This window comes from Fluviispira vulneris, from assembly GCF_014281055.1.
In the GTDB taxonomy this organism is placed as follows: domain Bacteria; phylum Bdellovibrionota_B; class Oligoflexia; order Silvanigrellales; family Silvanigrellaceae; genus Silvanigrella; species Silvanigrella vulneris.
The window spans coordinates 1-57671 of record NZ_JACRSE010000004.1; the positions used below are offsets into that span (position 1 = coordinate 1).

Sequence of the window (57671 nt, forward strand, 5' to 3'; positions counted from 1 at the left end):
ACACTCTGTTTCTGCTCTCTTCTCTTGTCAAATAACTTCTCTTTGCTTCACTCGGTCTTTCCTTTTTCAGAGAGACTTCGCTAGCAGCGAGAATCTTTAGCTACACAACCCACATTCGGTTGTCAAATGATTCGCAAGAAAAAACTTAAAAAAAATTAAGTTACTAAAATCACAGACATTTGATAATGCCTTTTATTTTTGCTTTCCCTACTGGGAGTTCAAAAATAAAAAAATTCCGTGTGCTGTTAGGTTCAAATCAAAATACAGAGGAAATTTAAATATATCTTCTGAAACTGTCAACCTATATTAGATAAAAATATTCATTTAAATATAGGAATGTAAATAAAATTAAATTATTATATATAACTAAAATATTAAAACTGACCAAATTTTTTAATTAATTATAAAATTATTTTTTAATATTTATATGTATTTTTTAAAATCAGATATACGTTTAGCGGCTTCTTCAATTCTTTTAATATCTTGAGTTAAAGATGCTCTAAAATATCCAGGGCAACCAAAACCACTGCCAGGCACACATAAAACTCCTTTCGTAACTAACGTCTCGCAAAAGGCGCGATCATCTGGAATAGGAGATTTTGGGAATACAAAGAATCCTGCAGCAGGTTGAATTGTTTTTATCCCGGCTTCAGATAAGATTTGGATAAATTTATTTACTCGTTTTTCATAAATCTGAACATCTACACGCGCGTTATAAACAAGGGGTAGAATTCTCTGCATCAGTCTTGGCGCACCAACATACCCTAAACAGCGTGCAGAGTTACGTAATGCATTGATAAAACCCAATTTTGTCTTATCTTCACTCCATGCAATAAAGCCTATTCGTTCACCAGCAAGGCCAATGTCTTTTGAAAAGGAACGGATCAACCAACTGTATCTATACCTTTCTAAAATTGACGGAATGGTTTTTTCATGAAAAACGATTCTACTATAAGGTTCATCCGAAATAAGTTGAATGCATTGCCCCGTTTTTTTTCTTCGCTCTTCAAGGATCATAACAATCCCATCAATTGTTTCTTTGCTATAGAGAACACCAGAAGGATTATTTGGGCTATTAATCAAAACTACTTTAGTTTTTTCTGTAATTTTGTCGCGAAATTCATCTAAATTTGGTTCATGAAAATCATTTGAGCACACAACAATCGGTTTTGCATTATAATTAGTAATATAGGGAATATATTCTGGGAAATAAGGAGCGAAGACAATTGCTTCATCCCCTTGGTCTAAAAATATGCGTAAAAGAATATGAATTCCACCTGCAGCACCAACCGTTAAGTATACTGTCTCCTCATTTATTTTTACATTCTCACTTTTAGACAATTCTTGGGCAAGAAACTTTCTCACGTCAAGCAGTCCAGCAAAATCCATGTATCGATGAGAACCTTTTTCGTGTTTTTCTAAAACATTTATAATTGAGCTCGTAACTATTTCTGGCGGTTCTAAATCTGGATTGCCTAACGATAAATCAATTAAATCCGTTTGTGGATTTTCTTGCAGCAGTTTTTGCCCCAACATGAACATTCTTCGAATGTCTCCACCGACATTTGAAAGTTCATTAAATTTTTTTGCGTAAAGAATTTGCAAGTCAAAATTATCATTTTGCTTCATCTATGCATTCCTCTAAATTAAAAATCAATTATTCATAAAAACTCTGGTACAATATCTAATATGATTTCTTAAATATAATAAATCAAGAACATTTATCTTTGATTCATGAATTTTTTTTTAATTTTATAATAAAAATTTGATAAAAAATAAATATATATTTATAAATTAATTATATTATAAAATTATAAATTATAATATCCCATGAGAATAATGATTAGCTTTGCATTTATAAGAAAAAAATGTACTTTAAAACTGCAAAATGTGTTTATTTTGCCATTATAAGAAAATATTTATGCTAAAATATCTATTAGTTATGTAAAGTAAAATATAAAGGGATATGTATCCAATGAAAATAGCAGTTTTTGATTTTGATGGAGTGATTGCTGACAGTCGTATGGCTATTTTTGAAGCATTTAAAGAGATCTCCATAAGAAAAAAAATGCCACTCATAACTAGCGATGAAATCTTCAATTTAAGCATTAAGCAAATATTGAGCAAATATAAAATTCGCTGGTATCAAATCCCTCATTATTTAAATTTATCTCGTCAAATTATTTTTCTAAATAGAGATCTCATAACTTTAGATCAACAAATTATTAAAATGTTTGAAAATATAAATTTTGAAAATATAAAGTTCGTTATTTTATCATCAAATTCTAACAATCTAATAAATGAATTTGTCCAAAAAAACCTTCCTGATATAAAATTCACAGAGGTTATTGGAGGCGTATCTCTCTTTGGCAAATCAAGAAAAATAAAACAATTAGCTAAACGATATTCAAAAAATAAAAATGATTTCATTTATATTGGTGATGAAGTCAGAGATATTATAGCAGCAAGAAGAGCTGCTATTAAATCAGTTGCAGTATTATGGGGTAAGGAAAGCGAAAAACTTCTGACTCAAGAAAAACCTAATTATATTGCTAAATCAGGTTATGATCTTGCACAGATTCTTAATAAATTTGCTCAAGAATAATATTAATATTCAAAAATTATTTCCAAGTATTCATAATTTGAGATATGAATACTTGGAAATTTTTTCTAAAAACAATCTCGTAACTAAGTTAACTACACTTACTAACCAAGTAAACGAAGCGCAGCTGCTGGAGATTGATTTGCTTGAGTCAACACAGCCACACCAGCTTGTTTTAAAATGTTACTTTGAGCATACCGTGTCGTTTCTTCAGCAAAATCTGTATCACGGATGCGGCTATTCGCAGCAGAAAAATTCTCACTCATAATTGCCAAATTGCTCACAGTAGAACCAAGTCGACTTTGGATCGCACCGAGATCTGCGCGAAATCCTGCAAGTTGATTAATAGCATCGTCAATTTTAGAAATTGAGCGTTGTGCTCTGTGCTTTGAAGCCAATGGATCACTCGGATCATCAATAAACACACCAATGGAGTCAAGTGTTTCATCATTTCCGCGCCCTAAATTAAGACCAACTGTACTCGTATCAATTTGATCAAATTTAATACGGATAATGTTGACAGGATTTCTGCCAAATGGATCATCTAGATCAGGTTTATCAACTCCTTCATACCAGTTTTTACCAACTTGAACTTCGAATGGAGGTACGTTTGTTCTTTCGAGCATTTTTTTATCAGGAATTTTATCATCAGCATCTTTACCAATAAGTAATAAGCTACCGTTAAATTCAGTTGAGTTTGTGATTCGATCGATTTCATCTTTTAGAGCAGTATACTCCTTATTAATAAAGTTACGCTCATTATTACCTATTGTGTCTGAAGCACCTTGCACAGATAGCTCTCTAAGGCGTGTTAAAATATTTCCAATTTCATTCATTCCACCTTCAGCAACTTGCACAAGAGAAATACCGTCATTCGCATTTCTTTTTGCCATATTTAAACCGCGAATGTCAGCTTTAATTTTTTCGCTAATTGCTAAGCCAGCAGCATCATCAGATGATTTATTAATTCTAAATCCTGAGCTTAACTTTTCAATGGAAAGATCATTTGCTGCGGTAGAAATTGACAAAGCACGTTGCGAGTTAAGAGATTGTATATTGGTTTGAATTCGCAAACCCATAATATGTTTCCTCCTTGAAACTTAAATGCATCTCTTTGAAAGAGATTGACAATCATCCATGATTGCCATAATTCCAAGTTCAATTTCAACGCAAAAACTTTTCATAAATTATGCGGCGGCTAGAAAATTTTATTTTTTAATTTTCTTGTGCCATCATGAACAAGGACTGAAAAAGAGATCGGAGATAACTGCATTCTCTAAAGTAGGTACTTTTTGCATAGCTCAACAATAAGACACATCAATATGAATGAAAATTTTACAAGAATAAAAAAGAGGGTAAATATGAATCCATCAATAGATAAATTGGAAACTGAATTCGATCTTTTAAAAGATTTAAAAAAAATTGGTATTGTTTCCAATCAAACATCAGCCAGTACAAAGTTCATTCCATCCACTGATATGATCTACAATGCAGCAAAAAAAACAGAAAATTGTAAAGTAACAACAGTTTTTGGTCCTCAACATGGTTATCGCCAAACTGAACAAGATAATATGAAAGAAACACCAAACGATTACTATAAATTTTCTGATGGGCAAAAAGTTCCCCTATTCAGTTTATATTCTGATACTAGGGAGCCACTGCAAGATCAATTGGAAAGCGTAGATACCCTAGTCATAGATTTACAAGATATTGGCTGCAGGGTTTATACATATATGTTAACTTTAGCAGCATGCATGAGAGCAGCAGCAAAGAGTAACAAAAAAATCGTTATATTTGATAGAGCAAATCCGCTTGGACTCAGTTTTCAGAACAATAAAAATGAATGGCAATTAGTTGAAGGTAACAGGCTTGAAAAAAAGTGGCATAGCTTTGTCGGCTGGTATGATATTCCCATGCGTCATGGATTGAGTATGGGAGAGCTTGGACATTATTTTAAAGAGCATGACAACTTAAAAATAGATTATCAAGTAATCCCAGTAGATTCACTCAGCAGAAATACTAAATTAAGCGAATTAAAAAAATTAAAATGGGCGATGCCTTCACCCAACATTCCTTGCTGGGAATCGGCATTCTTTTTCCCTGCTTTTGTTTCTTTGGAAGGAACTAACGTAAGCGAAGGGAGAGGAAGTACAATTCCATTTCAATTGATTGGAGCGCCATGGCTTGATGTGCAAAAATGCATATCTTTTCTAAAAGAAATGAGTTCGCTTTATTTATATGATTCAAAGCAAACTAACTCTCTTTTTATGCGCGAACATCATTTTAGACCAACATTTAATAAATACATGGGTGAGATTTGTTATGGCATTCAATTTCACGTAGGTGTACCAGAAAATATTAATCTCTTTGCACTCGGTATGTGCTTTATTCATTTCTGCTGCTATGCCCATCCCAAAGAATTTAAATGGAGTGCGCCAGGATATGAATACAATTTCAAAGATTTGCCTATAAACCTTATTCTTGGAAACGAACAATGGTATGATCATTTTGAAAATGCTAAGTTGAAAAGTAACAGTGAAAATCTGAAAACCCTTTTAGAAACAATGAAACAAGATGAAAATCGTTTTATGAAGGATGTATCAAGATTTTTAATTTATCAGGAATAGGAATCCATGTCTAGACATAAATTTTCTAAATCCTCAATGTCTAATCTCTCCAAATTTTCCTTAGACAGAAGTTATCTATTTTTCTTAATTTTATTTTCAATTTTTTATGCTTCTGCAAAATCGTTATATGATATTATAAACTGGTCAAAAGACTTTCAAAGCTATTTTGATAAGAATATAATTATAAGCAATATATCATCGCCATCCAGCATTCACATGTTTCTACTATTTATCAGCTCGTTCATTGCTACATTAGTCCCTGCAATAATTCTACGATTTTGTTGTGGAATAATTTTGATTAAATCGCAAATAAAAGTACAAAGAATATTTTCGTTTTTTCTGAGCATACTTTTTCTGATTTCAACTCATTACGATGGATTTTCATTTGGTTTCAATGCTATTCAATCGCAAGACATAGTTGATTTTTCAAAAATTGTTAATTATTTCTTCCTAGTATTTTTTATTATTTCGTTAATTATTTTTTTTGTGAATATCAATGAAAATGCTATGAATAGAAAAATACGAATAACATTCATTTTTATAATTATTTTTTCTTACCTAATATATGACTGGAAAAAAACAAAAGACTTCAGAGCTGAATCTAAAAACAATATTGAAAATTCAGATATTATTTTTATTATTGAAAATACAGATGATTTAAATATCAATAAATTTAAATCATCACCTGAGTTTGAGTATATAAAGGAAAATTTTAAACTTGAAGAAGAAAAAATACCTCTCATCTCAAATTCCATGCTTGCAAATTATGCTACATTACTTTCAGGACTTTATCCATATGAGACAGGTATTCGAGATGAAAATCCGTCAAACTCCCGCATTGAAGTGCTAAATAATTATATAAAGTCTAACAAAAATAGTGATAAAACGATATATATCAGCAACATTGGGAACCCATCTGGTGTCGGTGCTTTAATTCAAACTTTTGATGGTGGAATCCACTGTGATAATCGTGTTAACGAAATATATACCTATTCAATATTAAAAAATTTCAACCCTTTTTTAATTTTTATTCCCAATAAGTTTATCATAAAAAAAATCCCTAAAGCACTTTGTTTAAATTCAATGTCTGATGATACAAATTTAACCGCTGAAAATATTTACATGAATATAAATAGTATATCCAATATAAAAAAGAAAAAAATCATAATAAATATCTTAAGAAATGATATTGGAGAAAATAATCTAATTAAAGTAATTGAAAGAGTAAACGAGACAATTGAAACAGACAATATAAGAATTAAAATTTTCTTTATTCAACCCGAAAAAATGTTTTGCAAAATAATTAAACTTATAAAACAAGGCAAGTCAGAATCAAATGATATAAGTTTAGTTGCTTTTTCTAAAGAGAATATAATTGATAACTCTAAAACAGAATCCAATATTCTTTTTGAGTATGAAGAGGAAATAAAATCATTAAAGAAAAATAGTTACACAATTATTGACAGCCGAGTGACAAGCAAAAACAGCAATGATTATGTATTAAACAATACAATAAAAAGAAAATTCTCCTGTAATAATAACGAACTAGAACATGAATTCTCTGCTTTCTATGAAAATAACACTCGTGATTTTCCGAAAAAAATTGTTTTAAAAGGTAAGATTAACACAGATCCTAAAAAGTGTGAAAACCAAATTAGAAAAACATTCGAGCAAGATTTAAATCTACTAATCGATGAAAATAATTTTGACAGATACTTCTCATTATCAGTGGAAAAAACATGAAGAAAAAAAAATTTAAGATTCGAAATTTAATTTTATTATTGCTTATTTTAGTTCCAGTATTTATATTTTTCTTTAAAGAAGATACTTATTTATTTTTAAATCGGTTTGAATATACACAAAACATTATCAATGAGTTTAATTTAGATGAATTTATTAATAGATCAATAGTAAAAAACGATAAAGATTTGCTTGAAACATCAAATCGAATTGATGAAAAAAACTTATTTGAATTATTTCACTTTACAAAAAAAGGAAAGACACGCTCACAAGAAATTGATAATTTTGGAAAGATTGACCCAAAAATTTCTGCAATTCATAACACTGATAAATTGGTCAATAAAATTAAATTTCAATATGGAAACGATGGAAAGAGCAACATAATAATCGATGCTATTATTTTCACAAGTGGAGAAAGTATAAGTTGTGATTGCCTAGATATGCTAAAAGAAAAAAGTCTCATTTTTGAAAATAAAGGAGCACCACCCAATAAAACAGAAACAGCCAATTATATTACAATTACATATGAAAATAAAAAATTTGACAATTTTGAAATCAAAAATAATGAAAGATTAAAAATCAGTATTCCAAGTGATAGGGAGGGAAAATCGATAACAATATCTTGGAAAAAAAATTCTTCAGGAATTCTTATTTTTTATGGTCTTGAGAAAAAGCAAATAGCTAACTCTCAAAAAATATTATTTCTTACTGCAAATCTTAACAAAGGTGAAAAGCTCATAAATATTTTAAAAGAAAAATTGAATCCTGAAACATCTTTTATAAGTCAAAATTCATATCCAATTTATTCTAATTTCGAGCAAAATATTAAATCATTAGAAACTAATTTTTCTCCCATAAATAATGGTTATACTTATGAATCTACGGATTTATTTAGAGAACGTGAAAAATTTCTATATAATGCAGTGAACCAAAAATCCAAAGATCTACTTAGAATTAACATTTTCTCGAGTAAGGGCAAAGATTCGCAAATTCAGCATACAAATACCCTCATAAACATAAGACGGGAAAGATCAATTTTTAATATAAAAAATATAATATTAGATAGTATTAGAAAATCTAATTTCGAAGTATTTCGCTTAGATATAAATAACCCGAAGATAAATAATGTTTCTATAATTGCTGATATCATTGAGCAGTTAAAATCTGAAATAAAATTAATAGTTTTAACAGGTGAAGACTTTGATTTAAATAATAATATCATGAATTCAAACCAGAACTTAATTATTTCCTTTCCAAACAATGAAAATTTAGAAATAATTAGTGAAATTAAAAAGAAATTTAGCAACGTAAAATTCCAGCAAAATTTAGTCATGGAAGTTCTTCTAAAATTAATCAAGGAAGACAAAAATAAAGTCACATTTAATTTACCAAATAGTATTGTTATACAATCAAAAGATATTGATGCATTTATATTTAACAACGAAGACTTTATCTCGGATAATAAGTTTAAATTTTCCCTTGATAAAGCAAAATCTTATCAGAAGGAAATTGAAGATATAAGATTGAAAAATCAAATAAAGGATATATCATTTTCATTTATCAATTTAAAAACTGCAAAAATTAAACTTTTTTCAAAAGATAAAGTCCTCAGGTGCTTTTCCAACAAAAGTATAAAAAACTCAAACTTTGGTTACGACCAAAAACAAAATTATTTTACAGTGGAATTGAAAATGTCAGAAGAACAGAATATAGAAGAATGGGAGTTAAGCTGCCTTATTAATAGTGACAACTTTATTAATGAATATAAAATTGAACTTCTAAAGGATGGTAAACCTTTAAGCCCGACACAAATCGCAATAGGACAATATGTTTTGCATCCAAATTCAAATATATTAAATAATAATTTTATCGTATTAAATAACTCCAATGATTTTTCTCTTTTAAAAGCAAAATCATCCCCAAGACTCGTGGATAAAAGCTATACGGATGATCTTATGATTTGGTCAAATGAATATCCTGCCTTATCCCCAAATCTCAAATACTCTGTGACGTATGAAGAAAAAAAATGAAAAGAACTTATCAAGTTTTGAACAATAGACTTATCCTTTTGGGCGATACATATTCTATAAAAGAAGAGATTAAGCAAGCAGGGGGACGCTGGGATCCTGCTCGTAAAAATTGGTGGCTTGTTCCAAGCAAAACAAATCTTGATCTAATTGCAAATTTTGGATTTATACAACAAGAAATCCTAGAAGATAACAATCAAAATATTACTGTTATTGCAACTAAACACGACGAAGTCAGCAATGATTTAAGTGTTTCAAACTTTGTCTATATGATAGATTCTTTTGTTCGAAAAAACCTAGCGGAAAAATATTGGATTTTTGGTGAAGTCTCCAGTTTTAAAATAGCAAATGGACACACTTTTTTTGATTTATCCGATCGCGAAGAAGCTCAGATAAATTTGGCCACAAGTTTAAAGGCTACAAGTATACCTTGTATATTATGGCAAGGTAAAAGAAAGCTTCTTGCTGATAAAATCTCGCAAATATTGCTCCAAGATGGTTCGAAAATTAAAATCCGAGTCACCTGTGATTTTCGCAAAGAAGGCGCTCGGATCAATGCGATTATTGAAGACATAGATATTCAATATACTCAAGGAGATCTCTATCTACAGAGGCTTGCTATCATTCAAGACCTAAAAAAAAGAGGTCTCTACGACAAAAATAAAAGATTAAAAATCCCTAAGATGCCATTAAAAATTGCACTCATAACTGCTGAAAACAGCCGCGCTTGTTCTGACTTTATCGACGAATTGAAATTATCAGAAATCGCTTTTCGTATCACAATTTATGATTGCAATATGCAGGGTGAAAAAACTTCAGATAACATATGCAATGCATTTACTCAAATCGAACATAATAAATCAAAATTTGATTGCATTGTTATCAGTAGAGGTGGAGGGAGCAAACTGGATCTCCGCTGGTTTGACAATATTGATATAGCTAAAAAAATAGCTTATTCCTCGCTCCCTGTTCTAACAGCTGTCGGACATTATGATGATAAAAGTATCGCTGATGAAGTTTCTTGTATCAGTGAAAAAACCCCGACTGCAGCAGCACGTTATCTCTCTACAACAGTTTTGAACACACTTAATTTATTTTTCACCCGGATGGAAAATTTAAGCAGCCATCTTCTGCGCAAATTTGCTCGGGAAAAAGAAATTCTCAATTCACTCGAAAAGAAACTTGCCCTAACAGCGCGGAGAGTTTTACAAACCGAAAAAAGAAATTTGGAACGCCTTGAACAGCTATTGCGGATTTATAAACAAAGCACGCAACAGGCTTTGGGAAGAGGTTTTGCCATTGTTTACAACAGCAATGGTGAAATTATAACAGCACAAGATTTTCTAGCAGAAAAACCTCCTAAAAATTTAAAACTAGAATTCGCGAATATTTGCACAAATGAACATATCTTTGTAGATGTGTCAGTGAATGGGATTACCCTTCAAGAAGATAGAATCTGAGGAAGAAAAACAAATCTACTTCAAAGATAAATGAGAGAAGAATGGAAAATTCAAATTACGATGAACTTTTAGAACAGGCAAACGAAATTATATTGAGCATGGAAAAAGATAACCTATCTATCAATCAACTCTCACAGAAGCTCGAAGAGGCCTATTCACTCATCGAAAAATTAAAGCTCCAGCTTTTTGAAACAGAAGCCCAAGTCGAACAAATTATCAATTCACGCAACACCTTTAACAACTCAGATGAGGATTAATATGGATCTCAGCAGTCTTCCTAGAACAAAAATTGTTTGCACACTTGGCCCTTCTTCAAGCACAAAAGAAATGATTTCCAAATTGATCGATGCTGGAATGAATGTTGCAAGACTCAATTTTTCCCATGGCGATCATGCGGTGCATGCTGCTAACATTGCTTTAATAAGAGAAATATCTAAAGAAAAAAATGTACAAGTTGCAATATTACAAGATTTACAAGGCCCTAAAATTCGAACCGGTAAGTTAAAAAATGGTGGAGTTAATATTAAAAAAGGGCAAAAAATAACTCTTCGTTATGCTCCTGAACAAATTGATGATGAAATTCTGCCAATAGACTACAGAGAACTTGCGACCGATGTGAAAGTAGGAGCACGTATACTTCTTGATGACGGTCTTCTTGCCATGAAAATTATAGATATTAGAGGTTCTGATGTTGACTGCGAAGTCACACATGGCGGATTTTTGAAATCAAGAAAAGGGGTAAACTTCCCTGAATGTCACCTCTCAATACCAGCAACCACAGAAAAAGACATTCGAGATCTTCTTTTTGGAGTTGCACAAGGCGTCGATTATATCGCACTTTCATTTGTGCAAACAGCTGCAGATGTTTCTAAACTCAGAATGATGCTCAGAGCACTTGGATCTGAAATTCCAATTATCACAAAAGTCGAAATGCTCAGCGCAGTTCAATATATCGACGATATTTGTGAAGTTTCTGATGGAATCATGGTTGCACGCGGTGACCTTGGGGTTGAGTGTGGTTTTGCCAATGTCGCAGCTTATCAAAAGAAAATTATCGAAGCAGCTCTTAACAAAGGGAAACCAGTTATTGTTGCAACGCAAATGCTTGACTCTATGATTGAGCACAGACGCCCAACTAAAGCAGAAGTCTGTGACGTTGCGAATGCCGTATATGACCATGCCGATGCAACTATGCTTTCAGGCGAAAGTGCTTCTGGTAAATATCCAGAACTCGCTGTGCAAACAATGCGCGATATTCTAAATCGAGTTGATAGAAGTAAAAGTATAAGCCCAATTGAACCAGTTTCTATAAATCGTCCAGAAAACGAAACAGCAGCTGAAGTTTTCGCACGCACAGCAACAGAACTTGCTGAAAAAATGCAAGCTACAGCAATTGTTTGTCTCACTCTTACTGGCAGTATGGCTCGTTACGTTGCAAAATATCGCCCACAAACTCCTGTAATTGCTTTTAGTCCTCGCCCAGATGTTGTGCGTAAATTAAGTTTAGTGAGAGGTGTTGTTGGCGTATTAAATAATATTTTTTATGATTCTGACACAGCTTTTTCTGAAATCACTAAATATTTAGCAAAAGAAAAGTTTGTAAAAGAGGGGGATCTCATTTTAATAACAGGAGGTATACCTGTTACTCAAATGTTACCTAGCAATACGATGAAAGTGCATCGCATGACTAAAAACGATTTTATCTAAAATAAAATCGTTTTTATAAAAATAACTATTTAAAATAAAATCTTATAAATTATTATTTAATTCTAGAATAGGATCTTAATCCCAAAGCTGTGCGGGCTCTTTCAAGCACAGCATTGGCGTAATTGTTAGCGCGTTCATAGCCTGGCTCTAAGAGATCTTTTACTACTTTTTCGTTATTTAAATAATAGTCATATTTCTCTCTAAAGACACCAAAAACTCGCTCATGCTCATCCACAAAATCTTTTTTTGCGTGACCATAGCCATATCCTGTCCCTTTTTCGAGTCTATCGCTCATATAAGAGATAGCTTCCTTTGAAGCAAAAGATTGGAAAATTTGAAAAATTGTACATGTGTTTGGATCTTTTGGATCATCGAGACCTTTTGAATCCGTTTTTATTTCTTTTACTTTTTTTTCAATGTCTTTTTTTGACGCAAATATTGGGATTTCATTGTTATAACTCTTACTCATTTTGCGATCACCATCAGTTCCTATGAGAGTTGGTATTTCCCTTTCGACTCCTTTTGCTTCAATATAGACATCAGTTTCTACTAAATTATTGAATAACTTAGCCATGTCTGACGCATATTCAAGATGCTGATTTTGATCTTTTCCAACAGGAATAAATTGGGAATCAAAAGTCACGATATCGCTTGCCATTAAAACAGGATAATATAAAAGGCCAGCAGAAGCGTCTTTCCCGTTCGCTAAGGCGTCTTTATAGGCATGTGAGCGCTCTAATAGGCCTGATGCCGTAGAGCAAGATAGATACCAAGCATTTTCATGAATTTGAGGAAAATCGCTTTGTAATAGGATTGAATTACCATTTAAATTGAAGCCTAAAGCCAAATACAACGCAATAATAGAGTGAGATAACTCTCCTGGAGCCATAATTTTCGCACGATTTGTCAGCCCATGCCAATCAACACACATTAAAATAACTTCATTTTCACTATTATGGGATAATTCCATCATAGGTTTTATTGCACCAAAATAATTTCCAAGGTGAATTTGTCCTGTCGCTTTGATACCTGTAAGAAATCTTTTTCGACCTTCTAAAGTTTTTTGCGTAGGTTTATTCCTAGTTATTTGTGTAGATTCTTTCATTGAGCAGAAACTCCTAATAGCGAAAAGAACAGTAAAAACAAGATGAAATCCTAGCATGTCTATTTTTTAAAAACAATTGAGTGCATCTTCTAAATAAAAATGGTAAGCAAGAAAGGCTTCCTTTTCCCTTATTTTTATCGTAAGGGCTATTGACCACAGGGGAAAAGTTGACACTGATGGGGATTGTGTTTGTACAGAATAATGTGAAAAAATAGAACTACAAAGGTTCTAGCAAGTTATCTTAGAGAGGGTGATTATGACTCTAACCAAAGACAAGATTGTTGAATTAATTCGTTCCAGGACTCAATTTTCTTCGCAAGAAGCGAAAAACTTGGTAGAAACCATTTTAGAGTCCATTAAATCTAAACTAGAAAATGGAGAAGAAGTTAAAATTTCCGGATTTGGCAAATGGGTTGTGCGCGAAAAAAGAAGCCGTCCTGGACGGAATCCGCACACAGGACAGCGCATTGAAATATCTGCACGTAGAGTTGTTACTTTCCACCCCTCTGAAAAGCTCAGAGAGGCCGTAAATAACGCTAATCTTGATGATAGCAAGCTCGTAATGGCTGGGGCTGACGACGATTACAACGAATAAAAAGAAATATTATTTCTTTTTAGCCGTAGTCTTCTTTGCAACTCCAACTCTTTCTTTCAAAGATTTCGCAACGCGGAAGCTGATCTTTTTAGACGCAGGGATTTTAATCTCTTCACCAGTTTGTGGATTACGACCTTTACGTGCTGCGCGATCTTTGCAAGTAAGAATTCCGACTTTATCAATACGAACTTTATGCCCACCTGCTACATTTTCTTCAATAGCTTCAAGAAAAGCTGAAATTACTTCTTTAGTCATTTTCTTTGGAAGTTGTTCAAAACGTGCTGAAACGTCTGCAATGATAGAACTTGTTGGGACAGTTGTGAGTGTGCTTTTGCTTTTAGCCATAATAAAAATAACTCCATGTGTTAATTAAAAACCCGAATACTCGGAAATTTCTACTTACATTTCATTCCTGCTTAATGCAAGATTTGCAGCAAAAAAATCTGAAACAAAATGCCGAAAAGTTTTTTTATAGACAAGTGATATGTCCGAAAGAGTAAGAATCATCTGAAAAGAATGTTCTGAAATGTCATTGTCTCACCTTTTTAGGATTGAAATAAATATGGATATTTCTTCGCTCATATCTAGATATTTCCATTCATCAATAAACGATATGGAATTCCAAAAATGGGTATCTATCGCTCTGAAAGCTATTCTTGATTTCCTTGAGAATCATAATGGATTTAAAATCCATTCCGATAAATTACCGAGTGAAATTTCTAAAAAATTTATTTCCTCAAAAATTCCGGATAAAGGCCAAACGATCCCCATAGTTTTAAATGAAACTATTGAAAATATAATTAAAAATTCAGTTCACGTCTCGCATCCCGCATTTATAGGACATATGACAGGAGCCTCTCCACATTTTCTTTTAATTTGTGACCTAATTATAAGCGCTTTAAATCAAAATGTGGTAAAAATAGAAACAGCACTTTCAGCAACCTTTGTTGAAATGCAAACTCTCTGCTGGTTACATAGACTTATTTATGAGAAAAGCGAAAATTTCTATAAAAAAATTTTACAAAGTTCCCAAGTCGCAGTCGGCAATTGTTGCAGCGGAGGCACAATCGGAAACATTACAGCATTAGTTGCTGCACGAAATAATGCATTTCCAGAGATTCATAGAAAAGGTGTTTATTTATCGTATAAAAAAGCACGTTGTGATCGTGCTGTGGTGTTAGTAAGCGAAAGAGGACATTATTCAATTAAAAAAGCTTGTGCTGTCATGGGAATTGGCGAAGAAAACGTCATATCAATTCCCTGTCATCATTTTACAAATAAAATCAATATAACTGAATTAAAAAAAAGAATTAAAAATTTAACTCTTAATAATGTTAAAATCATTGCAATAATTGGCATTGCTGCAAGCACAGAAACAGGAAATGTAGATGAACTCTCAATTTTAGCGCGAATTTGTAAAGAAAATAAGATTTGGTTTCACGTTGACGCTGCTTGGGGAGGCGCAATTCTTTTAAGCAAAACTTATAAAAATTTATTGAATGGAATAAAATATGCAGATTCAGTTGTCGTAGATGGACATAAATTTATGTATCTTACGATGTCTCAAAGCGCTGTATTATTTAAAAATAAGCACTCATTAAACTCCATTCGCCAATCTGCTCATTATATCATCCGTGAAGGCAGTGTGGACCTCGGAAAGACAAGTATAGAAGGAAGTCGTCGATTTGATTCATTTAAACTTTGGTTTTCCTTCAAAGTTTTTGGTCGTGATGGATATGAGACTCTCATTAATAATGCTATTAAAAATGCTTTTATGCTCGCTCAGTTAGCTTCTGCTCATCCTTCATTTGAGCTCACAAGTCAACCCGAAACGAGTATAGTAACATATAGATTTATTCCAAAAGAGTTAAAGATGCGTATGGAATTAGCAAAGAAAATTCATTTTTTAGAAAATAAAAATTTTGGAAATGAATTGAAAAAATTTTATTTTGGAAAAAAGTCCGATTTTTTAAGAGCTACAAAAAAAATAAATTCAGCGCTCAACATAATCAATACTAACCTTCAAAAAGAACAGAGGAAAAACGGTAAAAGTTTTGTTTCTCGCACAACTCTTCAAACTATTTGGAAAAGTCAGGAAATTGTCGTACTGCGAGCTGTGCCTTTTCACCCACTCACAAACAAAGAAACTCTAGCCGAAATTCTAAGAGAGCAAGAAGCGTTAGGTAATAAGCACTTTGCAAAAATCCGCAAAAGACTTATGAAAGAAGAGGCTGAGGCCGTTCGTTTCTTTAGTGATTTTCTGATTTAAAGACTTAAGTCTCTTAGTATTGCCAAACTGTTAGGATGGCATAGAATAGATTGAGAAGGTATACATATAATCAAGACCGCAAAGGAGAAGCTCAATATGGCTGATAAAAAAACGACAAGCCGAACCTTACCGCTCTTGCCTTTGAGGGAATTGCTTGTATTTCCACACACAGTTGTCCCGCTGTTTGTTGGACGGGAAAAAAGTATTAAAGCTCTCGATGATGCAATGGCTCGAAATAGAGAAATTTTTTTAGCGGCACAAAAAAAACCAAAATCCAATGACCCCCTCCCCGAAGAAATTTATGAATTTGGAACAATAGCTCAGATATTACAATTACTCAGACTGCCCGATGGCACAGTTAAAATTCTAGTTGAAGGTAAAAAAAGAGGTCGCATTCTTAAATACACTGAATCAACAGATATGCTCGTAGTTGATGTAACAGAAATTCAAGAGCCTTCTGGTCGTTCCGCAGAAAACGAAGCTCTGGTACGCACTGTTAAACAAGCCTTTGACACTTATGTCAAACTGAATAAAAAAGTTCCGCCTGAAATGGTTTTTTCCATTTCGAGTATCGAAGACGAAAGCCGTCTTGCTGACACTTTAGTTGTTCAACTTGCAAATCTAAAGTTAGCTGACAAACAAAGGATTTTAGAAACAGTTGATCCAGCTAAAAGACTTGAAGAAATATTCAGCATAATTCAATCTGAAATTGAAATTCTCAGAGTTGAAAAGAAAATTAGAGCGCGTGTCAAACGGCAAATGGAGAAAACTCAAAAAGAATATTATTTAAATGAGCAAATGAATGCTATTCAAAAAGAATTAGGCAATGCCGATGACATTCGCACTGAAATTGCAGAAATTGAAAGCAAAATTAAAGCCAAAAAATTAAGCGATGAAGCTCGTGAAAAACTTAAAAAAGAAGTTAAAAAATTGCGCAGCATGAGCCCAATGAGTGCAGAAGCGACCGTGGTTAGAAATTATATAGACACTGTGCTTTCGTTACCTTGGGCTGATTACGCAAATACGATTAAAGATCAAAATTTTGCTGAAGAAGTATTAAACGAAGATCATTTTGGTCTTGAAAAGGTAAAAGAAAGAATTCTCGAATATCTAGCTGTCACGAGTCTTTCTAACAAGATTAAAGGGCCCATACTTTGTTTAGTTGGCCCTCCAGGTGTTGGAAAAACAAGTCTCGCAAAAAGTGTAGCTCGTTCGACTGGTAGGACATTTTCCCGGATTGCCCTCGGTGGCGTCCGTGACGAAGCTGAAATCCGTGGACACAGACGCACATATATTGGAGCTATGCCAGGTAAAATTCTCAATGCAATTAAAAAAGCAGGCAGCGGTAACCCAGTTATATTGCTTGATGAAATCGATAAAATGAGTTCAGACTTCAGAGGTGACCCATCGAGCGCAATGTTAGAAGTTCTTGATCCTGAACAAAATCATGCTTTTAATGATCATTATCTCGACCTAGATTACGATCTCTCTCAAGCTCTCTTTATAGCAACAGCAAACAGCTTAAGCGGAGTTCCCAAACCATTGCTTGATCGTATGGAAATTATATATTTAAGTGGCTATACTGAACAAGAAAAGATCAATATTGGACAGCAACATCTTATTCAAAAATCGATCAAAGCCAATGGTCTTGATAAATCCGAACTCAAATTTGAAAACTCTGCCCTTGAAGAATTGGTACGCTATTATACGCGTGAGGCAGGCGTTAGAAATTTAGAGAGAGAGATATCAAGCGTCTGTAGGAAAATTGCGCGAGAGTTATTGAAAAATCATAAAAAAACCTCACCCAAAACAACCTCAACAGTTAAAGAAACTACTGCTCAAAATAAAGAATCAAATGTGAAAGATATATCTGCTGCTAACAAAGAGAATGCTGCTAAAGATTCTTCACAAAAAGAAGCAAATAATAAAGAAACAAATGAATTAACAAAACTCTCAACTCTTGAAGGGGTAAAAGCACCTCTAGTCGATGCAGCTCTTGTGCAAAAATATTTAGGACCAAGAAAATACAGTATTGGCGAAAAAGAATTAAGCAATGAAATTGGCATTGGCCAAGGGCTCGCTTACACTGAGGTAGGAGGAGATTTATTAGTCACAGAAGTTGCTGTTATGAGTGGAAAAGGAAATCTAAAAATCACAGGAAAATTAGGCGACGTCATGCAAGAGTCTGCCCAAGCTGCCTTTAGCTATGTGCGTTCTCGTGCTGCATTTTTGGGATTAGAGGAAGAATTCTATTCAAAAATAGATATCCACGTGCATTTTCCTGAAGGTGCAATTCCAAAAGATGGCCCAAGTGCAGGCATAACAATGGCAACCGCTCTTGTCAGTGCTTTGACTAAAAAGCCATTCAATCGTGAAGTCGCTATGACAGGCGAAATAACACTGCGTGGACGTGTTCTACCAATTGGTGGTTTGAAAGAAAAACTTCTTGCTGCACACCGTGGTGGAATAAAACGTGTGATCATACCTAAAGAAAACGAAAGAGATCTCCTAGAAATTCCAAAAAATATTATCCAAGATCTCGAAGTTGTTCCAGTTGATCATATGGACACTGTTTTATTACATGCAATTGCTTGGGAACATGATGATGCATTAGAAACTCGCTTGAAAAATTCTCAAGCTCTTGCACTAGCGGGAGTCACCAGTACAAAGAACAATCAACCTTTAATTCATCATTGAAAAGCTTGAAATCACCAAATGACTTCCAACGATAATTATAATTTCATGGAAGATCTCAAGCAGCAATGGCTCTCTATGATAGACGCCATTGCTGATCCCCTTATTCTAATTGATAGCGATTACAATATAATAAGACAAAATAAAGCTTATTTTTACATGGTTGAAAATAATAAGTTAGATAAAATTACAAAAATACCTGGCAATAAATGTTATAAAATATTTGCAAAAAGAAATTCACCATGTGATCATTGTCTCGTTAATAAAGTAAATGAAAATGAAAAAAATATTAAATGGACAACTGATTGTCTTATAGAAAATAAAGAATTTGAGATACTTGTCCATTATGTTCCAGCAAATGAAAAAAATAATAATCTAAGATTTGTTGTTCATTATCGAGACATTTCTGACCAAAAAAACTTGCAAAAAACATTGGCTCATTCAGATAAGTTAGTTGCGATAGGCAAGCTTGCGGGTGGAGTTGCGCATGAAATAAATAGTCCACTTGCAGGAATTTTAGCATTTACACAAATAGTTTTATCAGAAATGGATGAAGAAAATCCGCACAAAGAGGATTTAGAACAAATAGAAATTGCGGCGCGAAAGTGCAAGGAAATCGTTGAAAATTTATTAAATTTTGCTCGACTTGAAGCACATGTAGAAGTTAAAAACGAAATTCAATTGCTTGATGAAATACAAAAAACTGTTAAGTTAGCTAAAGGATTATTAACACAAAAGAATATAACAGTAGTCTGGGATATTTTAGACAACCAAGATGATACAATTTATGGCAATAATGGCCAGATAGGACAAATATTTTTAAATTTAATTTCAAATGCAATTCAAGCAATGAAAAATGGCGGTGTCATAGAAATTGAAAAATCCACAGAAAATGATTTTGTCTGCATTAAAATAAAAGACACTGGTTGTGGAATCCATCCTGATATTATCAATAAAATATTCGATCCGTTTTTTACAACAAAAACTGTTGGTGAGGGAACAGGACTTGGTCTCTCAATAACTTATTCGTTAGTTAAACAGCATGGCGGAAGCATATCAGTAGAATCCGTTATAAACGAAGGAAGTGAATTTATCTTAAAATTTCCACTTAAAAAATAAAAAAGCCACCTCATATTGAAATAAGGTGGCTTTTTATGAAAGCAAATTATTTGCTTTCTCTGTGAAGCGTATGTTTACCGCAATATTTACAGAATTTTTTGAGTTCTAGCTTCTTTGTAGAAGCTTTTTTATTTTTTGTAGTGGAATAAAGATTATTGCCAGAACAAGAAATTTTTCCGTCACCGCTACAAATAAGCTTAATAATATCGCGCATTTAATTGACTCCTAGATTCTTTTTTTCATGTACGCGTTAAAAAAACGCAGTGGCGCAAACCCTACAAACAAAATCAACTTTTTGCAAGCAGTTTCTGTGAGTATATGATAGAGAAAATTCTTTTAAGGGCAAGTGGCACTCACATCTAGAGGTAAAAAATGCTAAAAAATAGTGCTCATATAGAAAATCTTCTGAACGAATTCAATCACGTACTTGAAAACTACAATTTAAAATTGGAAACAAATCCGGCATCTAGCGATATTTCCAATGAAATATCAAAAGCTTACATGTATCCTCTTCAAGCAGGCGGGAAACGCATACGTCCTCTTCTCGTCCTTCTTACGGCAGGTGCATTTGGAGGCAAAGATGGGCTTAAAACAGCTTTTAAAGCTGCTCTCGCTGTGGAAAAAATCCATACCTACTCATTGGTGCATGACGATCTTCCTTGTATGGATAATGATGATTTAAGACGTGGGAAACCCACAACCCATAAGATCTATGGCGATGCAAAAGCCTTGCTCGTTGGCGATGCTTTACTCACCCAAGCTTTTGCAGTTTTAGCAGAAACTCAATACTCTAATGTGCAAAATCAACATTATACCGCTTATTTGATTCAAGCATTGGCTAAAGGGGCAGGAGCAGAAGGTATGGTTTGGGGGCAGTGGCTCGATATCTCTTTAACTGGGAACAAAAAGGTAGTCTGGGAGCAAATGGAATTAGTTCATAGAAATAAAACGGGTAAAATGCTAGGCGCTTGCCTCGAACTCGGATTTATTTGTGGACTATCTGCGCAAAAATTAGAAATTAACCCTGCTCAATTTTTAGAGTTGCGTTCTCTTATCCATGAAGCTGGCATAAGTATAGGACTCGCTTTCCAAATCATCGATGATATTCTTGATATGACCAAATCAAGTGCAGAACTTGGAAAAACAGCCGGAAAAGATGAAACTCAAGAGAAGATGACCGCTCCGCATTTACTTGGCATGGAAGAAGCTGTTTCACTTGCAGCAAGCCAAACCGAAAGTGCATTGAGCATGCTCGATAAAGTATTTGAGAGTTTTTCAAATGAATTCTTAGAATATAAATCATTACTGATAGAGCAAATTAAAATGCTTTTACAGCGGTCACATTAAAAACTGTTAAAATTTCTTATATATAATGCAAATAATTCATCCTCTATTGTTAAAATATAATTTATAATAAATTAATTTTTATGTTTTATTAAAAAGAGGAAAAACAAAAATGCAAAAGAAAAATTCTTTTTATTATCTCTTCTCAATCTGTATCTTCGCATTTTGTATTTACTCATGCACTTCTGCACCACCCAAAGCTGTTTCAGAAGATGATTCACAAAATGGAACTGACGAAAAAACAGCTGATGGCAGTCCTGCAAATGGTGCACAAAAAAAAGCTCCGGCACTTCCTGATTTTGGCCAATTCGCTAAAATTGAAACAATCGATAATCTAGAGAATATCAATAAAGACCAAGAAAAAAGGCTGATAAAACTTGAGAAAGATAATAAAACACTGATGTTTCAAATCAACGATCTCATTCAAGACAATAGAATATCAAAAAAAGTTATAACTCAACTACGGAACGATGTTTTTAGTTTAAGTGAAATAATCTCAACAAATAAAAGGGAAATAGAAATAATTAAAAGAGGTTTACGCTCTGGTATTTTCGAAGACCTCAATGTTTCAAGCAAATCACCCTCAAGTTCCACCGGGCAATCCATGTTTCCTGATATTCTAGAAAGCCGCTATGGGCTTGAAGAAAGACCCAACTCAATCTCAAAAGACGGTGGAAAAATGGAGGTGACACAGCCTTCTTCAAACCCAATGAGTGCAGCACAATTATTAGCAAATGCAGAAATTAAGATTCAACAAGCTCAATTTGGAGAAGCAATTGTCACTCTTGAAGAAATGAAAAAAAACTTTCCAAATTATGATGACTCTGGGAAATCCAATATTTTAGCTGCTGAAGCATGGTTGAGAATGAGCGAGTACAACAATGTTTTAAATGAATTAAAGACATTTTATTTAAAATATCCAGCCAGTCATGAACTCTCACATGCTAAACTGCTAGAAGGACAAACATATGAAAAAATGGACCGAAAAAATAAGGCTTCCGATCTATATCAAGAGGTCATTGCCCTTGCACCACAAAGCAATGATGCACAAAATGCCAGAGAAGGCATGCTGAGAATGCGTGATTCAAAATGAAATGCAATATTATTAATGAATTAACTTGATAGTAAATGAATATTTACTCACTATCTCAAAATGGATATTAAGATCTCCAAAGACTAGTACACTCATTAAGTATATATAATTATTAATTTTTGTATAATATTTCCTCTTCATTTTAAATTGTAAGTCTAAAAAGAATTGAGTTTTTTCTTGCACTTTAGCTAAGATCATGTTATGTCTTCGGCATGGAAACCTACAAGGTAACCCAAGAGTATTGTCGTTCGGACAGTATTTTTGTCCTTCCTTAAAAGAGAATAATAACCTTCCTTTTGAACTCTTGCCTTAGCATTGTCCTTTCTCATTTTCCTATCACTTTCTCTCCACCGAGAGACGACGAAGCCGCCGGTTTCCGAACAAAACGGCGGCTTATTTTTTTTCTATTTATAAAAACTACACAGTTTTTGTCACACCTGTTTTTTCAAACACTTCTTCTTTTGCAAATTTTCTGAGTTTAATTAAATTTTGATCTATTTTTTCTACGTTTCTCGAAATAGTAGCGATCATATCATTAAAGTTTTCATGATCGAATTTGGGATCGGCATATTTTTTTTCTTTCACGTCATCGCTTAATTCTTCTAAAAAACCTTTCGTAACAAAAAGAGCATTGTTAATATCATGAATAATTTCTCTTAAACGCAAACTAACCATGTTAACAATTGCTTCTGGTGTTTGCATTTCAGACATAAATCTTTTGCTCCTTATTAAAAAAGAACTTAATTAATTTATATTAAGAGAGTTTTTGACTTTTTGAAATGTAATGTTCAATCGCTTTTGTCACTAGCCTGACACATTTACCTGTCGGACCACTTTCGGACCAAAGCCCTATAGAACGATCCGACCACATAAAGGTATCTATGTGGTTCCATTTATCTATTGTTACAAATTTTTTGAGAAAAAGAGCTGCCGTAATAGATCCTGCATAGCTCGAAACACTTCCATTCATAAAATCGGCAACAGAGGAATCGAAGTAAGAACCATAGTCTTCAGGCAGAGGCATTGACCAAACCCAATCTCCAGTTTCGACTGCTGCATTTTGCAACACTTCAGTGGTTTCAGTATGATTGCCAAAAAGTGAATCAACTGCAGTCCCCAAAGAAATCCGTGCAGCACCCGTGAGTGTTGCTAAATCAATAAGCCAATGAGGCTTTTCTTCGCAAGCAAGCGAGATTGCATCGGCTAAAACAAGTCGTCCCTCAGCATCGGTATTATCAATTTCGACTAACAAACCATTTCTTGCTTTATAAATATCCCCAGGACGCATTGCTTCACTTGAGATCATATTTTCTGCCAAAGGCAACCAACAGGTTAAATGCAATGGCAAATTCATACGAGAACAGGCCACAAAAATTCCCAAAGCAGCTGCCGCTCCTCCCATATCTTTTTTCATGTTTCGCATATTTGCCGAAGGTTTTATGTCATAACCACCCGAGTCAAACGTTATTCCTTTGCCAACCAAAGCTATGTGAGGAATATTTTGCGACAACTTTTTGGGAGAGTATGTTAATTTAATCAGTCTAGGTTTAACCACACTGCCTTTTCCAACAGCACATATTAGCCCGCAGCCTTCTTTTTCAAGTTTTGCGTAATCCCAATTTTCTATCTGAATATGATTAGGATCTCTTAATTTTTCACATTCATTCTTGACTAATATTCTAAGAATAACCTCGAAAGTTTCTGGATTTAATAAATTGGGGGGCATATTGATAAAAGTTCTGGTATAAGTCATGGCATCGGATAGTGCAATTGCCCTTTGATAACATTCATGTGAAAATATTTTTTCAGATAGAATAATCTTCTTTTGCTGCTCACTTTTCTCGTTAACTTTTTTAATTTTATTAGAAATAGATTTTTGTAGTAGGCCAACTATGAATTCAGAATTATTTTCTGCAATAAGATTTTTAATATCATCTGATAAAGAAACTAAAAATGCATAAGAATTTTGCTTCTGTATGATATATGCAGAGATTTGTGTGGATAATATACTACCAATATAACTTGCTATATGGGCTCTACCTGGTTTCTCATGGGATAATTTTTTCGGCTCATTTTTTGGGACAACAAAAAAAAACTCTTTGCCATTCGAGTCGTAGGGATAAAGAGTTTTTAATTTAAACTCGCCAAAAATCTTGCGCGCAAACAAATATAAAGATGAATTGCGATAAAATTCATCTTCACTTAAAATATTGACTAATATACCATCTGTCCCTTTGGCAAAACTATTATATTCTGCATCAGATAATAATTCGACATTTAATGAAGAGGATAACAAATAATCCGAAAAAAAATTCATTTTAATTTTCCACCTTGTGAACTGAGAAGCGTACGTTTAAGCACTGTTCTGGATTCTCCTTTTTTTGCTAAGACAATATATCTTTGCATAGCTACCTTACGAGCAGCAAGGAACTGAGCATAAAAATTGGTGGATGCAAATTTAAATGAAGGAGAGTCATAATGATCAATTATTTTACATAAATCTCGCGACCCCGTTTCAGAAATCGCGCGCAACATTCCATTAACTCCATGATTATAAGCAGTTAAAGTCAATGGCCAGCTTTGTATTTTTTCATAATCTGATTTTAATATTTTCATAGCAGCACGAGTCGAGATTTTTGGATCCGTCCTTTTACTTACAAATGCTTCACCTTCTATGTGTCGCATTGTGCCTGGCATAATTTGCCAAAGACCTTCTGCACCCACTTTAGAACCAGCTCTTGTATTATAGCTACTCTCTACGTGAGGTAAATAAGCTAAATCTAACGGTAGAGCACTTTTCTTAATTTCAGGAAAAATAACAGGCATATGTATTAAACTACGCTGAATTCCTTCTTCAAATTGAGATTTCAGGCCTGATTGAATACGAATATTGTCTTGCGCTATTATCAGATTTTTCTGCGTTAACTCGCCTTTACGAAAGAGTTTTGCAATATTTCTTTCGGCAATTGTCCATTTCTTTGGAGTTTTCAATTTTTTAGAAAGACTATCCAATAAGTTAACATATTTTTCCCTCTCATTTTTCACAAACTGTGTTCTCAATGCTGCATTTTGTGGAATTTTTATTTTTGCATATACACGATTTAGTTTATCTTTATCGTGGATAAATGCTTCATTTGTATCAATTTCTATATAAACTCTTTTCCAAAAATTAACATTATCGACGATGCACGGGAGCATTGGAAAATTTTCGTTGTTTACGGGTGCTTTTTTTATTGACGCTATATCTTTTTCTTTTTTTTTATCTTGTATTGACCCAACTTTAATATTCCTTTGTGCCCGATTTACTTTTAATGAGGGAGGTGGTGGAGGAATATCAAAAAGATCTACATTTTTAACTTCTTTATTTTCAGCAATAACTGTATTTTTAATTCTCTTATTTTGTTCTTGTGTAATACTTGCTTTTTTATTATCAACAGAATTATTTTTTAATTCTGCATCTAAATTTTGATTGACAAGTGGATTGTAATAAAGCACTGGATACTTGCCTTCTTCAGGTGGCAAATCGATTTTGAGATCCAATGCAAAAGTTTTTGCAAACAGAGCAACCTGCGAAATTATTACAATCGTAGAGAAAACTGACTTTCGGTTCATTTGCAAATTTTTTAGAAACATATTAAATCCTCGGAAAGAAGCAGATTTCTGCTTCTAGCTTAAAACAACAACATGAAAGGCATAGTATGTTTCGCATATTTAAGTGGTTTTTACCAGTCTTTTTTAGCGTGCTATTGCTTTTCATACTTGAGCTGATCCTACATAAAGCTAAAGTACCAAATTATATTATCCCACTTCCATCTCAAGTTTTCGATGTCTTGCTGACTGACTGGGAAACAATTTTACAGAATACATCCACAACTTTAAAAGAATGGATGATAGGTGTCGCTCTCGCTATTTTGCTAGGTCTGCTCCTTTCGATTTGTTCCTTTAGATCAAAAATATTTCATTCATTTATTTCACCTATTTTAATTATTTCTCAAAGTGTCCCTTATCTTGTTTTCACACCGATACTCATGATCTGGTTCGGTTTAGGAATAGCACCAAAAGTAATTTTAGTTGTATTGACTTGTTCATTTCCAATTTCACTTGTTTTACAACATGATCTTTTAGAAGCTAAAAAAGAATATCATCTTGTTGTTGAAATGCTTTATATAAAACCAATAAAGGCATTTTTTCATATTTATCTACCCTATTCCCTACCTGGTTTTTTTAATGCTTTAAAAATCAGCGTAAGTTATTCATTTGGCTCAGCAGCTTTAGCTGAACTTATGGGAAGCGAAAATGGTCTTGGTGTTTATTTGTTACGATCTCAATCAACATATAGAACTGATAAAATGCTTGCAGCCGTTTTCGTAATTGTTGTTATAAGCATTGCTAGCACATCTTTGGTGTCACTCATACAAAAGAAAGTAATCTTTTGGAAAACAGCAAAGCATTGAATAAATAGGTAATTTAAATTATGATTCAGATTAATATAGATAAATACTCCTATAAAAATAAAATACCTGTTATTAAAAATATAAATATTTCATTGTTAGAAGGACAAATTACAACTGTAATTGGTGCTTCAGGCTGTGGAAAATCAACATTCCTGCGTGTGCTTATGGGGATGGAAACTGGCGCAATTGGCCATATTTTACATAATAATAATTTATTTAATTTTAAAGAATGGAATTCTAAACAAACATTATTTTCAATGGTCCCTCAAACACCATTACTTTTTCCCTGGAAAAATATTCTTGAAAATATAAAATTAGCAATTACAAAAAAAAAGGAAATTACAGAAAATAAAAGTAAAGATGAAATTGCTATAAATGCTTTAAAAATTGTACAAATGCATGAACATGCTTTAAAATATCCTGATGAAATTTCTCTTGGTATGGCACAACGTGTTGCCTTTGCAAGAGCACTTGTCCTTGATACAAAAGCTATATTATTAGATGAACCATTTGCTTCTTTAGATGCGCACACGAGACGTCTTTTACAAGATTGGTTACGGGTAAAAATAAAAGAAACAGGAAAATATGCCATTCTCGTCACTCATGATGTGCGCGAAGCTCTTTTACTGTCAAATGAAATTAATGTTCTACAAGGAACACCTGCTGAAGTTTACAGAAAATTTAACTATGATGAAATAATATCGAATGATAAAAATTTAGAAGAAGATATTTTATTAATTTTAGGAAAAAACATTTAAACTTAATGTGATATTTTTTTAATAAAATGTGAACTACTTGTTTTAGTGTTTGATTCATCAAAAACATCACAAGCCAACTGAAAGTCATCAATATCTAAAAAACCTTTTTCATTTAAAACATCTTTTAATTTATGAAATGAATCCATGAGCAATGTATTTTGTTCGAGCAAGCCATCCATTTCCGCTCTTAATTTACACACTTCCCCACCAATTCGTGTCATTGTATCAAAGATCTGTTCAATTTGTTTTGAAAAATTGACATTCAGGCCATTGTCATCGGTCACATTTCTTGGAGATTCAAGATCGAGAGCATAAGAGTCAAGACCTTCCTCTCCAGCTTCTTCATATGTTTCCTGAGGTATGTTGGCCATTGGTTCCCCTTCCAAATAGAAATCGGCAAAGCTCTTTTATAACATCTCCCCTTGTCGGATGGATTTAACTTGAAATAAGAGGAAAGAATTGGCACCTTGTTTCTAAAATTGGCACAGACCTGAGAGGTGTGTTAAAAGACCTCTGGTTTAGTATGTGTTTACTTTGTTGAAAGGATAAATTCTTAGTCATGTTAAATATTCTCAAGTCTCTCTTTGGAACCAAAAACGATCGAGAATTGCGCAACACTGCGCCAATCCTTACAAAGATAAATATGCTTGAAGCCAAAATGCAATTGCTCAGCGACAACGAACTCAAAGCCAAAACAGTAGAATATAAAGCTCGTTATAAAAAGGGAGAGACACTGGATTCACTTCTTCCAGAAGCTTTTGCCACTGTTCGTGAAGCCAGTAAACGTTGCCTTGGCAAAAGACATTTTGATGTTCAGCTTATTGGTGGTTTTGTACTTCACCAAGGAAAAATTGCAGAAATGCGCACTGGTGAAGGAAAAACCTTAACAGCAACCGCACCAGTCTATCTCAATGCGATCTCTGGAAAAGGCGTGCATGTCGTAACCGTTAACGAATATCTTGCATCGACTCAATCCGAAGAAATGGGACGTTTATATAGTTTTCTCGGCTTAACAACGGGATGTATACTTTCTGGCATGAACGATCACCAGAGACAAGAAGCCTATGCTTGTGATGTCACTTACGGCACCAATAACGAACTCGGCTTTGACTATTTACGAGATAATATGAAAGTTCGCCTCGAAGATTTTTGTCAACGTGGTCATCATTTTGCAATTGTGGATGAAGTGGACTCCATTTTAATCGATGAAGCTAGAACGCCACTGATTATCAGTGGTCCTTCAGACACGTCCTCAGATAAATATCTTGTTGCAAATAATGCAATACGTGGATTGAGAAAAGAAATTGATTACACCGTCGATGAAAAATCTCGTGCATGTGCTTTAACTGAAGCAGGGATTTCTAAAGTTGAAAAACGTTTAAATATAGATAATCTTTTTGATCCTGAGCACAATGAGCTCGTTCATGCATGTAACAATGCACTGCGCGCTCACGTTCTTTTCCGCAAAGATGATCACTATATCGTGCAAAATGGACAAATAATTATTGTTGATGAATTCACAGGTCGACTTATGCACGGTCGTCGCTTTTCAGACGGATTGCACCAAGCTTTGGAAGCAAAAGAAAATGTGCAAATTCAAGCCGAGAATCAAACTCTTGCGCAAGTGACACTGCAAAATTATTTTAGAATGTACGAAAAACTTTCTGGTATGACAGGAACAGCTGATACCGAAGCTGTCGAGTTTCACAATATTTATAAATTAAATGTTGTTGTCGTTCCTACAAATAGACAAATGATTCGTAAAGATCACGATGATGTTTTATTTTTAAAACAGACAATTAAATTCAATGCTGTTGCAGATGAAATTGAAAAAATTCATAAGACTGGTCAGCCTATTTTAGTTGGTACAGTGAGCATTGAAAAAAGTGAATTGCTCTCCGAGTTATTAAAAAAGAAAAACATCAAACATCAAGTTCTAAATGCAAAACATCATGAACAAGAAGCGCATATTATAGCACAAGCTGGCCAAAAAGGCCGTGTTACATTATCCACTAATATGGCTGGCCGTGGAACTGATATTATTTTGGGCGAAGGAGTTGCTGAACTCGGAGGACTTTACGTAATCGGAACCGAGCGTCACGAAAGCCGAAGAATTGACAATCAGCTGCGCGGACGCTCGGGTCGCCAAGGAGACCCAGGTGCAAGTAAGTTTTTTCTTTCTTGGGAAGATGAACTTATGCGCAGATTTAATAACAAAGCAAATCAATTTATTATGGAACGTTTTGTTGGTGATGAGGCAATCCACGACCCTCGCTTAACCAATGTCATTGGTAAAGTGCAAAAACGAGTGGAAGGTTTTAATTATGATATTCGTAAACAACTTCTCCAATACGATGACGTTTTAAATCAGCAAAGAAAAGCAATTTATGCAGCTCGTATGAGGATTCTCAGAAAAGAAAATGTAAAAGAAATTCTTGCAGGAGAACCAATCGAAAAATTTGCCCGCACTATTTGTGATGATTTTGCTCCACCTTCAGGCTTACCAGGCGAAATAGTGACTGTCGATTTTCGTAATTTAGAAAGAGTCCTTTTTCGCAGTTTCAACAAAGCCATTCCGTTCAGCGAAGCTGAAAGAAAAAATAACGAGATTACGAGAGATGAATTTTATGCATTGATTAGCAAGAAATTAATGACTGAATACGAAGAGAAAGAAAATCTTTTTGGTCAAGAACAAATGCGTGATATTGAGCGCTGGGTTATGCTACAAACCATAGACTCTTGGTGGAAAGATCATTTATTAAATATCGATCATCTTAAAGACGGGATTGGTTTACGTGGTTATGCACAAAAAGATCCATTACAGGAATATAAAAACGAGGCTTTCGAACTCTTTAAAAGACTCATCAGTGCTATTAAACAAGATTCGCTCCAAATGATCTTCAGAGTTCAACCAAATTTAGCAGAGAAGTTTATTGCTGAAGCTAAAGCAGAAGTGGAAAAGAAGGCCAGACTTGAACTCAAAAACTCTCAAGCAGAACATCAAGATCCAGAGGATGCATTTGAGCACAAATTAGAAGAAAAAGAAGAAATTGAACGCAAAAAAGCTATGTATAGCAATTTAAATACAATTTAATTATTATAAAAAGATTATCTAAACTATTTAAAGAAGCTAAGAAGCGACTCTTTTGGGCAACACAAATATAATATTTGTGTTGTCAGATATTTTGTCGAATTTTAGATACCCACCTTGTCTATCGATCATATTTGAAAGCAATTTAATATCAATAAAATAGAATTGATTGTGAAATTGATGCTTTGGTATAATATCATCTTTATGAAATAGACCCCTTTCAAAACGATTGCAACTATCCATAAAGCAAAATTCTATTCTATCTGTAAATTCAGTAAGCAATAACTCTATCCATTTACATTTTTTGTATTTTAAAATCTTTATCGAATTATTTATTAAATAAAGAAGTATATATACTATAGATGAAGGCCTGCATTCGAATTCAAGATTGGGATCAACATCCATCACAATATTATATTGAATTTCATGACTTTTAATTTTATCTAAGAAAAATAAATTCACAGTTTCAATTATGTTGGACATATTTGTTATTTGGATATTATTTTGAGACAAATTTCTATATAATGTTTTAATGGAGTTTATTTTTTTCGCTGTGTTAAAACTTTTAACTGAGATCGATTCGACATCATTAAGAACAATATTTTTATTGAATTCCTTCCGAACTAAGATAGATGACGTTTTTATTGATTTTATATATATATCAGCTAATGTTCTATTAACTTCATTTAATACCTGCACAGTTAATACATTACAAAAAACATTTTGTTCATATTGAAATAACTTTTCATTTTTTAAACATACTTCATTTATTAAATTTTTTTCTGCCAATTTTTTATTGATTTCATTTCTTTTATTTTCAAGCAGAAGCATTGCATATTTCGCAAGATATTTTAAGGAAATAATTTGATATTTTGTGACCTTTTTAGGTGTTTTTCCTAATACACAAAGCGAGCCAATTCGATGACCTGAATGAGTAATTAAAGGTGCGCCAATATAAAATCGAATATTTCGTTCCTGCACGGCAGGTATTTCTGAAAAACGATGATCATTCAAAGTATTTGACACAATAAAAACATCATCACTTAAAATAGTATAGTTACAGAAAGAGCAGTGTCTAGGCACTTCTTTGATTGAATATCCCATACTTGAAATAAGTTGAACACTATTTTCTTGAACAAAAGTAATTGCTGAGATAGGACACTTAAATATTTGCATAGCTAGAAAATTAATTTTTCTAAAATCATTTCCAATAAGCTCTTGCAAAAAGTTGTAGTTACGGAGGACTTCTAAACGTTCTTTTTCATCATAAGGTATTAAATTAACTTTATTATGTGTAGGCTGAGATAAGCTCATATGATTTTCCTGAAAGCAAAGATATAATAGTCATTTTTAAAATAATTATTATAAAAATATTCTTGTCTTAATTTAATTCATTTTTAATAATTTTATTTATATTAATATATATAATAGGCACTAGCCCTTATTGTAGAAAAACAAATAAACTTGCAAATAAATCACTTTCTATTAACAAAAGCGTTAAATTATTCATTAAGACAAAAATAAGATACTCTAAGAACCATACAACAATAACTTTTTAATTTTAAAAGAAAAATTAAAAAGTTATATATTACTCAAAATTACTTCTCTTTGCCTTAGCTTTATTCTTGATTTTTAATCTAAAATAAAACTTCAACAACTTACAATATAAATTCTCATTTCAAATTTGACAACAAAATAGTGACATAATTTTTAAAATATATGTAAATTCTCTTAATATCCCAAAAACATTTGTCTTTAGTGATTTAATTATTAGTCTACCACTTATAAAAATTGACAATTAAACAAAATAGGACAATTATATTTATGGTAAATATGCCCAAGTTTATTATTACAAAAACTTAGGCAAAAAATTATCTACTTTAAATTAATTTTAGGAACTTATATGTTTGGCAAGTTATTCAAGAAAAAATCAGATAGGGATCTCATCGTTCTTCTACTTTCTATTTTTTTTGGAGGTCTTTGCGGGTATTTTGTTCCTAATTTTATTCAATCAATTGAGTGGATTGGCAAAATTTTCATGAACACACTCATGATGTTAGTTTTGCCCCTTATTTTCCTTGCACTCGTAGGCGCAATTACTTCATTAAGCGATATTTCTAAATTAGGATCCCTTGGTAAAGTAACAATTTTAATTATTATTATAAATGTCGCCTCTGCGGCTCTTATAGGATTGTTACTAAGTTTGTTTCTTAAACCTGGCATAGGTGTTAATCCAAGCCTGATGGGACATGATTTACAAGCATTATTAACTGACTCATCAAAAAACTTAGGCTTTTCTGAATTTATTCTTGGAATGTTTCCCGCGAATTTAGGTGAAGTTGCTATACGCTCACAAATACTCCCGATCGTTGTCTTTGGTATATTTTTTTCAATTGTAGCATTGCGTATGCTTAACAAAAACTCTGTCTCAATTGCTTTAAAAGTTTGCAGTGGTTTTAAAGAAATTCTAATGGGTATGATTTCTTTTGTTATGAAACTGACTCCAATTGCTCTCTTTTCCCTGATTGGTAACTCAGTTTCTTCTTCACTCTTAAAAGGAAACTTAGCTGAAGACATGCTAGGTATCTTCAAGTTTTTAATTATATTTCTTTTAGGATGTGTGATACTCTGTGTTTTACAGTTTATTATTTTAAGAATTCTTTCTGGAAAAAATGCCAATACTTTTTTGACTCAGTCAATTGGTTGCGTCTCGACCGGTTTCGCAACGGCTAGCTCACTCGCAACTCTACCGGTTATGCTCATAGCTGCAGAAACTCAAAAAATCGATGAAACGATTGCTAAGTTCGCCCTTCCTTTAACAGTAGTATTTAATCTTGGCTCCTCTGCTTTGTATGTTTCGTCTGCGACTCTCTTTGTTTCTCAAGTCCTTGGCATTGAAATATCAGGATTAAACATTTTTTTAATTTATATTACCACCGTGATCACAGGTTTAGGGACGACTGGAATTCCAAATGCGGGATTTATTGCAACCGTCACAGTGCTGAAAACCATCTCAGTTCCACCCACTACTGTTGCTATTCTGTTTCCTATAGACGCTGTTTTAGGTCGAGTAAGGACATCAGTTAATATTTGGGGACACCTTGTTTGCACTAAATTAATCCAGATTTGGCTTACTAAACAGCGTTAATTATTTTGGACAATTACATTCTTTATTCTTCTCATTATTGAGAAATTGAATACCGATCCCAAACGCCTGGGTAAAATGATTAAACTCAAGTAAGCTCTGTCCATAGCCATAAAAATATTGAAAGTATAGAGAATAATCACGATAAAAATTATAAGATTGCGACGCAGTGATTTGGATACGATCGATATTTTCAATATTCTGTATCGAAACCTTTGTTTCGAAATCTCCAATTCTATAAGATCCAGTAATTTTTTCATAGCCAAGATAGTTTTCTATTTTTTCTGAGTGATGAGTAAATGTTGTTTCATTATCAACAGGCAAAATCCAAGCCATAAACTCAAATGAAAAATCTTTTTGATCATAATTATATTTCCCATACACTCGATTCCAAGACATTTCATAATTGGTACCTAATCCATTTGACTCATGGGAATAGCCTATACTCGCTTTATTATTTCCATTTATTTTATATAAAACAAAAGCTTCTGGATTATAATCGCTTGAGCGAAACCAAGGTCTAATTTCATATAGTTGCCAGAAAGATTTTAAAGTAAATGCCGCATTCAAAGAAATGTGCTCCCATTCATAAATAGGAGCATAGACACTCAATTGTGCTTTGAATTCCTTACTTTCAACAGGTTCATTTTCTACAGACATTTGATTGTAAAGACTATAATAGGGATTGACAGTATAATAATATGGTAAAATATAATTATCTTGATATAATTCAAACATAATTTAATTAAACTCAATAAATATTTAGTATTTAAAAATATCCAACATAAAAATTTAGTATTTTATTCATTTATTTGACATTATAAATTTTTCCTATTAGTAAGAATATTCATAAATATCTTCTAAAATAATAAAGATACTCTCTCTCTTTCGGTAGAAATAATGAGAACTTCAATGCGTTTAAAATTTTTAATTTCTTTGATATTTATTATCTTTCATATTCATGTATTTTCTGAGCAAATTCCCAATGATGAGCAAAAAAATATAAATATTAACGACGATGATAATCATTTTTTTGGCGGTGAGTGGTACATTTCTTGGGGGTACAACAAAGATTTTTGGCGCCCAACGGACATCCATGTTGTGCAAAAATCACTTAATAATGACTTTACCGTCCATAATGTCCATGCGGTAGATTATCCCCAGTGGGACACAGGCTATAGCATATTCACACCAGAAATAACAACACCACAATGGAATCTAAGAATTGGCCGATTTATTGATGCAAAAAGAAATTATGCTCTTGAATTTAGTTTTGATCACACAAAATTTAGCTCTGTTATAGATCAAAATGCTCACATTACAGGAACAATCGGTGGTCAAAGCGTCGATATGTATCAAAAGCTATCAACTAGTTATTTTCGGTATGATTTACACAACGGCGCCAACCATATTATGTTTAATATTGTAAGAAGATTTTCATTAGCAGGTGAAGTAAACCAAGATTACAGCCTCAATGCAGTGCTAAAACTTGGAGCGGGTATTATGCTCCCGCATGCAGACAACTCTATTTTTGGTATGCAAAATAATAATGGTGGCTTAGTTTTTGGTAATTGGTTTGGTTTAACCTCAGGTTGGTGGCAACTCAATGGTGTAACAACTGGGGTTGAAGCTGGCTTACAGTTCGTTTTCTGGAAACCTTTTTATTTAGAATTTACTTTTAAAGAAGCCATTGCAAGGATGTTTAATGTTCCTGTCTATCAAGGCGTTGCTGACCATGTGCTTGTGATGAGTGAATTTATTTTGAGTATAGGATATACCTTTAATTCTCGTTAATTTAATACTTAATTGATATAAATTTTCATCCATAAGTGAACTGAATCTGGCTCATACAAAATAAGTGATCATCCATAGATGTCCATCTAGGTCAGAAAACCCTCTAACATACATAAAACTATAATCATTCTTATCTAAAAGATGTTCATGCTCTGTAGCACCAAATTTGATTGCTTTTTTGACATAATCATCTACTTCTTCTTTCGTAGATACAGCAATACTTACATAAGTTTCCTTACGTGTAAGAGGGTCGCAAAGTTCTTTGACAACAATTTTTTTAAATACGGGCTCATTTATAAGCATAACGTAACAATTTTTCCCTATAATCATACATATTGCATTTTCATAGGTATAGTTAGAATCGAAGGAAAATCCCAGATTGCTAAAAAACTCTTTAGATTTATCTAAATCTTTTACTGATAAACTGACAAAAAATGCAGTATGCATTGAACACCGCTCTTAAAATTTTGTTTTTATCATATCATAGAAAATGGAGAGCAATGTCATAAAATTAACAGGCTTTTTGGAAGTACTCCTTCGGGGAATTTATAAAAACGGTTAGATAACCTTATTTGAGTTACTTGGATATTTTTGCAACAGAACTATAAGAATTGCACATTACATTCCTTGAAGAAGTATGCACGAACAATATACAATTTAAGGATGAATCTCTTAAAAACTGAAATCGCCTCAATCGCCACAATTACCCATACCTTCACAACAAGCACCTATACAATCGCCAAGCGCTTTAATAGGGGCACAAAATCCTTCAAGAACTCCTTCACAAAAAGATGCACTGCAATTTGCGCAACTTGAACTATCACCTATACAATCGCCAATCGCTTTAATAGGAGCACAAAATCCTTCAAGAACTCCTTCACAAAAAGATGCACTGCAATTTGCGCAACTAGAACTATCACCTATACAATCGCCAATCGCTTTAATAGGAGCACAAAATCCTTCAAGAACTCCTTCACAAAAAGATGCACTGCAATTTGCGCAACTTGAACTATCACCTTGGCAACAAACTGAAAGCCCACTACAATCACAAGTGCCGCAATCTGATGAACTTGAACAACAACTATTTCTTGATTTTTCATGGGAATTTGTAGCTTGAACACCGATAGCTGTTCCTGCAATGAGTCCTGTCGCTGTTGCTTGCTTAAGCAAAAGCGGTTCACTACTTTTTGCAGGCTGACTTGTAATGACTGAAACTGATTCTGGATATTTATTATATTCAATTTCACAATTATTTTCTGGTTTAGTATTTGATATTGAAGGAAGAGTAGATTTAGTTGGAATTGCTCTAAGATTTCTATATTCAACGCCAAATTGAATATTTTTATTGATTTTATTAAATTCTTCTGAAGATCGTTTCTCAAAGTTTAAAATAAACGCATGATTATCCATGCTATTATTCCAACTTATTTGATATTCACATTTTAATCTATTTTCAATAAACCATAAATTTTTATTAGAATTATTGTCAAAACCAATTTCAACATTTCTAGCATTTGTGTTTGATAAAAAATGAAATTGAATATCTTCACATGGATTTAAAAACTCATCAGAATCAATTGACATTTCATCTACATTTGATTCTATATAATCAATACGCAATGTTTCAGATTGATTATTGATTATCGGTAAATCAATTGGGAAAAGCAAAGTTATTTTTGAATTTAAAAAAAGATTATTTTTTTTATAATTATCTACATCTAAATAAATAATATTATCAGTTATAGCCTTGAATGGAGCTGAATTGGCCTGGAGATTTAAAAAAAATTGATATAATAAAATAGAAAGCAAAAAAAACAAACGCATAAAAAGTAACCTTTATTAAGAAAATACAAATAATTAATAAACATTAATTATTTGTTAAAAAAATAAATCCTGAATTTAATATTCATATTTTGTATGATAGTCAAGCATTAAAATATCATAATTAAGAAATTAAAAACCAACTTTTAAGAGATATCCTCTCTGATACGGTAGTTGAGTTTTGACACCATTAAGCCCCCGTTTTTTGGTTTTTTATTTAAAAACAATGTCTTAATACTTTAAAATTATTGATTATTACGAAATAAAATATATAAAATAAGGTTAGTTTTTAAAAAACAAGGTATACATCAAGAATTCGAACAATTTGAGCCAAGGTAAAAAAGAGTACATTAAAAAAATCTTTTTTATCATAGTTAATCTTATTTTTATTCAAATACTAAGAATAATTTAATCATTATTAATCAACTTTCAGAAGTTTCGCTGAGCACAATTCATTTATGCAAATACACGAAGCCTAGCTAAAGTAACTTAGCAGAAATCATCAGTGCTCGTTAAATCGATAGTATATTGCATAAATCATAAAAGCTGCGAACAGTTTAAGTTAGAGGGGAGAGTAAGAGAATAGCTCTGAAGGGCATTTGCGGCCAGCAATTCTGCCCTGAAGAGTCTTTTCTTACTCTTACCCGTCGAAATTAAGATAAAACTAACTGATGATTTATGCACCAACCGTCGATTTTAATACTAAACGAAGTGATAATTTATTCACCACCATAATAAAAAAAGCCCCGCCGAAGCGGAGCCTTTTTGCCAAATATACTTTGCAAGAAAAACAAATTGGTTGCAGATGTTTGAAATTAGAAGCGGTAGTGAGCAAATGCTTTGTTTGCTTCTGCCATTTTATGAACGTCTTCACGTTTCTTAATAGCAGCACCACGGCGGTTTGCAGCATCGAGGATTTCTGCAGCAAGCTTATCGCGCATAGATTTCTCATTGCGTAAGCGAGAGTAAGAAATAAGCCAACGAAGTGCAAGAGCTTGTCTGCGCTCAGGACGGACTTCTACAGGAATTTGATAGTTAGAACCACCAACGCGGCGGGTACGAACTTCAACTTGTGGTTTCAAGTTCTCAAGAGCACGTTTGAAAACAGCAATAGCTTCTTCATCTTGTGCTTTTTGAGTTACGATTTCGATAGCGCCGTAGAAAATTTTCTCAGCTGCGCTTTTTTTACCATCTTCCATCATGCAGTTAATGAATTTAGTGACAAGTGTGTCACCAAATACTGGATCTGGAAGTACTTCACGTTTTATCGGGCGGCGTCTGCGTGCCATAGTTTAAATTCCTTCTAAAAAAAGAGAAACTTCAAAGTTTCTTTGAAACCTTTACTCAAAAGCAGAACACAGTGTTTGCTTCTGTTTGTTGTGTTCGCCATATTGCAGGCAGGGAGCAACAAATCTCACCTAGAGCGTAACTGTGCTTACTTTTTACCTTTTTTAGCAGGTTCAGCAGCCGCAGCGCCTCCTTTAGGACGTTTAGCGCCATAAAGAGAGCGGGATTGACGGCGTTTTGCAACGCCGGTTGTGTCAAGTGCACCACGAACAATGTGGTAACGCACACCAGGTAAGTCTTTTACACGACCGCCACGCACAAGAACCACGGAGTGTTCTTGAAGGTTGTGGCCTTCACCTGGAATATAGGAAATAACTTCAATACCTGTTGTCAAGCGAACTTTTGCAACTTTACGGATCGCAGAGTTTGGCTTTTTAGGTGTTGTTGTATAAACGCGTGTACAAACGCCACGACGTTGTGGGCACTCTTTGAGTGCTGGGGACTTGCTGCGATAAGCCTTAGGTGTACGACCACTCGCGACAAGCTGGTTAATAGTTGGCATACGAAACCTTTCCTTGTATGTATCCGTCTGTTTTTCTTACACTTAATCTATTTGGCTAAAGAAAAAAGTGTGCATAAAGTCGCCTTTTTGCAAGCTCCACACATTAGTGAGGATCTCCGTCAAAGTCAACCTTTTTTTATGAGACAAAAGTCCTTATAAAGTCAAATATTTAGACGGCAAAAAAGGCGGTGAAAAGCTTGCTAATCAGCCTGAATGCTTCTTTTAAAAAGAACATTTAAATGAAGCATAAATCTCAGTACCATTTTAGCCTGCAAAACAATTGACAGAATGAGCCTGAACTTCCTAAGCCAGAAAAATAAAATCATGCAAGTTTTAAGCTCAAGTTTATTAATATTATCAACTATTGTTCTTAGTAAGAAGCTAAATATTTCTGGAATAAAAATATAAGGAGCGGCTTCATGCTTTCAGGACTTGCGCGCAAAGATCTCTTTTTACCGGAGCAAAGCCCGCCACAAATGAATACAGGTGATGTCACCGTGATAAAAAAACCCAAAATGGAGAACCTGAACGCAGAAAAAGATATGCCGACATTTAAAAAAATTTTAGATAAATCATACGATGACAATACAAAACCAGAAGTAAATGAGAAAAGTGAAAAAGATGTTCCAGCAAATCCCCAAAAACAAAGTTCAATGAAACAGGAAGATTCTAAAGAGAAAAAAGAGGACGATATTTTCCCAAGTTTTTCTTTTCTGCCAAATTTATTCTTTTCATCAATGCAAAAGGAAGATAACTTTCAAGTCATAGCACCAAAGTATGATACTGAGCAAAATTCCTCTAAGATGATAAATGCTTTACAGCAAAAACCAGAAATGAGTCTGTTATATCAAAATCAATTCATTTTAGAGAAAGTTGAAGAAACTATCATCCCATATCGATCACCGATTATTAGCAAGCAAGATAATATTTTACCCACATTGATAAACGAAAGTTTTTATTCAGAAGAAAAAACAAACAAGATCATTACAGGTGATAAAAGCAATTCAGACAAAAATAATTTTATTTCTGTGGCTTTAAATTCATCAGAAGAGTCGACTTTCATTATTAATAACAGCCATAATATAGATGATCTCAGAAATGCAGTAAAAGATTATTTTCCAAATACAAAAGTTGAAATCATTCAAAGCAAAGACAAAGAAGAAAATATCCCGAATGAAAAAAATCAAGAAATTATTTCAACTCCAAAGATAGATAATAATACAGCAACAAATAATGTAAATAATAAATTCGAAATTATAATAGATAATTCAGAAAAATCACCCAATATTAAAACAAATGAGATCCAACAAAAAAACATCATTAAATCAGATATTAATCTCGAAAAAAATGATAAAGTTTTTAGCAGAAATATGGTTCAAGAAAAAGAAAATATAATTATTGAAAAACCAACTGGAAAAATAAATGGACAAATTGAAAAGCCTTTGGATAAAAGTAATTTTTTAAATTATTTTATTAATCTACTTGACAATAAAACAAGCGAAATTCCGCTTACAAAAACTGAAATTACAATTCCTCTTACCACAATTATAACAAATAATCCAAATCAAAGAAATGATAATAATAAATATGACATAGAAGAATTTATCACTATTCAATCTACTCCTGAAGAGTTAAAAGCACCATTAAAAAAAGAGGATACAAATAGTAAAGTTGACCCATTGCTCATGAAATTCGACGACAAAGCTAACAATACTATAACAAATGAGAAAGACTTAAAAAGCGATACTAAAATTGAAAAATCTGATATTGAGCTTAAAGTAACTCCAAAGAAAGAAGATAATTTAACAATAAAAGATAATAGAGATTTACCAATTGATAAAGGCAAAATTGAAGCACCAAAAGATTCCAATTTTAAACGAAATGAATCTTCAATGCAAATGTCACACTTTGAAAATTCATTTAAAAAAGAAGAAAAATTTAATGATGATAAAAAAAGTTTTGACGATAAACCCCTAATTTTAGAAAAAACAATTTCAGCTCAAGATAAAACTCCAATCGTTGTATCAGATAAAAACAATGCAGACTTTTCTTTGCCAATTGTAAGTGCCGCAACCAGGAAAGCTATTGATTTATCTACTCAACTTCAAGCGCGTGGAGGTGGTACCGCAAAAGTGAGTATACAAGATGATAAGTTAGGACAAATTGAATTAAATATACAAATGAAGAAAGATAGCAGTGTGAGTTTAGAAATTAAGACCTCAAGTAAAGAATTGAAAACATTTATAGAAAATGGAACAGATGCACTCAAGAAATCAATGGAAGTACAAAATATAACGCTTACTGATGTAAAAGTTTCCACGACTGAAAAATCATCCCAAAGCAATCTCAACTCGGGTGGGCATTTTAACTCAAACGACAACTTTAAACAAAATTCAGAAAATAATCAAAGCAATCAAAATACCAATCAAAATTTTTCAAATTCGTTCTCGAATCAAAACAATCAAAAGTTCTTTCAAAATCAGGACAATGACTTAATAATAAATCCTTATCAAACTGCAAATAACAACAATTTAAGCGATAAATTCAAAAAAGTGGAAAAAAATTCATTAACAAATATTCAACGTGGTGCAAATGGATCTATTAAAGTTTTAGCTTAAATATTTTATTATTGTAAATATTTCATGATGGAGACAAATATGTTCATTGGCGATGTTAAAGGTCCTGTTAAAATTCCAGATAGATCTGTAGAACCCCCAAAAGAAAGCAATTTGAAAGTTGAAAAAGGAGACGATTCTCCAAACTTTGAAAGAATGATTTCTGAATCTAATTTTGAAAAACAGGCAGAGCTTGAAAAAGAAAAAGCTGCTGCAGGAGGAGATTTTAAATTAGGTGAAAATAAAACAGACCGAGAATTCAGGCAACAACTTGAAAAAGTAACAGGAAAAAAGCAAGACAAAGCTAAAAATAAATTGGAGAGAGATGATTATTTAAATTTGCTCGTAACCCAACTCAAATACCAAGACCCTAGTAAACCAATGGAACATTTTGAGATGGCTTCACAAATGGCTCAGTTTAATACAGTAGAACAGCTTATGGGCGTTAATAAAGTATTAACTGAAATGAAAAAAATGCAGAATGACAATAAAGCAGAAAAACTCGCTCAATATTTAGGAAAAGATATAGAATTACAAGGTGACAAAATAAAACTCACTGCTGATGGAAAAATTTCATCTGCAAAATTCGAAATAGAAACACCGGCTGGCAATACGGTCGTCGAAATCAGAGATGAGCAAGCAAAACTCGTGAGAAGTATTCCAATGGGACCTAAGCAAGTAGGAGCTCATAAAATAACTTGGGATGGTTTAAATGACAAAGGGGTTCCACAACAACCCGGTAATTATACATTTAACGTCCTTGCCTCCACCGAAGAAGGTAAACATTTATCAACAAAACTTTCATATGTGGCTCATGTAGAAGGTATTACCGATATATTAACAGGTGGTAAATTAGATACAAATTTAGGCTCAGCCGATCCAACTAAAATTGTCGCAATACGCAACCCTGAAGAAGTGCTCAAGGTCTCAAAACCCATGAATCCTTATGCGCAGCGCACAGGTAAAGATCCCGCGCTCCTGAATAATGAAAATCCATTAAATAAAAATAATCCGCAAAATTTAACACAAAATACACAATTAAATCCTGCACAAATGGAAGAACAATTGATGCATCCACAGATGCAAAATGCACTCAATCAGCCACAGCCTATGCCTGAGCAACCACGCATGATGCCTCCGCAAATACAAAATGCACTCAATCAGCCACAGCCTATGCCGGAGCAGCCACGCATGATGCCTCCGCAAATGCAAAATGCACTCAATCAGCCACAGCCTATGCCGGAGCAGCCACGCATGATGCCTCCGCAGATCCCACAAAAAGTTGCGAATATAAGCCCACCTACCAATGGTGAGCCTCAACGCCTTATGCCACGTCAATCGCCAAAACCCATTGACAATTCAGGACCTAAAGAGGTTTTTGCCTCACAAAATAGTCCTGCTCCACGCCCCGCTCTGCAGAATAAAAGCGGTGAATTGCCTCCGCAAATTTCTCCACAACGTTACGGAGGGCCTCCGCCTGTGGCTGGAATCAATGGCAGATCGATTTGATAAATTCTATTTATTGATAAAGGACACGTGTCATGCCAATAAATTATGCCTTATTTAGTGCAGTCTCCGGTTTAGGGTCAAATGCAGATGGAATGTCAGTCGTTGCCAACAACATTGCCAATGCGAACACAAAATCATTTAAAACAGACAGAGCTGAATTTGAAGACATGTTCGCTGTGACGCTCAATGAAAGATCGCAATTAGGCCGTGGTTCTAGGTTGAGAAATATCACAACTCTTTTTAATCAAGGTGCTTTGACAAACACCGGGCAAATCACTGACTTGAGTGTACAAGGCGAAGGGTTTTTTATCGTTAAAAATGAAATGGCTGAAGTGAAAGAATCGAACGGAATGTTTTTTACCCGTCAAGGCAGCTTTCGTTTTGACCGAGATGGCAAATTGACAGATCCTACGGGCAGCCGTGTGCAAGGTTTTATGCCCGATCCCGACAGTAACAATCGCTTATCTGTCAAAATGACAGATCTACAAATCATCAGCAATGTGCTCCCGCCAAGAGCTACTTCCATAGTAAATGTTGTGGCAAACTTAGATGTGCGTGAAAAGCCCCCTCTTGATGAATTTGACCTCTCACGTCCATTGGATACATCGAACTTTGCAAGTGCAGTGACAATATTTGATAACTTTGGCTATGGGCGCCAAGCAGTAATATATTATGTAAAATCACCTGAACAGGATAAAAATGCTTGGGATTGGTATGCGACTGTCGATGGCCAAGAAGTTTCAGTCGATCCTCCACGCAATCAAAGAGGAAAAGTTTTACCTGCTGTTATAGCAAGAGGCAGAGTTGAATTCGATGAAGATGGAAAGCCGATATTACCCTTCTTAACAAAAGCAGGACTTCCGGTTGGTATAGACATAGTGAGCCGCACAGATGCTTTTGAGGTGCAATTCGTCAATGGGGCACGTCCACAAAAACTGCAATTTAACTTTGGGCCAACGATTGAAGAAGACTTAGTATTAGGTGCTCAAGGATCCACCAGTATTGCAGCTCGCTCAGGTATTTCATTTCACTCACAGGATGGATATGAAGCAGGATATTTAAAAACAATAAAAATTGACCTCGATGGTATGATCCGAGGGACTTATACAAATGGACTTGAAAGAAGACTTGGTGCCATGGCCTTAGCGACCTTTCCAAACAATCATGGATTGCAAAAGGTTGGACGGAATAACTGGATAACTACCCCAAAAGCTGGAGAAGCCCGCATAGGTTTGCCACAAACCGCTTCCAGAGGAAGCATATATTCCGCGAGCTTAGAGGAATCAAACGTGGATTTGGCTCAACAATTTGTGGATATGATTTTAACCCAACGTGGCTTCCAAGCAAACTCAAAGGCAATCACGACCACCGATACAATGCTCGAAGAAATAATCAATCTTAAGAGATAATTTTATTTGAATAGATTCTGCGCCGTGTGTTTAAAAATGAATACATGGCCAGAGTTATTACCTCATGTAAAAACAATCATATATGATAATATTTTAAATATAATAAAATATCTTAGCTTAATATTTGATTTTCTAAATTGAGGTGCTATCAGTACTTTAGTTAGCAATCTTTTCTTGCAATAGAGTTTAAGATCTTCTAACATTTTAAGAGTTCTTAAACTTGGTTTTATTGTATGAAAAAAAATGAAAAAAATATGTATTCTCGCACAGCTTGCTCTCATATTACTATTGGAATTTTTATCATTTTTTTTCATTTATTTTTGATTTTTTTATCTATTTATATATTTAACATTTTTAATGCTAATATAATCGTAAAAATTTTCTTGGGTATAATAATCATTTTTTTTATTGGCACACGCATGCGTGCACTGGGAAATATCATTCATGAATGTTCCCATAGCACCTTTGTTCCTTCAAGAAAACATAATATAATGTTAGGAAAAATAATATGTTTCATAGATATCTCAGATTTCGATGCGTATAAAAGAGATCATTTTTCTCATCATCGCTATTTAGGAGATCCTGAACGGGATGAAGATTTTAAAGAAAGAAAAAAAATTGGTATATTTAAAGATGATAAACTACATTTTTTTAGGATTTTATTGATAATACTATCTTGTAAAAATTGGTTTTTATTACTTAAAACAAACAAATACTTAATGAGCATTCTTTATTTTAAACACAAAAAAACTTTTTATTATTTAATCTATTTATTTTTGCTTGGCTTAGCTATCGGATTTTCGAATTTATTATTGTTTATTATTCTTCCATATATTTCCAGTTACCAGATGATGAAACTTTTATCAGATTATCTTGATCACGGAGCTATTTATTTTAAAGAAGCCACTGAGGAAAGAACACGCAATCATATTTTTTCCATCGCAATACTCAATTGGATTTTCTTTCCCCGTGCTGACTGTTTTCATTTAGTACATCATTTGTATCCTACGATTCCGACAAATCAATTAGCAAAAAAACACAATGAAATTATGCAGAAAAATGAAAGTTATAAATTAAGAAGACATAATATATTCTAAGGCCAAAGTAGATATTGACTGCCAAAAGGATCCCGCCCTTCATCAATATAATGCTGAGCAGATTTGCTTTTTAAATCCGCGTCTCCATAGGTTAAAAATGTGTACTCTTCATTCTCTTTTTTTATCGTTAATGTATTGGGTTGCCTAGGGTTTATTGCTTTAATTTCTACCTCATCTCCCTTATCCCAATCATCACCTTTCTTTCTATTAATGGTAACCTCGTCACCAATAGCATAGTCATGAAGTTTTACGGGAGGAACCCTACGAATAGTTTGTTTCTCACCATCTTTATAGTATTCAACATAATAAGGTGTGCGATCAAAGATCGGTGGAATCATTGACTGCTCCCAAGTGGGTCGATTGACTTCATTCAGTCGGTATTTTTTGCCAAGGGCTTTATCAAATGAATAAAATAAAGATTATTTTCCTTATATTACTTAATGTTATACTAAGCCCTATTTATCTTTTGCTGTTTATTTTTTGTTTTTTGTTAACAGTATTACCTATTTTTCCAACACGCATCGCTAAACAGAATCTTTCAGAGCGCTTGGGAATCAGAGGCTTGCAAGCAAATTATTATATATCTCTAATATTCTTGAATTATTTTTATTATTTTATCGAAGCATTTATCTTTAATATCCTAAATTTGAATGTCTGCATCTTTGCTGACAACGATCAATTAGGCGAAGTAAAATCATTAATTACAAAAAAACATGCACTGAGCCAAGAAAAAGGCTGCGTATTTATTTTACCACATATGGCCAATGTAGAAATGTATGCTTTGCCAGTTATTGAGCTCTATCAGGCAACTTTAAAAACAAAAATATATGCACTTGCTCAACCAACCAAATCACAGCTGACAAATAAAATATTAGAATGGTATAGAAAAAGACCTGGATTTGACATGATATGGACGGACAATAAACTTTTTACCAAAATGGAAAATGTAATTAATAATGAAAAAGCATCCGTTTGTATGCTGACCGATCAAAAGGCAAAAAAAGGTGGTGTCTTTATTCGGTTTTTTGGGAAATATGCAGCCTTTCCGACCTCAGGATTGAGGATGTGTTTAAATCAAAATATGCCTGTGATCTATGCATCTGCGAAAAGAATATTCCCTGGATATCTCACACTTAAATTAAAAATTGGACAAAACAATCACTTAAAAAGCAATGTTTTATCCAATAAAATATCGAATACAACTGAATTGAATATGGCAGAAATATATAATTTCTCAGAATTAAAAGAAAGGGAAAGAGAAACTGCTCTTGAATTATCAAATTTTGTTGCTTGGGTCGAAAAAGAAATTCAAACCAACCCAAGTCAATGGTGTTGGGATTATAATAAATGGTCGCGAGAACCAAGCAATTAAATACAAAAACTTATATAATTTCTCTGCCTGCAATCGTTCCAGCAGCACGGCTTGAACACCCGCAGGTTCTATTTCCAGCTGATTCAAACATAGATCCACATGTTAAACAGCGGCGGACGCGAACATGAATTGGGGAAAGACCAGCAAGTCGACGCGCAATGTTTTTTTGCTCGATATCTTTAATTACGCTAGGAGGTAAAGTCTTGATACGCATGCCATTTTCAATTCTCTCGCCATTCGCAAGATCAGAAACAGGCGCGTGTACTGAGTCTTTCACTGCAGCGCTTTCTTGCTCATTTGAAAGTAAAATTTTAGAATTATTGCGTATAAACATAGGTACCTCATAAATATTTAGAAAAATTCTTGTAAGAAGGGATCTTGGATGGCAAGCACCACCTTGAAGTCTTGCAAGCTAAACGAGAAAAAGAAAATATTCTTTGATATGGATCAATAAACTATATGATAAAGACTAAAAATCAACTGAAGCTCTTGCTTTTACTGCGAAACTTCTATCCTCTATTTTCACTGATCATTTTTCCGATTATGATTCTAAATAGCTGCAATATAACGAAAAATGATCCCAAAAAAACTCTCAATTCTATTTCAAGCCCTTTTTATTCGATTGAAAGCTCTAACAATACTTTACAGTTTACATATCAAGACCTTAACCCTTATATCGTGAATGGATTTGCTTGGACCCCACTGGTCCTTCCTATTAAAGAAAATATCATTATGCAGCAATCTGATTTTCTCAGCGCATTTTGGCAAGAAAAAGATGACCCAGTGCTCCCACCTGCAGAGGGGTCATGTAGTTTTATCAATGACCCACTCAACGAAGAAAAAAACTCTCAAAAAGGTCCTCTCAAACTTGTGAATTTCAGCTCAGACAGTGCGGATCCAAGCAAAGATGCAGGTGAGGTTTTCTTTCTTCTCAATTCAGAAACCTTACGTCCATTTGCAATTCTAAAATTAAATATATATGGACAAGCAAAATGTTTTATTTCACAGAAAAATTATCGTATTTCAACTGGTTTTGGACAATTACGCAATGAAAAAGACGCACTGCCAAATGCCTCTCTGCAATCTGTGCCCTTTTCGGAAAACTCATATCTTTCCATTGTTCCACAAAGAGTTGATGGCATTTATGCAGGAGATATCATTCGCATAGGACGGAGTCTTTCGGCCAATGTCTGGACCAATTTAAAAGATAAATATAACGAAGGCGGTTTTTTTATAGCAACAAAAATAAACAATGACTTATATCTTTCAGGAAATTTTCAATCCAAAAAAATGGGTGTGGATGAATATATGCAAACATCTATTCTGATTGGAAACACTCCTTTTAAAGTTAAACTTGAAACCTCAACTTATCAGATTGCTATTTTTCGTAAAAATAAAATGGTTTGTCTAAAAAGCGTTGAACTCAAACCAGACGAAGATTATGATTTCACTTGCTTTCCAAATGAAGGACAAACAGAAGACGATATTTTTGAAAATGAAGGACAAAACTTTTATTTTGATCCCACATTTTACCCATTTTCAATTTTAGATTCTATTCATTTTCAACAATGGGCTTTTTCATTTCCAAATAATTTTCTTGTAACTTCACCATTAAATAAAAGAAATGATTATTATAAAGAAGAAGAGCAATCTAATTATCAAAAAGAATTTCAATTTATATTTCAAAATTCAAGCAATAAATTAACAAGTATATTAAGAAAAATATATAATGTTTTAAACTTTGACAAATTAAATAAACAAAGTTTAGAACAGTATTATTTAGGAGTAAATTCAATAATATCTTCAAATTATATTAGTTCTGTGCAAAATTATCCTAAAGACATTGATATAAACGGAATTCCCTTGGGAGCAGTTGGAGAAAAAAACCTTGCCCATGGCGCAGTTCCTTTTTCAGTTTTTACAAAATTTACGAAGCAAAATTTAGGTGAAGATTTTTTAAGTATGTCGAATGTCCAAGCATCGAATGGCACTTTAATTAAAATTTTTGAACCTTTGCCCATTACGAACAACGGTGGAGTTCTAACCAGTTTTATTCAGCAAAGGTTCCGTTTTCGAATTGTTATTCCTCCTTGGAATTCGACAAATATTGTAGAAATGTATATTAATGGTAAAATTCATCGTCGTTGGATTTTAGATCGTGGTGATATTTCAAAAGCATATTCACAGAGTATCGAAGATGTCACGAATGAAAAAGGATCTTTTTCAGTTAGATGGATAGCCTGGGGAGAAGATTATTTACCTGATTTTCTTACTGGCTCTAAAAATACTTTACCACTTATGATCACCCGCGATTATTGTATTGATACTCTAGGCGATGGAATATGCCATATGGAGCTGCAAAAATGATAAAATACAGTCATGCTGAGGTCGAAAAAGATTATAAAGCACGAGATAACTTTTTAGCCACAAAAAATCCCACTTACTTAGCAGAATTGATCGATTCCACTCTTTTAAAAGCTGATCTTGTAAAAACTCAGATTGACCTTCTCTGTAACGAAGCAATTGAGCATCAATTTAAAAGTATTTGCCTTCCTCAGTCATATCTTAGCTATGCAAAAGATATTTTCCAAAACTCGATCAACAAAAATGAAAAAACAAAATTATGCACGGTTGTTTCTTTTCCCTTAGGATATTCAACAACGGATGCAAAAGTTAAAGAAATTGATTTTGCCCTTCAGAAAGGTGCCGATGAAATTGATTTTGTCCAAAACATCACTTTTGTAAAAAATGGTGATTTTATTTCGTTAGAAAATGAATTTCTTGCACTTGCTAAAGCTGCACAAAATAAAGTAACGAAAGTTATATTAGAAACGGCTTTATTAACTAGCGAAGAAATATATAAATGTACATTTTTAGCCGCTAAATGCGGAATTCATATAATTAAAACATCGACAGGTTTTTCACATAGAGGGGTATCAGTAGAAGATATAAAAATTATTAAAAATGCATTAGAAACTCACCAAAAAGAAACAGGAGTTATTCTTGGTATCAAAGCAAGTGGGGGAGTTAGATCTTTAAAAGATGCATACAAATTTATTCAATTAGGTGCAACCCGACTTGGCACGAGTGGAGGAGTTGCCATCCTCCAAGATAAAACGAATGTAAATAATTATTAATTTTTATTATAGGATTTTGTAATGGAAAATATCAATAAAAGTCAGAGCGATTCCCATTTTTTAAAAAAATTTAGTCCTGTTTCAATTATAATCAGTATTATTGGCTTTGCCGCTTCACTCTATTCTCTTATAATTCATTTAGAACTCATACTGAACTCTTCAAGCACTTCTGTGTGCGATATCAATGCAAAAATCAGCTGTTCCGATGTGATCGGCAGCTCCTATGGAGAGTTTGCAGCTATTCCTCTAGGAGCATTTGGGATGACCTATTTTGCCATCCTTTTTTCGGCTGCTATTATGCCAAGAATCGCTAATATCAATCACAAATGGCTTGCTTCTCTTGAACTTGCTTTAGGCTTAGTGGGTTTAATCACTTCAATTGTGTTAGCATATATTTCATATAATATTATTAAAATAACATGTCCAACTTGCACAGTTATTCATATTACAACGGCTGTTTATGCTCTTATAAAAATCAAGCAATATTTAAATTTAAAAAATGAAACAAAAAGATCACAACCCGATGCTCTCACACGTTTTCTCGCTGTTTCTTTATGCTTTGGTTTGCCTCCCTTAGCGGCAGGTTTAATTGGCAATATTATGGCTGAACATTTTAAAAAACCAGCGGTTGCTTCCAAAGTAAATACTGAAAAAAAGCCAGAACAAAGTAACATACCTACAGCAGAAACAAATAATGCAATTAAGGCAGTTATGTCATTTAATAAAACAAATTTTGTAGGTAATGGTGAAGATTATCGGAGAGGAAGCGACTCTGCAAAAGTCATTATTCAAATGTTTTCCGATTATGGCTGTCCTCACTGTCGAATAGCAACAGAAGCAATTTTGAAAGCTCAAGACATCGTTGGTTTAAATAATGTTTTATATGTTTACCGCTTTTTTCCTTTGAGCAATAAATGCAATCCATTTATGCAATCAGAAGGCCCCTATGAATTCACCTGCATGCTCACCGAAGCAACCCGTTGTGCAGGACAGCAGGGTAAATTTTGGGAATTTAAATCATGGGGCTTTTCTGCTCAATTTTGGTCCGATGCACAGAGAAGCGAAAGTTTTTCTATAAATGGATTAAAGAAAGAAGCTGTAGCCCTTGGGATAGATGACGTTCAATTTTCCCAATGTATTCAAAGTCATGTTGAATTACAAAAAATAAAAGACGATGCAAAAATTGCCAATGATTTAAATATTAAAGGGACACCACTTATATATATAAATGGTGTAGAATATACGGGTGATCATTCATTTTCAGCATTTGTCGAAGCGTTCAAACGTTTACTTTAAAAAAACTCTCTCAGCCTGGCGGCCAAGCAAGAGAGCGCCCACCTAATACATGGCAATGCATATAATAAACCGTTTGTCCGCCATCTTGGCCATTATTAAAAACAAGACGATAACCTGACTGAGAAATTCCTGTTAATTCTGCAACTTTTTTCGCAGCAAACAAGACTCTTCCCATTTGATCAATATCGTTTTCATTTGCTTGCGCAACATTCACTATTTTTGTTTTTGGAATAACCAGAACATGCACGGGTGCTTGAGGACTTATATCATTAAACGCTAAAGTATACTCATCTTCATAGATAGGTTTACAAGGAATTTCTCCTTGTAATATTTTTTCAAAAATTGTTTTTTGACTCATTGTGATATCTCGCACAGAAAATTAGGTGAATACAAATATCACAAAGAGAAGTATCACAAAAACTGCAGCAAACCAAATATATCCTTTTGGTCTATAAATATCGAAAGGCTCTTCTTCAAAGTTTGTTAACTTAGTGCTCTTTGCCATTTCTTTTTCATTCATTTCTTTTTTATTTGCTTCACTTTCTTTCATTGCTTCTTTTGTATGATTTGCTTCTTTTTTCATACTTTCCGAAGAGTGCTCATTCGGTTTTTCCATATTCGTCTGAGTATTTACCATTGTGCCATGTGGATCCTTTTTCTCCATCTCTTTCTTTTCTGTTTTTTTCTCTTCTTTTTTCTCGCCTTTTTTCTCTTCAGGTAGAGTCATTTTTTTAAGTGTATTTTCATCACTTTTTGGTTCGTAGACTTCTTCCCCATTCACCTTCTTAACTTCATGTGAAGGTTGATCGTGTCCAGAATCAGCTTTTAAACTTGAACAAATAAATATGGTATTAATAAATGTTATAAAAAAAACTATGGAATAAATTATTTTCCGCCGCAAGGCATAACCTCCGAGCTTAGAAAGAATGCAATTTTAAAAAAGCATCATTGTATTTCCATACTAACTTTTTTGTGAAGCTTTTTGTTGCCTTTGATTCCAAATTTGACGGACGAGTTTATGCCAATATTCTGTGTTGGTGGGAGAAATACCTTTGACTGAAACAAACTTTAACAGCGGAGATTTTCCCTCATAGGGGATTTGTTTTGGAACGATATCTGTAAACAGATGCACAGGTCCTGAAATCTTATGGCGTTTAAAAACCTTTTCAGGTCCATATACACGCAACTCAACTCTCAGTAAACCTTTAGGTTTATCCACCACTTGCTCGAAGAAAGAGTCTATCTGCGCACCCTGCTCTTCATTTTGCGTTTGCAACGACAATGCCAATTCGTTCTCTCCAAAATCATGAATTTCACTTTCAAATCCATAGGAGAAACTACCGTAACAAAACCATATGTCCACACAAAATTCTTGAAGCATATCTCTCTACTTAAATCGTCCTGAACGAATGATGCCCAAAATAAGCCAAAGGCCTAAGACCGAAGCTATGCCAAAGCCAATCAAACCAAATGTGGCTAAGGAGTCGTACAGTCTACCTTGTTTTCCATAAGTAGCAATACTACTGCCTAAGACAATAGAACCAATTAATATTGCTAAGCTTAATCTATTTGATGCCCGATCGATTTCACGAGTCAAAAATATAATATCTTCACTCTTAAACTGAAAGGCGAGAGAGCCTGTTTGCAACTTTTTTGCAAGAATTCTTAAAGTAATAGGTAAATCCTTAATAAATGCCCCAGAATCATGCATTGCTAAACTTATATTGCGTTCGAACCATTTTTTATCGAAATGAAATAATGCATTTTTTTCTGCATATTCAGTAGAAAACTCTAGAATTTGAAATTTTGCATCCATGCTGCGACCAAAATTCTCAAGAGCGATCAAAGCTCGGAAGAAGAGGATCAATTCTCTTTCAAGTGGTGCTCCTTTGCGTGCAGATACTTTTGCAATACGCATAAGCACTTTTCCTAAATGCATCTCCTGTGCGGGGAGAGTGATGATATTATCCAATATTTCTGTAATTTCAGATTCTAATTGATCATTTGAGGTCAAATCATCATTTTCAGTCAAATCTATAAATAAGCGAGCACAGGTTTCAATATCTTGTTTTGACAGGGAATAAAACATAAAAGCCATAGTATTCCGTATGTCTCTTTTGAGTCGCACTGTGAGTCCAAAATCAATAATTGCTAATTTCCCATCGTCCATCAAAATGAAGTTACCTGGGTGCAAATCACCATGAAAAACTCCAAATTTAAATGTCATGTCAAGAAAAGCTTCTACCCCAAGACGGGCTAATGATTTTGTATTTTTATTTTCTAATTTACCAGTGAGTTTTGTGCCCTTTATTTCACTCATACAGAGAATTTTTGAAGTACAATACTTATAAAATATCTGTGGAATTTCTATATTTTTATGATCCTTAAAAAATGCACGCATTCTTTCAGTGTTAGAAGCTTCGCGCAAATAATCCAATTCATTGAGCAAAGAACGCCGGAGTTCCTCAATAATAACAGTTGGTCGTAAAAGTCTTAACTCAGGCATAGCTGTTTCCAAAATAGAAGCTATGGTCATCAAAATCGCTAAGTCATTTGAAATAATAATATTGATATCAGGCCGTTGGATTTTAAAAACCACATGCCGTCCGTCTTTTAACAAGGCTCTGTGCACTTGACCTATACTCGCTGAACCAATTGGCACATAATCGAAATCTTCAATTTCAGCTAATATATCTTCAGAAAACTCATCTAATAAACATTTTTCAACCACTTCTTTCGGTAGAGGTTTGACTCTATCATGCAATCTTTTAAATTCTTCAACAAAATTTTTAGGTAAAAGATCCTCTCTCGCTGCTAGGATTTGTGCTAATTTTACAAATGTTGGACCCAATTCTTCAAAGGCCATTGCCAATCGCTTAGCAATAGAATGTGAAGTGTTCATGTGCTGGTCATGTAGTGTTGAGTCATTCGTCTGGTTTTGAATGAGATCACCTAACTCAGTTCTTTGAATCTCTCTTTTAAATCCATAACGCGCTAAAATATTAACAATATGGGTAAGTCTCCCAATATTTCTAAATTTTTGTAATATGCTTGATGGCATAGAGACCTCCCAATTTTCAACATGAGGGATTTTTTCGATCACATACCTCGATTCATTTATAGTACACTGGTAATTTATTATCTAAGGAATTTGATTTGCAGCACGAAATAATACTGCTTTAAATTTAATCACAAACGAGGCTTGTATGAAAATAAATTGCAGAGAGTTTGCTCAAATGTATAAAAGTGCAGATAAAAATAAGACTACTTTATTGGATGTACGAAATATTGATGAAGTGAAAAGTGGTTCCCTCCCTGGGTGCTTACACATACCAATAGCCGACCTTGAGTTTAGATATTTAGAAATTCCTTCTGACAACGAGGTTTTTATCTATTGCAAATCGGGGGGGAGAGCAGAAAAAGCTGAAATGTTTTTGACTCACAAAGGATTTAAAAAAACAAGGTATGCCAGTCCAGGGGGTTACGAGGAGTTAAAAGAATTATTTTAAGGGGATACCTTCAAGAACTTTTTTCACCGCAGCTAACAGTTTATCTGGAACAAAGGGCTTTACAATCCATACCATGATACCTATTTCTTTGCCCTGCTGAGCGACTTCTTGGCTTGCCACTGTCGAAAGCATAAAAATTGGAATATTTTGAGTTTTTGGATCGGACTTAATCGCTTTTGCCATTTCAAGACCATTCATTTTAGGCATATTGAGATCTGAAATAATCAGATCCACTGTGTTTGAGCGTGTCACCGCTAATCCCACGGAGCCATCTTCTGCTTCCAATATATTGTAACCACCTTTAGATAGGGCATATTTTGCAAGATTTCGCACGGTTAATGCATCATCCACTATCAAAATAGTTTTTGCCATTGAGGACCTCAAGCCGAAAGAATTCTAGATCTACTTTTCGGTATTTTTTATTTCTACTTTAGGGGGGGGATCCTCAACTGTATCATCCAGTAAGATTTTATGCGCAGGCGTTTTCAAATCTTCAAACTGGCCATTTTTTACAGCAAAAAGAAAAACAGTTAAAAAAGCTCCTCCAATAATCAGCATAAATATTGCTAAATACATTATAATTGCCATATTTTATCTCCTTTACGAAAAAAAACTATTAAATAAACTGTTAAAGAAGAAAACGGCATAAACAATGCTGCAAATAATGGATTAACAAAGCCAAATGCTGCTAAGAAAACTACGATTATATTATAAAATAAACTTACTGCAAATAAAATAATTAAAGTCTGCTTTATATATTTGCAATAATCAAAAGTCTTTTTTAATAAGCTCATTTCATGCTTACGTAAAAAAATATCTGCAGAATGCAATGCGACGTCGACTCCTCCGTGCGCAGCAATTCCCACATGAGCTTTGGCTAACATAGCAGCATCATTTACACCGTCACCAATTGCCAAAACACATTTCTTGTCTTTTTGTAAGTGTTCCAAAAAATCAAGTTTTTCGTTAGGTAATAGCGTTGAATAACAATTTTCTTGCTTGATCATCAATGCAGAAGCAATTTTTTGTACAGATTTATTTCTGTCACCAGATAAAATATAAGTTTCAATTTTTTTTCTTTTCAAATATTGAATAAACTCTTTTCCATCGGGTCTAATCGTTTCTGACAAAATAAATTTTACAATTAAATTATCATATTTTGCATAGGCACAATAATCATCTGTTTCATCAAAATCTTCGCAGCCAACAAAATTTTGCTTTCCGATTTTTATTTCTTTTCCATTTACAAAAGCTTGAATACCTTTTCCAGGAAACTCTTCTATATTTATCAATTCAATTTGTAAATCATCTGTTAAATATGTTTGTGCAATTGATTTTGAGACAAGATGTAAAGAATTTTTTGCCACATGCGCAATAATATTTAAAACATTTTTCTCAGTTATTTCTGATAAACCACTTTGCATAAAAATGTGATTTTTAATGGATAAATTGCCTTCAGTTAAAGTCCCTGTTTTATCAAAAATAATCGTGTCTATTTTTGAAATTGTTTCGAGTGTGTCTGAACTTTTTACTATCACACCTTTTTCCCAAAGTCTTTTTAATGCAGATGACATTGTGAGAGGAGTTGCCAATGCCAATGCACAGGGACAAGATATAATGAGAATAGCAACAAATACATCTAAAGATTTTGTTTTATCAATAAAAAACCAGACAATAAAAGCTAAGAAAGCTGTTAAAATTGTTAAATAAGTAAAATAGGGCAGAATTTTTTCCATTACAGATTCAATTTGTGATTTTCTCGATTTTGCATTCTGAATTAAATTCTCAAGCGATGAAATCCAAGTTTCAGATCCTGTTTTTTCAGCAATTACTTTCACAGGTTTTAAAATATTTTGTGAACCTGCGAGGACATGATCTGATACGCTTTTAAAAACAGGAAACTCTTCACCTGTTAATGATGCTTCATTAACTTCAGTTTCTCCTTCAATAATTCTACCATCAGCTAAAAACTCTTTACCTACCGGTACAGTAAATATATCACCTTTTTTTATTGAATAAGCTTCAATAGGTAAAATATTTTTAATCGACTCTCCAAGTTCTTTAGCTTTATTTAACGATTTTTCATGAAAATATCGACCAACGAGTAATAAAAAAATCAAGCCAGTAATTGTATCATAATAAACCTTACCAGAATCCAATAAAGTTTCATAAATACTCACAATTAAAGAAATAATAAGTGCAAAAGAAATAGTCATATCAATATGAACAAGTTTATTTTTAAATGCTCTGTAAGAATTATAAAAGAAACTTCTACCTGCATATACAACTGTAGGAACCGAAATAATCATACTTAAAATAATAAAAAGTTTATTGATATTATTATCAATCCCAAAGTAAGCTCCCAAATATGAACTTACAGCAAAAATCATAACATTTCCAAAGGCAAAACCAGATATAGCAATATCTTTTATT

At 33.4% G+C, this 57671-nt stretch carries 51 protein-coding genes (1 of these 51 running past the window's edge); 27 read left to right on the plus strand and 24 right to left on the minus strand.

Features of this window, described 5'->3' with window-relative positions; genetic code table 11:
* Positions 1-423: 423 nt before the first annotated feature.
* On the minus strand, positions 424-1629 hold the full coding sequence (locus H7355_RS09310; protein ID WP_186646812.1) for a pyridoxal phosphate-dependent aminotransferase: 1206 nt from the start codon (positions 1627-1629) through the stop codon (positions 424-426).
* Positions 1630-1975: 346 nt separating this feature from the next.
* On the opposite strand from H7355_RS09310, the gene H7355_RS09315 reads away from it, so the two are divergent.
* Positions 1976-2605, plus strand: coding sequence for an HAD hydrolase-like protein (locus H7355_RS09315; protein ID WP_186646814.1), 630 nt, complete (start codon positions 1976-1978; stop codon positions 2603-2605).
* A gap of 101 nt (positions 2606-2706) precedes the next feature.
* Here the strand turns inward: H7355_RS09315 and H7355_RS09320 are convergent, their stop codons facing one another.
* Positions 2707-3681 carry a flagellin N-terminal helical domain-containing protein gene (locus tag H7355_RS09320; RefSeq protein WP_186646817.1) on the minus strand — a complete coding sequence of 325 codons (975 nt, stop codon included), beginning with the start codon at positions 3679-3681 and terminating at the stop codon, positions 2707-2709.
* 282 nt (positions 3682-3963) lie between these two features.
* On the opposite strand from H7355_RS09320, the gene H7355_RS09325 reads away from it, so the two are divergent.
* From H7355_RS09325 to pyk, 6 genes are all read left to right on the plus strand, one after another.
* Positions 3964-5229 (plus strand): DUF1343 domain-containing protein, encoded by a 1266-nt coding sequence (locus H7355_RS09325; RefSeq protein ID WP_186646819.1) that lies wholly within the window; start codon positions 3964-3966, stop codon positions 5227-5229.
* 294 nt (positions 5230-5523) lie between these two features.
* On the plus strand, positions 5524-6972 hold the full coding sequence (locus H7355_RS09330; protein ID WP_186646821.1) for a hypothetical protein: 1449 nt from the start codon (positions 5524-5526) through the stop codon (positions 6970-6972).
* Entirely contained in the window at positions 6969-8999 is a 2031-nt protein-coding gene (locus tag H7355_RS09335) for a hypothetical protein (RefSeq protein WP_186646823.1), read from the plus strand. The genes H7355_RS09330 and H7355_RS09335 overlap by 4 nt, the downstream gene beginning before the upstream one ends.
* Positions 8996-10456 (plus strand): exodeoxyribonuclease VII large subunit, encoded by a 1461-nt coding sequence (xseA, locus tag H7355_RS09340; RefSeq protein ID WP_186646825.1) that lies wholly within the window; start codon positions 8996-8998, stop codon positions 10454-10456. The genes H7355_RS09335 and xseA overlap by 4 nt, the downstream gene beginning before the upstream one ends.
* Before the next feature lie 41 nt (positions 10457-10497).
* Positions 10498-10713 carry a hypothetical protein gene (locus tag H7355_RS09345; RefSeq protein WP_130609787.1) on the plus strand — a complete coding sequence of 72 codons (216 nt, stop codon included), beginning with the start codon at positions 10498-10500 and terminating at the stop codon, positions 10711-10713.
* Position 10714: 1 nt separating this feature from the next.
* A complete protein-coding gene (gene pyk, locus H7355_RS09350; protein ID WP_186646827.1) occupies positions 10715-12163 on the plus strand; it encodes a pyruvate kinase in 1449 nt (482 codons plus the stop codon).
* A gap of 52 nt (positions 12164-12215) precedes the next feature.
* On the opposite strand, the gene trpS is transcribed toward pyk, so the two are convergent.
* Complete coding sequence (gene trpS, locus H7355_RS09355; protein WP_186646828.1) at positions 12216-13268, minus strand: tryptophan--tRNA ligase; 1053 nt, start codon at positions 13266-13268, stop codon at positions 12216-12218.
* A 256-nt stretch (positions 13269-13524) separates the two neighbouring features.
* Between trpS and H7355_RS09360 the strand changes: the two genes are divergently transcribed.
* Entirely contained in the window at positions 13525-13863 is a 339-nt protein-coding gene (locus H7355_RS09360) for an integration host factor subunit alpha (RefSeq protein ID WP_130609797.1), read from the plus strand.
* 9 nt (positions 13864-13872) lie between these two features.
* On the opposite strand, the gene H7355_RS09365 is transcribed toward H7355_RS09360, so the two are convergent.
* On the minus strand, positions 13873-14208 hold the full coding sequence (locus tag H7355_RS09365) for an HU family DNA-binding protein (RefSeq protein WP_130609800.1): 336 nt from the start codon (positions 14206-14208) through the stop codon (positions 13873-13875).
* 217 nt (positions 14209-14425) lie between these two features.
* Between H7355_RS09365 and H7355_RS09370 the strand changes: the two genes are divergently transcribed.
* From H7355_RS09370 to H7355_RS09380, 3 genes are all read left to right on the plus strand, one after another.
* On the plus strand, positions 14426-16132 hold the full coding sequence (locus H7355_RS09370; protein WP_186646830.1) for a pyridoxal-dependent decarboxylase: 1707 nt from the start codon (positions 14426-14428) through the stop codon (positions 16130-16132).
* A gap of 96 nt (positions 16133-16228) precedes the next feature.
* Complete coding sequence (lon, locus tag H7355_RS09375) at positions 16229-18829, plus strand: endopeptidase La (protein ID WP_186646832.1); 2601 nt, start codon at positions 16229-16231, stop codon at positions 18827-18829.
* 18 nt (positions 18830-18847) lie between these two features.
* Positions 18848-19945, plus strand: coding sequence for a sensor histidine kinase (locus H7355_RS09380; RefSeq protein ID WP_186646834.1), 1098 nt, complete (start codon positions 18848-18850; stop codon positions 19943-19945).
* Positions 19946-19991: 46 nt separating this feature from the next.
* On the opposite strand, the gene rpmG is transcribed toward H7355_RS09380, so the two are convergent.
* Complete coding sequence (gene rpmG / locus H7355_RS09385; protein WP_130609813.1) at positions 19992-20159, minus strand: 50S ribosomal protein L33; 168 nt, start codon at positions 20157-20159, stop codon at positions 19992-19994.
* Between the two features lie 158 nt (positions 20160-20317).
* On the opposite strand from rpmG, the gene H7355_RS09390 reads away from it, so the two are divergent.
* Complete coding sequence (locus H7355_RS09390) at positions 20318-21292, plus strand: polyprenyl synthetase family protein (RefSeq protein ID WP_186646836.1); 975 nt, start codon at positions 20318-20320, stop codon at positions 21290-21292.
* Positions 21293-21401: 109 nt separating this feature from the next.
* Positions 21402-22382 carry a tetratricopeptide repeat protein gene (locus tag H7355_RS09395; protein ID WP_186646838.1) on the plus strand — a complete coding sequence of 327 codons (981 nt, stop codon included), beginning with the start codon at positions 21402-21404 and terminating at the stop codon, positions 22380-22382.
* A 417-nt stretch (positions 22383-22799) separates the two neighbouring features.
* Here H7355_RS09395 and H7355_RS09400 read toward each other — a convergent pair whose 3' ends face one another.
* Genes H7355_RS09400 through H7355_RS09410 form a run of 3 tightly spaced genes read right to left on the minus strand, consistent with a single transcriptional unit; the run spans position 22800 to position 26015 of the window.
* Entirely contained in the window at positions 22800-23093 is a 294-nt protein-coding gene (locus H7355_RS09400) for a hypothetical protein (RefSeq protein WP_186646840.1), read from the minus strand.
* 43 nt (positions 23094-23136) lie between these two features.
* Entirely contained in the window at positions 23137-24699 is a 1563-nt protein-coding gene (locus H7355_RS09405) for a M17 family metallopeptidase (protein ID WP_186646842.1), read from the minus strand.
* The gene (locus tag H7355_RS09410; protein ID WP_186646844.1) at positions 24696-26015 is read right to left on the minus strand and encodes a lytic transglycosylase domain-containing protein; all 1320 of its coding nucleotides are present in this window, start codon (positions 26013-26015) and stop codon (positions 24696-24698) included. Before H7355_RS09410 ends, H7355_RS09405 begins: the two co-directional genes overlap by 4 nt.
* A gap of 65 nt (positions 26016-26080) precedes the next feature.
* Here H7355_RS09410 and H7355_RS09415 point away from each other — a divergent pair, with 65 nt between their 5' ends.
* Together H7355_RS09415 and H7355_RS09420 are read left to right on the plus strand one after the other, a co-directional pair.
* Entirely contained in the window at positions 26081-26836 is a 756-nt protein-coding gene (locus tag H7355_RS09415) for an ABC transporter permease (protein ID WP_186646846.1), read from the plus strand.
* Positions 26837-26856: 20 nt separating this feature from the next.
* Positions 26857-27594, plus strand: a complete 738-nt coding sequence (locus H7355_RS09420; protein ID WP_186646847.1) for an ABC transporter ATP-binding protein — start codon at positions 26857-26859, stop codon at positions 27592-27594.
* A gap of 2 nt (positions 27595-27596) precedes the next feature.
* On the opposite strand, the gene H7355_RS09425 is transcribed toward H7355_RS09420, so the two are convergent.
* Positions 27597-27965: a hypothetical protein gene (locus H7355_RS09425; RefSeq protein ID WP_186646848.1), complete on the minus strand. Its 369-nt coding sequence runs from the start codon at positions 27963-27965 to the stop codon at positions 27597-27599.
* A 188-nt stretch (positions 27966-28153) separates the two neighbouring features.
* Between H7355_RS09425 and secA the strand changes: the two genes are divergently transcribed.
* The gene (secA, locus tag H7355_RS09430; protein ID WP_186646851.1) at positions 28154-30688 is read left to right on the plus strand and encodes a preprotein translocase subunit SecA; all 2535 of its coding nucleotides are present in this window, start codon (positions 28154-28156) and stop codon (positions 30686-30688) included.
* A gap of 36 nt (positions 30689-30724) precedes the next feature.
* Here the strand turns inward: secA and H7355_RS09435 are convergent, their stop codons facing one another.
* Positions 30725-31999, minus strand: coding sequence for a GAF domain-containing protein (locus H7355_RS09435; RefSeq protein WP_186646852.1), 1275 nt, complete (start codon positions 31997-31999; stop codon positions 30725-30727).
* Between the two features lie 589 nt (positions 32000-32588).
* Here H7355_RS09435 and H7355_RS09440 point away from each other — a divergent pair.
* Positions 32589-33833, plus strand: coding sequence for a dicarboxylate/amino acid:cation symporter (locus tag H7355_RS09440; protein WP_186646853.1), 1245 nt, complete (start codon positions 32589-32591; stop codon positions 33831-33833).
* Here H7355_RS09440 and H7355_RS09445 read toward each other — a convergent pair whose 3' ends face one another.
* Complete coding sequence (locus H7355_RS09445) at positions 33834-34568, minus strand: phospholipase A (RefSeq protein ID WP_186646854.1); 735 nt, start codon at positions 34566-34568, stop codon at positions 33834-33836.
* A gap of 174 nt (positions 34569-34742) precedes the next feature.
* On the opposite strand from H7355_RS09445, the gene H7355_RS09450 reads away from it, so the two are divergent.
* On the plus strand, positions 34743-35624 hold the full coding sequence (locus tag H7355_RS09450) for a hypothetical protein (RefSeq protein ID WP_186646855.1): 882 nt from the start codon (positions 34743-34745) through the stop codon (positions 35622-35624).
* Between the two features lie 51 nt (positions 35625-35675).
* Here H7355_RS09450 and H7355_RS09455 read toward each other — a convergent pair whose 3' ends face one another.
* The 4 genes from H7355_RS09455 to rpsL all read right to left on the minus strand — a co-directional run bounded on the left by H7355_RS09455 (position 35676) and on the right by rpsL (position 39294).
* Positions 35676-36071 (minus strand): VOC family protein, encoded by a 396-nt coding sequence (locus H7355_RS09455; RefSeq protein ID WP_186646856.1) that lies wholly within the window; start codon positions 36069-36071, stop codon positions 35676-35678.
* Between the two features lie 243 nt (positions 36072-36314).
* Entirely contained in the window at positions 36315-37448 is a 1134-nt protein-coding gene (locus H7355_RS09460; RefSeq protein WP_186646857.1) for a hypothetical protein, read from the minus strand.
* Between the two features lie 812 nt (positions 37449-38260).
* Positions 38261-38734, minus strand: a complete 474-nt coding sequence (rpsG, locus tag H7355_RS09465; RefSeq protein WP_130609864.1) for a 30S ribosomal protein S7 — start codon at positions 38732-38734, stop codon at positions 38261-38263.
* Positions 38735-38880: 146 nt separating this feature from the next.
* Positions 38881-39294 (minus strand): 30S ribosomal protein S12, encoded by a 414-nt coding sequence (gene rpsL, locus H7355_RS09470; protein WP_130609868.1) that lies wholly within the window; start codon positions 39292-39294, stop codon positions 38881-38883.
* A 419-nt stretch (positions 39295-39713) separates the two neighbouring features.
* Here rpsL and H7355_RS09475 point away from each other — a divergent pair, with 419 nt between their 5' ends.
* The 4 genes from H7355_RS09475 to H7355_RS09490 all read left to right on the plus strand — a co-directional run bounded on the left by H7355_RS09475 (position 39714) and on the right by H7355_RS09490 (position 45924).
* Positions 39714-41912: a flagellar hook-length control protein FliK gene (locus H7355_RS09475; RefSeq protein WP_186646858.1), complete on the plus strand. Its 2199-nt coding sequence runs from the start codon at positions 39714-39716 to the stop codon at positions 41910-41912.
* 39 nt (positions 41913-41951) lie between these two features.
* Positions 41952-43418 carry a flagellar hook assembly protein FlgD gene (locus H7355_RS09480; RefSeq protein ID WP_186646859.1) on the plus strand — a complete coding sequence of 489 codons (1467 nt, stop codon included), beginning with the start codon at positions 41952-41954 and terminating at the stop codon, positions 43416-43418.
* A gap of 32 nt (positions 43419-43450) precedes the next feature.
* Positions 43451-44827 (plus strand): flagellar hook protein FlgE, encoded by a 1377-nt coding sequence (locus tag H7355_RS09485; RefSeq protein ID WP_186646860.1) that lies wholly within the window; start codon positions 43451-43453, stop codon positions 44825-44827.
* A 254-nt stretch (positions 44828-45081) separates the two neighbouring features.
* The gene (locus H7355_RS09490) at positions 45082-45924 is read left to right on the plus strand and encodes a fatty acid desaturase family protein (protein WP_286190796.1); all 843 of its coding nucleotides are present in this window, start codon (positions 45082-45084) and stop codon (positions 45922-45924) included.
* Here H7355_RS09490 and H7355_RS09495 read toward each other — a convergent pair.
* The gene (locus H7355_RS09495) at positions 45921-46262 is read right to left on the minus strand and encodes a hypothetical protein (protein ID WP_186646864.1); all 342 of its coding nucleotides are present in this window, start codon (positions 46260-46262) and stop codon (positions 45921-45923) included. The genes H7355_RS09490 and H7355_RS09495 overlap by 4 nt on opposite strands.
* Before the next feature lie 65 nt (positions 46263-46327).
* On the opposite strand from H7355_RS09495, the gene H7355_RS09500 reads away from it, so the two are divergent.
* Positions 46328-47296: a lysophospholipid acyltransferase family protein gene (locus tag H7355_RS09500; protein ID WP_186646869.1), complete on the plus strand. Its 969-nt coding sequence runs from the start codon at positions 46328-46330 to the stop codon at positions 47294-47296.
* A 10-nt stretch (positions 47297-47306) separates the two neighbouring features.
* Here the strand turns inward: H7355_RS09500 and H7355_RS09505 are convergent, their stop codons facing one another.
* Positions 47307-47630, minus strand: a complete 324-nt coding sequence (locus H7355_RS09505; RefSeq protein WP_186646871.1) for a hypothetical protein — start codon at positions 47628-47630, stop codon at positions 47307-47309.
* 125 nt (positions 47631-47755) lie between these two features.
* Between H7355_RS09505 and H7355_RS09510 the strand changes: the two genes are divergently transcribed.
* The 3 genes from H7355_RS09510 to H7355_RS09520 are packed head-to-tail and all read left to right on the plus strand — an operon-like array spanning position 47756 to position 51729.
* Positions 47756-49663: a hypothetical protein gene (locus tag H7355_RS09510; protein WP_186646872.1), complete on the plus strand. Its 1908-nt coding sequence runs from the start codon at positions 47756-47758 to the stop codon at positions 49661-49663.
* The gene (gene deoC, locus H7355_RS09515) at positions 49639-50433 is read left to right on the plus strand and encodes a deoxyribose-phosphate aldolase (protein WP_186646874.1); all 795 of its coding nucleotides are present in this window, start codon (positions 49639-49641) and stop codon (positions 50431-50433) included. Before H7355_RS09510 ends, deoC begins: the two co-directional genes overlap by 25 nt.
* A 21-nt stretch (positions 50434-50454) precedes the next feature.
* Positions 50455-51729, plus strand: a complete 1275-nt coding sequence (locus H7355_RS09520) for a vitamin K epoxide reductase family protein (RefSeq protein WP_186646876.1) — start codon at positions 50455-50457, stop codon at positions 51727-51729.
* 10 nt (positions 51730-51739) lie between these two features.
* Here the strand turns inward: H7355_RS09520 and H7355_RS09525 are convergent, their stop codons facing one another.
* The 4 genes from H7355_RS09525 to H7355_RS09540 are packed head-to-tail and all read right to left on the minus strand — an operon-like array spanning position 51740 to position 54790.
* A complete protein-coding gene (locus tag H7355_RS09525) occupies positions 51740-52093 on the minus strand; it encodes a histidine triad nucleotide-binding protein (protein ID WP_390808416.1) in 354 nt (117 codons plus the stop codon).
* Between the two features lie 15 nt (positions 52094-52108).
* The gene (locus H7355_RS09530; protein ID WP_186646882.1) at positions 52109-52630 is read right to left on the minus strand and encodes a hypothetical protein; all 522 of its coding nucleotides are present in this window, start codon (positions 52628-52630) and stop codon (positions 52109-52111) included.
* A 60-nt stretch (positions 52631-52690) separates the two neighbouring features.
* A complete protein-coding gene (locus H7355_RS09535; protein ID WP_186646884.1) occupies positions 52691-53092 on the minus strand; it encodes a hypothetical protein in 402 nt (133 codons plus the stop codon).
* Positions 53093-53116: 24 nt separating this feature from the next.
* Positions 53117-54790, minus strand: a complete 1674-nt coding sequence (locus H7355_RS09540) for an ABC1 kinase family protein (protein WP_186646886.1) — start codon at positions 54788-54790, stop codon at positions 53117-53119.
* Between the two features lie 145 nt (positions 54791-54935).
* On the opposite strand from H7355_RS09540, the gene H7355_RS09545 reads away from it, so the two are divergent.
* On the plus strand, positions 54936-55238 hold the full coding sequence (locus H7355_RS09545) for a rhodanese-like domain-containing protein (protein ID WP_186646888.1): 303 nt from the start codon (positions 54936-54938) through the stop codon (positions 55236-55238).
* Here the strand turns inward: H7355_RS09545 and H7355_RS09550 are convergent.
* The 3 genes in view from H7355_RS09550 to H7355_RS09560 are tightly spaced (at most 30 nt apart) and all read right to left on the minus strand, a layout consistent with a single transcriptional unit that may run on beyond the window.
* On the minus strand, positions 55230-55610 hold the full coding sequence (locus H7355_RS09550; protein ID WP_130609916.1) for a response regulator: 381 nt from the start codon (positions 55608-55610) through the stop codon (positions 55230-55232). The two genes, H7355_RS09545 and H7355_RS09550, sit on opposite strands and share 9 nt — an antisense overlap.
* Positions 55611-55640: 30 nt before the next feature.
* Positions 55641-55826 carry a cbb3-type cytochrome oxidase assembly protein CcoS gene (gene ccoS, locus H7355_RS09555; RefSeq protein ID WP_186646890.1) on the minus strand — a complete coding sequence of 62 codons (186 nt, stop codon included), beginning with the start codon at positions 55824-55826 and terminating at the stop codon, positions 55641-55643.
* Positions 55814-57671 carry the 3' portion of a heavy metal translocating P-type ATPase gene (locus H7355_RS09560; RefSeq protein WP_186646892.1) on the minus strand. It continues 596 nt past the right edge of the window, so the window shows 1858 of its 2454 coding nt (coding positions 597-2454); its start codon lies beyond the right edge, outside the window; it ends in the stop codon at positions 55814-55816. Before H7355_RS09560 ends, ccoS begins: the two co-directional genes overlap by 13 nt.

Bases quoted from the DNA above. Each gene is read 5' to 3' on its own strand.
- H7355_RS09310 (WP_186646812.1), bottom strand. From the start codon at position 1,629: ATGAAGCAAAATGATAATTTTGACTTGCAAATTCTTTACGCAAAAAAA.
- H7355_RS09315 (WP_186646814.1), top strand. From the start codon at position 1,976: ATGAAAATAGCAGTTTTTGATTTTGATGGAGTGATTGCTGACAGTCGT.
- H7355_RS09320 (WP_186646817.1), bottom strand. From the start codon at position 3,681: ATGGGTTTGCGAATTCAAACCAATATACAATCTCTTAACTCGCAACGT.
- H7355_RS09325 (WP_186646819.1), top strand. From the start codon at position 3,964: ATGAATCCATCAATAGATAAATTGGAAACTGAATTCGATCTTTTAAAA.
- H7355_RS09335 (WP_186646823.1), top strand. From the start codon at position 6,969: ATGAAGAAAAAAAAATTTAAGATTCGAAATTTAATTTTATTATTGCTT.
- xseA (WP_186646825.1), top strand. From the start codon at position 8,996: ATGAAAAGAACTTATCAAGTTTTGAACAATAGACTTATCCTTTTGGGC.
- H7355_RS09345 (WP_130609787.1), top strand. From the start codon at position 10,498: ATGGAAAATTCAAATTACGATGAACTTTTAGAACAGGCAAACGAAATT.
- pyk (WP_186646827.1), top strand. From the start codon at position 10,715: ATGGATCTCAGCAGTCTTCCTAGAACAAAAATTGTTTGCACACTTGGC.
- trpS (WP_186646828.1), bottom strand. From the start codon at position 13,268: ATGAAAGAATCTACACAAATAACTAGGAATAAACCTACGCAAAAAACT.
- H7355_RS09360 (WP_130609797.1), top strand. From the start codon at position 13,525: ATGACTCTAACCAAAGACAAGATTGTTGAATTAATTCGTTCCAGGACT.
- H7355_RS09365 (WP_130609800.1), bottom strand. From the start codon at position 14,208: ATGGCTAAAAGCAAAAGCACACTCACAACTGTCCCAACAAGTTCTATC.
- H7355_RS09370 (WP_186646830.1), top strand. From the start codon at position 14,426: ATGGATATTTCTTCGCTCATATCTAGATATTTCCATTCATCAATAAAC.
- lon (WP_186646832.1), top strand. From the start codon at position 16,229: ATGGCTGATAAAAAAACGACAAGCCGAACCTTACCGCTCTTGCCTTTG.
- H7355_RS09380 (WP_186646834.1), top strand. From the start codon at position 18,848: ATGACTTCCAACGATAATTATAATTTCATGGAAGATCTCAAGCAGCAA.
- rpmG (WP_130609813.1), bottom strand. From the start codon at position 20,159: ATGCGCGATATTATTAAGCTTATTTGTAGCGGTGACGGAAAAATTTCT.
- H7355_RS09390 (WP_186646836.1), top strand. From the start codon at position 20,318: ATGCTAAAAAATAGTGCTCATATAGAAAATCTTCTGAACGAATTCAAT.
- H7355_RS09395 (WP_186646838.1), top strand. From the start codon at position 21,402: ATGCAAAAGAAAAATTCTTTTTATTATCTCTTCTCAATCTGTATCTTC.
- H7355_RS09400 (WP_186646840.1), bottom strand. From the start codon at position 23,093: ATGTCTGAAATGCAAACACCAGAAGCAATTGTTAACATGGTTAGTTTG.
- H7355_RS09405 (WP_186646842.1), bottom strand. From the start codon at position 24,699: ATGAATTTTTTTTCGGATTATTTGTTATCCTCTTCATTAAATGTCGAA.
- H7355_RS09410 (WP_186646844.1), bottom strand. From the start codon at position 26,015: ATGTTTCTAAAAAATTTGCAAATGAACCGAAAGTCAGTTTTCTCTACG.
- H7355_RS09415 (WP_186646846.1), top strand. From the start codon at position 26,081: ATGTTTCGCATATTTAAGTGGTTTTTACCAGTCTTTTTTAGCGTGCTA.
- H7355_RS09420 (WP_186646847.1), top strand. From the start codon at position 26,857: ATGATTCAGATTAATATAGATAAATACTCCTATAAAAATAAAATACCT.
- H7355_RS09425 (WP_186646848.1), bottom strand. From the start codon at position 27,965: ATGGCCAACATACCTCAGGAAACATATGAAGAAGCTGGAGAGGAAGGT.
- secA (WP_186646851.1), top strand. From the start codon at position 28,154: ATGTTAAATATTCTCAAGTCTCTCTTTGGAACCAAAAACGATCGAGAA.
- H7355_RS09435 (WP_186646852.1), bottom strand. From the start codon at position 31,999: ATGAGCTTATCTCAGCCTACACATAATAAAGTTAATTTAATACCTTAT.
- H7355_RS09440 (WP_186646853.1), top strand. From the start codon at position 32,589: ATGTTTGGCAAGTTATTCAAGAAAAAATCAGATAGGGATCTCATCGTT.
- H7355_RS09445 (WP_186646854.1), bottom strand. From the start codon at position 34,568: ATGTTTGAATTATATCAAGATAATTATATTTTACCATATTATTATACT.
- H7355_RS09450 (WP_186646855.1), top strand. From the start codon at position 34,743: ATGCGTTTAAAATTTTTAATTTCTTTGATATTTATTATCTTTCATATT.
- H7355_RS09455 (WP_186646856.1), bottom strand. From the start codon at position 36,071: ATGCATACTGCATTTTTTGTCAGTTTATCAGTAAAAGATTTAGATAAA.
- H7355_RS09460 (WP_186646857.1), bottom strand. From the start codon at position 37,448: ATGCGTTTGTTTTTTTTGCTTTCTATTTTATTATATCAATTTTTTTTA.
- rpsG (WP_130609864.1), bottom strand. From the start codon at position 38,734: ATGGCACGCAGACGCCGCCCGATAAAACGTGAAGTACTTCCAGATCCA.
- rpsL (WP_130609868.1), bottom strand. From the start codon at position 39,294: ATGCCAACTATTAACCAGCTTGTCGCGAGTGGTCGTACACCTAAGGCT.
- H7355_RS09475 (WP_186646858.1), top strand. From the start codon at position 39,714: ATGCTTTCAGGACTTGCGCGCAAAGATCTCTTTTTACCGGAGCAAAGC.
- H7355_RS09480 (WP_186646859.1), top strand. From the start codon at position 41,952: ATGTTCATTGGCGATGTTAAAGGTCCTGTTAAAATTCCAGATAGATCT.
- H7355_RS09485 (WP_186646860.1), top strand. From the start codon at position 43,451: ATGCCAATAAATTATGCCTTATTTAGTGCAGTCTCCGGTTTAGGGTCA.
- H7355_RS09490 (WP_286190796.1), top strand. From the start codon at position 45,082: ATGTATTCTCGCACAGCTTGCTCTCATATTACTATTGGAATTTTTATC.
- H7355_RS09495 (WP_186646864.1), bottom strand. From the start codon at position 46,262: ATGATTCCACCGATCTTTGATCGCACACCTTATTATGTTGAATACTAT.
- H7355_RS09500 (WP_186646869.1), top strand. From the start codon at position 46,328: ATGAATAAAATAAAGATTATTTTCCTTATATTACTTAATGTTATACTA.
- H7355_RS09505 (WP_186646871.1), bottom strand. From the start codon at position 47,630: ATGTTTATACGCAATAATTCTAAAATTTTACTTTCAAATGAGCAAGAA.
- H7355_RS09510 (WP_186646872.1), top strand. From the start codon at position 47,756: ATGATAAAGACTAAAAATCAACTGAAGCTCTTGCTTTTACTGCGAAAC.
- deoC (WP_186646874.1), top strand. From the start codon at position 49,639: ATGCCATATGGAGCTGCAAAAATGATAAAATACAGTCATGCTGAGGTC.
- H7355_RS09520 (WP_186646876.1), top strand. From the start codon at position 50,455: ATGGAAAATATCAATAAAAGTCAGAGCGATTCCCATTTTTTAAAAAAA.
- H7355_RS09540 (WP_186646886.1), bottom strand. From the start codon at position 54,790: ATGCCATCAAGCATATTACAAAAATTTAGAAATATTGGGAGACTTACC.
- H7355_RS09545 (WP_186646888.1), top strand. From the start codon at position 54,936: ATGAAAATAAATTGCAGAGAGTTTGCTCAAATGTATAAAAGTGCAGAT.
- H7355_RS09550 (WP_130609916.1), bottom strand. From the start codon at position 55,610: ATGGCAAAAACTATTTTGATAGTGGATGATGCATTAACCGTGCGAAAT.
- ccoS (WP_186646890.1), bottom strand. From the start codon at position 55,826: ATGGCAATTATAATGTATTTAGCAATATTTATGCTGATTATTGGAGGA.